Source organism: Rugamonas aquatica, from assembly GCF_009380215.1.
GTDB classification, from domain to species: domain Bacteria; phylum Pseudomonadota; class Gammaproteobacteria; order Burkholderiales; family Burkholderiaceae_D; genus Rugamonas; species Rugamonas aquatica_B.
In genome coordinates, this window is the sequence record NZ_WHUG01000012.1 from 1 (window position 1) to 55737 (window position 55737).

The 55737-nt window shown below is 64.5% G+C and carries 55 protein-coding genes and 1 tRNA gene (1 of these 56 only partly in view); 21 read left to right on the forward strand and 35 right to left on the reverse strand.

Annotated elements, in window-relative coordinates:
- Positions 1-376 precede the first annotated feature (376 nt).
- Positions 377-724 (reverse strand): hypothetical protein, encoded by a 348-nt coding sequence (locus GEV02_RS23960; protein WP_152840476.1) that lies wholly within the window; start codon positions 722-724, stop codon positions 377-379.
- A 197-nt stretch (positions 725-921) separates the two neighbouring features.
- On the opposite strand from GEV02_RS23960, the gene GEV02_RS23965 reads away from it, so the two are divergent.
- The 3 genes from GEV02_RS23965 (at position 922) to recQ (ending at position 5925) form a co-directional block, all read left to right on the forward strand.
- Positions 922-3042 (forward strand): pre-peptidase C-terminal domain-containing protein, encoded by a 2121-nt coding sequence (locus GEV02_RS23965; RefSeq protein ID WP_152840477.1) that lies wholly within the window; start codon positions 922-924, stop codon positions 3040-3042.
- Between the two features lie 183 nt (positions 3043-3225).
- Entirely contained in the window at positions 3226-4062 is an 837-nt protein-coding gene (locus GEV02_RS23970; RefSeq protein ID WP_152840478.1) for an undecaprenyl-diphosphate phosphatase, read from the forward strand.
- A gap of 39 nt (positions 4063-4101) precedes the next feature.
- On the forward strand, positions 4102-5925 hold the full coding sequence (gene recQ / locus GEV02_RS23975; RefSeq protein WP_152840479.1) for a DNA helicase RecQ: 1824 nt from the start codon (positions 4102-4104) through the stop codon (positions 5923-5925).
- On the opposite strand, the gene GEV02_RS23980 is transcribed toward recQ, so the two are convergent.
- Both GEV02_RS23980 and GEV02_RS23985 read right to left on the reverse strand, forming a co-directional pair.
- On the reverse strand, positions 5909-6889 hold the full coding sequence (locus tag GEV02_RS23980) for an alpha/beta fold hydrolase (protein ID WP_152840480.1): 981 nt from the start codon (positions 6887-6889) through the stop codon (positions 5909-5911). The two genes, recQ and GEV02_RS23980, sit on opposite strands and share 17 nt — an antisense overlap.
- A 23-nt stretch (positions 6890-6912) precedes the next feature.
- Positions 6913-7461 carry a TetR/AcrR family transcriptional regulator gene (locus GEV02_RS23985; RefSeq protein ID WP_235922910.1) on the reverse strand — a complete coding sequence of 183 codons (549 nt, stop codon included), beginning with the start codon at positions 7459-7461 and terminating at the stop codon, positions 6913-6915.
- 168 nt (positions 7462-7629) lie between these two features.
- Between GEV02_RS23985 and GEV02_RS23990 the strand changes: the two genes are divergently transcribed.
- A complete protein-coding gene (locus GEV02_RS23990; RefSeq protein WP_152840482.1) occupies positions 7630-8133 on the forward strand; it encodes a DUF1993 domain-containing protein in 504 nt (167 codons plus the stop codon).
- Here GEV02_RS23990 and GEV02_RS23995 read toward each other — a convergent pair.
- Positions 8123-9049 (reverse strand): AraC family transcriptional regulator, encoded by a 927-nt coding sequence (locus tag GEV02_RS23995; RefSeq protein ID WP_328595906.1) that lies wholly within the window; start codon positions 9047-9049, stop codon positions 8123-8125. The genes GEV02_RS23990 and GEV02_RS23995 overlap by 11 nt on opposite strands.
- A gap of 124 nt (positions 9050-9173) precedes the next feature.
- Here GEV02_RS23995 and GEV02_RS24000 point away from each other — a divergent pair, with 124 nt between their 5' ends.
- From GEV02_RS24000 to GEV02_RS24015, 4 genes are read left to right on the forward strand one after another with little or no spacing between them, the layout of a single operon-like run.
- Positions 9174-10070 (forward strand): DMT family transporter, encoded by an 897-nt coding sequence (locus tag GEV02_RS24000; RefSeq protein WP_070270913.1) that lies wholly within the window; start codon positions 9174-9176, stop codon positions 10068-10070.
- A 14-nt stretch (positions 10071-10084) separates the two neighbouring features.
- Positions 10085-11860 (forward strand): amidohydrolase, encoded by a 1776-nt coding sequence (locus tag GEV02_RS24005; RefSeq protein ID WP_152840483.1) that lies wholly within the window; start codon positions 10085-10087, stop codon positions 11858-11860.
- Between the two features lie 40 nt (positions 11861-11900).
- The gene (locus GEV02_RS24010) at positions 11901-12410 is read left to right on the forward strand and encodes a hypothetical protein (RefSeq protein WP_152840484.1); all 510 of its coding nucleotides are present in this window, start codon (positions 11901-11903) and stop codon (positions 12408-12410) included.
- On the forward strand, positions 12410-13165 hold the full coding sequence (locus GEV02_RS24015; protein ID WP_152840485.1) for a substrate-binding periplasmic protein: 756 nt from the start codon (positions 12410-12412) through the stop codon (positions 13163-13165). The genes GEV02_RS24010 and GEV02_RS24015 overlap by 1 nt, the downstream gene beginning before the upstream one ends.
- Here GEV02_RS24015 and trmB read toward each other — a convergent pair whose 3' ends face one another.
- Positions 13166-13846 (reverse strand): tRNA (guanosine(46)-N7)-methyltransferase TrmB, encoded by a 681-nt coding sequence (trmB, locus tag GEV02_RS24020; RefSeq protein WP_152840608.1) that lies wholly within the window; start codon positions 13844-13846, stop codon positions 13166-13168.
- 219 nt (positions 13847-14065) lie between these two features.
- Between trmB and GEV02_RS24025 the strand changes: the two genes are divergently transcribed.
- Both GEV02_RS24025 and GEV02_RS24030 read left to right on the forward strand, forming a co-directional pair.
- Positions 14066-15406: a GH1 family beta-glucosidase gene (locus tag GEV02_RS24025; protein ID WP_152840486.1), complete on the forward strand. Its 1341-nt coding sequence runs from the start codon at positions 14066-14068 to the stop codon at positions 15404-15406.
- Positions 15407-15509: 103 nt separating this feature from the next.
- On the forward strand, positions 15510-16871 hold the full coding sequence (locus tag GEV02_RS24030; protein WP_235922911.1) for an MFS transporter: 1362 nt from the start codon (positions 15510-15512) through the stop codon (positions 16869-16871).
- 244 nt (positions 16872-17115) lie between these two features.
- On the opposite strand, the gene GEV02_RS24035 is transcribed toward GEV02_RS24030, so the two are convergent.
- Positions 17116-19569, reverse strand: a complete 2454-nt coding sequence (locus GEV02_RS24035) for a TonB-dependent receptor (protein ID WP_152840487.1) — start codon at positions 19567-19569, stop codon at positions 17116-17118.
- A 239-nt stretch (positions 19570-19808) separates the two neighbouring features.
- Here GEV02_RS24035 and GEV02_RS24040 point away from each other — a divergent pair, with 239 nt between their 5' ends.
- Complete coding sequence (locus tag GEV02_RS24040; protein ID WP_152840488.1) at positions 19809-21392, forward strand: tryptophan halogenase family protein; 1584 nt, start codon at positions 19809-19811, stop codon at positions 21390-21392.
- Positions 21393-21506: 114 nt separating this feature from the next.
- Entirely contained in the window at positions 21507-22391 is an 885-nt protein-coding gene (locus GEV02_RS24045) for a hypothetical protein (protein ID WP_152840489.1), read from the forward strand.
- Positions 22392-22474: 83 nt separating this feature from the next.
- Here the strand turns inward: GEV02_RS24045 and GEV02_RS24050 are convergent, their stop codons facing one another.
- Complete coding sequence (locus GEV02_RS24050; RefSeq protein ID WP_152840490.1) at positions 22475-23479, reverse strand: alpha/beta fold hydrolase; 1005 nt, start codon at positions 23477-23479, stop codon at positions 22475-22477.
- A complete protein-coding gene (locus GEV02_RS24055) occupies positions 23476-23895 on the reverse strand; it encodes an organic hydroperoxide resistance protein (protein WP_152840491.1) in 420 nt (139 codons plus the stop codon). Before GEV02_RS24055 ends, GEV02_RS24050 begins: the two co-directional genes overlap by 4 nt.
- A 154-nt stretch (positions 23896-24049) precedes the next feature.
- On the opposite strand from GEV02_RS24055, the gene GEV02_RS24060 reads away from it, so the two are divergent.
- Both GEV02_RS24060 and GEV02_RS24065 read left to right on the forward strand, forming a co-directional pair.
- Positions 24050-24511 (forward strand): MarR family winged helix-turn-helix transcriptional regulator, encoded by a 462-nt coding sequence (locus GEV02_RS24060; protein WP_152840492.1) that lies wholly within the window; start codon positions 24050-24052, stop codon positions 24509-24511.
- A 2-nt stretch (positions 24512-24513) separates the two neighbouring features.
- Entirely contained in the window at positions 24514-24906 is a 393-nt protein-coding gene (locus GEV02_RS24065) for a ribosomal maturation YjgA family protein (protein ID WP_152840493.1), read from the forward strand.
- On the opposite strand, the gene GEV02_RS24070 is transcribed toward GEV02_RS24065, so the two are convergent.
- Positions 24872-24945 (reverse strand) — tRNA-Gly (locus GEV02_RS24070). The two genes, GEV02_RS24065 and GEV02_RS24070, sit on opposite strands and share 35 nt — an antisense overlap.
- 196 nt (positions 24946-25141) lie before the next feature.
- On the opposite strand from GEV02_RS24070, the gene GEV02_RS24075 reads away from it, so the two are divergent.
- Positions 25142-26179, forward strand: coding sequence for a serine hydrolase domain-containing protein (locus GEV02_RS24075; protein ID WP_152840494.1), 1038 nt, complete (start codon positions 25142-25144; stop codon positions 26177-26179).
- Between the two features lie 43 nt (positions 26180-26222).
- On the opposite strand, the gene GEV02_RS24080 is transcribed toward GEV02_RS24075, so the two are convergent.
- From GEV02_RS24080 to GEV02_RS24110, 7 genes are all read right to left on the reverse strand, one after another.
- Entirely contained in the window at positions 26223-26639 is a 417-nt protein-coding gene (locus GEV02_RS24080) for a DUF6916 family protein (protein WP_152840495.1), read from the reverse strand.
- A 19-nt stretch (positions 26640-26658) separates the two neighbouring features.
- Complete coding sequence (locus GEV02_RS24085) at positions 26659-27183, reverse strand: phage tail protein (protein ID WP_152840496.1); 525 nt, start codon at positions 27181-27183, stop codon at positions 26659-26661.
- A 9-nt stretch (positions 27184-27192) separates the two neighbouring features.
- Positions 27193-27732 carry a phage tail protein gene (locus GEV02_RS24090; RefSeq protein WP_152840497.1) on the reverse strand — a complete coding sequence of 180 codons (540 nt, stop codon included), beginning with the start codon at positions 27730-27732 and terminating at the stop codon, positions 27193-27195.
- Between the two features lie 27 nt (positions 27733-27759).
- Positions 27760-28272, reverse strand: coding sequence for a phage tail protein (locus tag GEV02_RS24095; protein ID WP_152840498.1), 513 nt, complete (start codon positions 28270-28272; stop codon positions 27760-27762).
- A gap of 97 nt (positions 28273-28369) precedes the next feature.
- Complete coding sequence (locus tag GEV02_RS24100) at positions 28370-28972, reverse strand: PEP-CTERM sorting domain-containing protein (RefSeq protein WP_152840499.1); 603 nt, start codon at positions 28970-28972, stop codon at positions 28370-28372.
- Positions 28973-29120: 148 nt separating this feature from the next.
- Positions 29121-30188 (reverse strand): SMP-30/gluconolactonase/LRE family protein, encoded by a 1068-nt coding sequence (locus tag GEV02_RS24105; protein ID WP_152840500.1) that lies wholly within the window; start codon positions 30186-30188, stop codon positions 29121-29123.
- A gap of 72 nt (positions 30189-30260) precedes the next feature.
- Complete coding sequence (locus GEV02_RS24110) at positions 30261-31175, reverse strand: LysR substrate-binding domain-containing protein (RefSeq protein WP_152840501.1); 915 nt, start codon at positions 31173-31175, stop codon at positions 30261-30263.
- 107 nt (positions 31176-31282) lie between these two features.
- Here GEV02_RS24110 and GEV02_RS24115 point away from each other — a divergent pair, with 107 nt between their 5' ends.
- Together GEV02_RS24115 and GEV02_RS24120 are read left to right on the forward strand one after the other, a co-directional pair.
- On the forward strand, positions 31283-31678 hold the full coding sequence (locus GEV02_RS24115; protein WP_328595907.1) for a tautomerase family protein: 396 nt from the start codon (positions 31283-31285) through the stop codon (positions 31676-31678).
- Entirely contained in the window at positions 31675-32232 is a 558-nt protein-coding gene (locus GEV02_RS24120) for a DUF4865 family protein (RefSeq protein ID WP_152840503.1), read from the forward strand. The genes GEV02_RS24115 and GEV02_RS24120 overlap by 4 nt, the downstream gene beginning before the upstream one ends.
- Here GEV02_RS24120 and GEV02_RS33730 read toward each other — a convergent pair.
- From GEV02_RS33730 to GEV02_RS24185, 13 genes are all read right to left on the reverse strand, one after another.
- Positions 32229-33686, reverse strand: a complete 1458-nt coding sequence (locus GEV02_RS33730) for a flagellin N-terminal helical domain-containing protein (protein WP_152840504.1) — start codon at positions 33684-33686, stop codon at positions 32229-32231. The genes GEV02_RS24120 and GEV02_RS33730 overlap by 4 nt on opposite strands.
- Before the next feature lie 121 nt (positions 33687-33807).
- Positions 33808-35403, reverse strand: a complete 1596-nt coding sequence (locus GEV02_RS24130) for an SEL1-like repeat protein (RefSeq protein WP_152840505.1) — start codon at positions 35401-35403, stop codon at positions 33808-33810.
- Positions 35404-35422: 19 nt separating this feature from the next.
- Complete coding sequence (locus GEV02_RS24135; protein WP_152840610.1) at positions 35423-37693, reverse strand: putative bifunctional diguanylate cyclase/phosphodiesterase; 2271 nt, start codon at positions 37691-37693, stop codon at positions 35423-35425.
- Positions 37694-37700: 7 nt separating this feature from the next.
- Entirely contained in the window at positions 37701-39848 is a 2148-nt protein-coding gene (locus GEV02_RS24140) for an HDOD domain-containing protein (RefSeq protein WP_235922912.1), read from the reverse strand.
- 149 nt (positions 39849-39997) lie between these two features.
- Positions 39998-41278 (reverse strand): multidrug effflux MFS transporter, encoded by a 1281-nt coding sequence (locus GEV02_RS24145; protein WP_174999318.1) that lies wholly within the window; start codon positions 41276-41278, stop codon positions 39998-40000.
- A 62-nt stretch (positions 41279-41340) separates the two neighbouring features.
- On the reverse strand, positions 41341-42543 hold the full coding sequence (locus GEV02_RS24150; RefSeq protein WP_373994841.1) for a THUMP domain-containing class I SAM-dependent RNA methyltransferase: 1203 nt from the start codon (positions 42541-42543) through the stop codon (positions 41341-41343).
- 29 nt (positions 42544-42572) lie between these two features.
- Positions 42573-43175 carry a 2-hydroxychromene-2-carboxylate isomerase gene (locus tag GEV02_RS24155; RefSeq protein ID WP_152840506.1) on the reverse strand — a complete coding sequence of 201 codons (603 nt, stop codon included), beginning with the start codon at positions 43173-43175 and terminating at the stop codon, positions 42573-42575.
- 10 nt (positions 43176-43185) lie between these two features.
- On the reverse strand, positions 43186-43602 hold the full coding sequence (locus GEV02_RS24160) for a CopD family protein (RefSeq protein WP_152840507.1): 417 nt from the start codon (positions 43600-43602) through the stop codon (positions 43186-43188).
- Positions 43603-43610: 8 nt separating this feature from the next.
- The gene (locus tag GEV02_RS24165) at positions 43611-44882 is read right to left on the reverse strand and encodes a glutamate-5-semialdehyde dehydrogenase (protein WP_152840508.1); all 1272 of its coding nucleotides are present in this window, start codon (positions 44880-44882) and stop codon (positions 43611-43613) included.
- A gap of 103 nt (positions 44883-44985) precedes the next feature.
- Positions 44986-46002 (reverse strand): DNA polymerase III subunit delta, encoded by a 1017-nt coding sequence (gene holA / locus GEV02_RS24170; protein ID WP_008452809.1) that lies wholly within the window; start codon positions 46000-46002, stop codon positions 44986-44988.
- Positions 46003-46011: 9 nt separating this feature from the next.
- A complete protein-coding gene (locus GEV02_RS24175; protein WP_152840509.1) occupies positions 46012-46584 on the reverse strand; it encodes an LPS-assembly lipoprotein LptE in 573 nt (190 codons plus the stop codon).
- A gap of 12 nt (positions 46585-46596) precedes the next feature.
- Positions 46597-49227 carry a leucine--tRNA ligase gene (leuS, locus tag GEV02_RS24180; RefSeq protein ID WP_152840510.1) on the reverse strand — a complete coding sequence of 877 codons (2631 nt, stop codon included), beginning with the start codon at positions 49225-49227 and terminating at the stop codon, positions 46597-46599.
- 84 nt (positions 49228-49311) lie between these two features.
- A complete protein-coding gene (locus GEV02_RS24185; protein WP_152840511.1) occupies positions 49312-49800 on the reverse strand; it encodes a hypothetical protein in 489 nt (162 codons plus the stop codon).
- Between the two features lie 79 nt (positions 49801-49879).
- On the opposite strand from GEV02_RS24185, the gene GEV02_RS24190 reads away from it, so the two are divergent.
- The 3 genes from GEV02_RS24190 (at position 49880) to map (ending at position 51975) form a co-directional block, all read left to right on the forward strand.
- Positions 49880-50641, forward strand: coding sequence for a DUF6597 domain-containing transcriptional factor (locus GEV02_RS24190; protein WP_152840512.1), 762 nt, complete (start codon positions 49880-49882; stop codon positions 50639-50641).
- A 72-nt stretch (positions 50642-50713) separates the two neighbouring features.
- Complete coding sequence (locus GEV02_RS24195; RefSeq protein ID WP_152840513.1) at positions 50714-51079, forward strand: VOC family protein; 366 nt, start codon at positions 50714-50716, stop codon at positions 51077-51079.
- 59 nt (positions 51080-51138) lie between these two features.
- Positions 51139-51975, forward strand: a complete 837-nt coding sequence (gene map, locus GEV02_RS24200; RefSeq protein ID WP_152808545.1) for a type I methionyl aminopeptidase — start codon at positions 51139-51141, stop codon at positions 51973-51975.
- Here the strand turns inward: map and GEV02_RS24205 are convergent.
- From GEV02_RS24205 to GEV02_RS24225, 5 genes are all read right to left on the reverse strand, one after another.
- The gene (locus GEV02_RS24205; RefSeq protein WP_152840514.1) at positions 51962-52288 is read right to left on the reverse strand and encodes a barstar family protein; all 327 of its coding nucleotides are present in this window, start codon (positions 52286-52288) and stop codon (positions 51962-51964) included. The two genes, map and GEV02_RS24205, sit on opposite strands and share 14 nt — an antisense overlap.
- Complete coding sequence (locus GEV02_RS24210; protein ID WP_152808543.1) at positions 52288-52713, reverse strand: ExbD/TolR family protein; 426 nt, start codon at positions 52711-52713, stop codon at positions 52288-52290. The genes GEV02_RS24205 and GEV02_RS24210 overlap by 1 nt, the downstream gene beginning before the upstream one ends.
- A gap of 88 nt (positions 52714-52801) precedes the next feature.
- Positions 52802-53488, reverse strand: a complete 687-nt coding sequence (locus tag GEV02_RS24215) for a MotA/TolQ/ExbB proton channel family protein (protein WP_152840515.1) — start codon at positions 53486-53488, stop codon at positions 52802-52804.
- Positions 53488-54294: a 4-hydroxy-tetrahydrodipicolinate reductase gene (gene dapB / locus GEV02_RS24220; RefSeq protein WP_152808539.1), complete on the reverse strand. Its 807-nt coding sequence runs from the start codon at positions 54292-54294 to the stop codon at positions 53488-53490. The genes GEV02_RS24215 and dapB overlap by 1 nt, the downstream gene beginning before the upstream one ends.
- Positions 54295-54310: 16 nt before the next feature.
- Positions 54311-54961, reverse strand: coding sequence for an outer membrane protein assembly factor BamE (locus GEV02_RS24225; protein WP_152840516.1), 651 nt, complete (start codon positions 54959-54961; stop codon positions 54311-54313).
- A gap of 268 nt (positions 54962-55229) precedes the next feature.
- On the opposite strand from GEV02_RS24225, the gene fur reads away from it, so the two are divergent.
- Positions 55230-55658, forward strand: coding sequence for a ferric iron uptake transcriptional regulator (fur, locus tag GEV02_RS24230; RefSeq protein WP_152840517.1), 429 nt, complete (start codon positions 55230-55232; stop codon positions 55656-55658).
- A gap of 24 nt (positions 55659-55682) precedes the next feature.
- On the opposite strand, the gene hrcA is transcribed toward fur, so the two are convergent.
- Positions 55683-55737, reverse strand: the final stretch of a protein-coding gene (gene hrcA / locus GEV02_RS24235) for a heat-inducible transcriptional repressor HrcA (protein ID WP_174999320.1). Its footprint extends 962 nt past the window's final position; only the last 55 of its 1017 coding nucleotides appear in the window; its start codon lies beyond the right edge, outside the window — the gene reads right to left on this strand; the stop codon is at positions 55683-55685.

Below are 55737 nucleotides of genomic sequence, written 5' to 3' on the forward strand. Positions count from 1 at the left end.
TTGACTAAGCGCTGCGAACCACCGCTAAGGGGGACTACAGCGTCCTAAGACTTACTAAAATTTCCGTATCGAACGCTATCCGATACTAAAATTTTTAGGCCTCTATTCGTTAGAGCCGCTCAGTAGCCGTTAGTTCCCGATTAGTGCGAACTCTGATGAAATATCGAGGGATATCATGAGGCAGCAGTGGTTATCGCGTTCTAGTAAAACCCGAAAAAACGGCAACCACCCCACGTGTCCTCTGATCGTGCCGGCGAACCGGGCGCCTTGCGATCATGGACGCGCCCAACACCGCATTTCCCGGCAATCCGCGATGAACCTTTTTTATGGGGGGGGGGACGATAGATGAGATCGTGTCCGAATGTCAGACTTGACCCTACTCTGCTTTTAGCTGCAAGCGCTTGATGGCGCCGTTCTTCCCGTAGGTGGCCGACACCAGCAGCGGCTTGCCGCATTGGGTGCGGTAGAGATAGGTGCGCTCTTCGCCGTCGACGGTGCGCCGCAGCAGTTCCAGCGGTGGCGCCGCCTGTGACGGACAGGCGCGCAGCAACGACGCTCCTTCGCCGGCGGGCGCTGCCGCCGGATCGACCGCCATCTTGGCCACGGCGGCCGCCACTTGCTGCGTCACCTCCGGCTCCACATCCTCGATCGCCTTGGGCGCTTGCGCCATCGCGCAGCCGGACGTCATCACCAGCGGCAGCAGCAGGGAAAACAGTCGTTGCATCGAAGGCCTTTCGTTGGATATTTGGGCTCCATCTTAGCGCCGCCCGCGCGCCGCCGCTATGTCTCATTTTTAACAGAATCGCACAAAGTGTCTAAAAACGCCTGATTTTACAAATGGCAAAAAGGCGTGGCTATACTCGTTTGGCACCCACAAGGCTCGCATCCAAACTACATCCCATTTAAAGGAGTCCATGCAGCATGCGCCAATTTGCCCGCCCATTACTTGCCTCTCTGATCGTCCTGGCCTACGCGGGTACCGCGCACGCCGGCAGCTATTCGGTTGAAAACCTGACGGTGTACTCCGGCACCGCGGCCACCTCGGCCGACGACGTGCTGCGCCAGAATGCCGCCCGCTTCGGCCTGCCCGCCTCGCTGAGCAACCTGGGCCTGGTCAAGGTGCAGGAATCCCTGACCGGCAAGCACTACCACTACCAGCAAATGCTGCGCGGCCTGCCGGTGGACCGGGCCGAGATCATCATCTCGATCGGCAAGAACGGCCAGCTGCAAAAGATCTTCAACGAAACCCGCTACATCTCCGACAAGGTGGACGCCAGCGCCGTCAACCAGCTGTACAACCAGGCCCAGATCAGCGAAGACCAGGCCCTGGACAAAGCCTGGACCAATATGAAGGTGCAGCATCCGCTGGTGGCCACGCCATCGACCGAACTGGTGTGGGTGCCGACCAAGGACGGCGTGCAACTGGCGCGCAAGGTCCGCATCGAGGCGCAGATGCCGACCGGCGGCTTCGTGCAGTTCCTGAACGCGCATGACGGCACCGTCATCAGCTCCTACACCACCTCGCTGCCGCGCCGCGGCGAACGCACGCTGGGCGCACGCGGCGCCGTCGCCGGCCCCGTGCTGGACCGCGCCGCCGCCACCAAGGCCGTGGCCAACAGCCAGGGCTCGCGCTCGCAGCTGAGCGCGCAATCGGCCGCCGCGGCGCTGGCCACGCCGTCCGGCATCAACGGTTCCGGCTACGCCTTCGATCCCGATCCGCGCACCGTGCTCAACACCGATGCGCTGACCGACACCTCGCCCGCCTCCGCCTTCGACGCCGCCTACTCGACCAAGACGCTGCGCGACCTGACCGTGACCGGCGGCGTGTACAAGCTGAGCGGCCCGTTCGTCAACATCAAGAATATCGAAGCGCCGGCCACCGCGCCGAGCACCACCACCAACGGCGTGTGGACGGCCAAGCGCGGCAACAACGCCTTCGACGACACCAACGTCTACTTCCACCTGGACCAGAGCCAGCGCTACATCCAGTCGCTGGGCTTCACCGGCACCAAGTCCATCATCAACCGTCCGCTGGACGTGGACACCGACGGCGTCAACGGCGACGACAACTCGCACTACAGCGGCGGCGCCGCCGGCTCGGACTACCTGGCCTTCGGCCACGGCTGCGTGAACGACAGCGAAGACGCCGACGTGATCCTGCACGAATACGGCCACGGCATCCAGGCCAACATCAACTCGAACTGGAGCGGCGGCGACACCGGCGCCATGGGCGAAGGCTTCGGCGACTACTGGGCCGCGTCCTACTCCTACAGCACGCCGAACGGCAAGATCTACCATCCGGAATGGGCGTTCAGCTGGGACGGCCACGGCGCCTGCTGGGACGGCCGCCTGCTGAACCGCACCAACGCCAAGTACAACGCCGCCAAGACCTACGGCGCGCACCAGTCGGTGACGGAAAACGGCGTCACCTTCCAGTCCGACGAGCTGTGGTCGGCGCCGCTGTACCAGTCGATGGTGGCGCTGATCGCCGCCGGCAAGCCGCGCGCCAATATCGACCAGATCATCCTGGAAGCGCACTTCGGCCTGGGCAGCAACATCAAGATGCCGGCCATGGCCACCGCCATCGTCAACGCCGCCAAGGCGCTGTACCCGTCGGACCTGAGCTACGCCAACACCTTCCAGGCCAAGTTCGAGGCGCAGAACATCCTGTCGTCGGTGGTCAGCGGCCCGACCATCAATGAAGTGGAAAGCAACAACACCACCGCCACCGCGCAAGCCGTCAGCACCGCCGGTACCACGGTCAACGGCACCATCAGCGCCTCGTCGGACGTCGATTACTACAAGATCGTGCTGCCGGCCGGCAAAACGCTGACCGTGACCCTGGCGCCGAACGCCAGCTCGGACTACGACCTGGAGCTGTACAACAGCGCCGGCACCAAGGTGGCGTCCAGCACCAACGGCACCGGTTCGGCCGACAGCGTCAGCTACGGCACGGCCGGTACGCTGTACGCCAAGGTGATCTACTACAGCGGCGGCACCGGCGCCACCAGCGGCAAGTACACGCTGCAAGCCAGCTGGTAATCGCACTGCTCACATTGCCCAGGTCTTCTTCCAACGCCCCGCTCCGGGGCGTTTTTTTTTGCCTGGCCGGGGAAAACCCCATTACGCTTGAGTCAGATTCAGAATCCGGGGCCGCGAACATGGTAAGCTTCGACCCCGGCGCTTCACGTGGCGCCCCATCCCCACCAACTCATTACTTACCTCATGGATATCGTTCTCGCACTCAAAGCCCTGATCATGGGCCTGGTTGAAGGTTTCACGGAATTTCTGCCGATCTCGTCGACCGGCCATCTGATTCTGGCGGAGCACCTGCTGGGCTTCCACGGCCTGGAAGAAAAAATGAAAGTGTTCGAGATCGTCATCCAGGCGGGCGCCATCTTCGCCGTCTGCTGGGAATACCGCGCGCGCATCGCCGCCGTGCTGACCGGCCTGGGCGACCCGAAGCAGCAGCGCTTCGCGCTCAACGTGCTGATCGCCTTCATGCCGGCCGCCGTGCTGGGCGTGCTGTTCAGCAAAGCCATCAAGGCCAAGCTGTTCGCGCCGGTGCCGGTGGCGCTGGCCTTCATCGTCGGCGGCTTCGTCATCCTGTGGGTGGAAAAGCGCGAAAAAGCCAATCCGGCCATGGCCCGCATCAATTCGGTCGACGACATCAAGCCGATCGACGCGCTCAAGATCGGCATCGCCCAGGCGTTCGCGCTGATCCCGGGCACCAGCCGTTCCGGCGCCACCATCATGGGCAGCATGATCTTCGGCTTCTCGCGCAAGGTCGCGACCGAGTTTTCGTTCTTCCTGGCGATCCCGACGCTGCTGGGCGCCACCGTGTATTCGCTGTACAAGGAGCGCGCGCTGCTGTCGGCCTCCGACCTGCCGCTGTTCTCGATCGGCACCGTGGCGGCCTTCGTCTCGGCCTTCCTGTGCGTGCGCTGGCTGCTGCGCTATATCAGCTCGCACACCTTCACCGCGTTCGCGTGGTATCGCATCGCCTTCGGCCTGATGGTGCTGGTCACCGGTTACACCGGCGTCATCGTCTGGGCCGATTAAACCTTTTTGTAGTTTTGTTGTCGGAATCGAGTAGTAGCAATGGATCATCAGGAAAATAACGAACGCGCCCTTCAACTGCTGCAAACCGTGTTCGGCTACCCAGCCTTCCGCGGCCAGCAGGCGGAGATCGTCGGCCATGTCAGCGGTGGCGGCGACGCGCTGGTCCTGATGCCCACCGGCGGTGGCAAGTCGCTGTGCTATCAGATTCCCGCGCTGGTGCGCGACGGCGTCGGCGTGGTGGTCTCGCCGCTGATCGCGCTGATGCAGGACCAGGTGGACGCGCTGGCCGAAGTGGGCGTGCGCGCCGCCTTCCTCAACTCCACCCAGACCTACGAAGAAGCGAGCCGCATCGAGCGCCTGGTGCGCACCGGCGAGATCGACCTGGTCTACGTGGCGCCCGAGCGCCTGATGACGGAGCGCTGCCTGAACCTGTTCCAGGCCTCGAAGATCGCGCTGTTCGCCATCGACGAGGCGCATTGCGTGTCGCAATGGGGGCACGACTTCCGGCCGGAGTACATCAAGCTGTCGGTGCTGCACGAGCAGTTCCCCAACGTGCCGCGCATCGCGCTGACCGCGACCGCCGATCCGCAGACCCGCGCCGAAATCATCCACCGCCTGCAGCTGGGCGATGCGATGCAGTTCGTGTCCTCGTTCGACCGCCCCAACATCCGCTACCAGATCGTCGAGAAGGCCAACGGCCGCAAGCAGCTGCTGGACTTCATCACCACCGAGCATGGCGGCGACTGCGGCATCGTCTACTGCCTGTCGCGCAAGAAGGTCGAGGAGACCGCCGAGTTCCTGAACGAGAACGGCGTGCGCGCCATGGCCTACCACGCCGGCATGGACCACGCCAAGCGCGCGGCCAACCAGGCCAAGTTCCTGCGCGAAGAGAACATCGTCATGTGCGCCACCATCGCCTTCGGCATGGGCATCGACAAACCCAATGTGCGCTTCGTCTGCCACCTGGATCTGCCCAAGAGTATCGAGGGCTACTACCAGGAGACCGGCCGCGCCGGCCGCGACGGCGATCCGTCCAGCGCCTGGATGGCCTACGGCCTGCAGGACGTGGTGCTGCAGCGCCGGATGATCGACGAGTCGGAAGCCGACGAGACCTTCAAGCGGGTGCTGGGCAACAAGCTCGATGCGATGCTGGGCCTGTGCGAAACGCTGAGCTGCCGGCGCGTGCGCCTGCTCGATTATTTCGGCGAAGCCTCCGGCCCTTGCGGCAACTGCGATACCTGTCTGATACCGCCGGTGTCCTTCGACGGCACGGTGCCGGTGCAGAAGCTGCTGTCGGCGGTGTACCGCGTCGACCAGCGCTTCGCCGCCGGCCACGTGATCGAAGTGCTGCGCGGCGTGGAGACGGACCGCATCAAGACCTGGCACCACGATTCGCTGTCGGTGTTCGGCATCGGCGCCGACCGCAGCGAGGCCGAGTGGCGCGCCATCCTGCGCCAGGTGATCGCGCTGGGACTGGTGACGGTCGACCATGAACAATACAGCTCGCTGAAGCTGACCGACGCCGCGCGGCCGGTGCTCAAGGGCGGGCAGAAGGTGCAGCTGCGCCAGTACCAGAAGCCGGTCAAGCAGAAGAGTCCGAGCAAGGCGTCGAAAGGTTATGTGGAGAGCGATCTGTCGCCACGCGAGCAGGCCATCTTCGACAAGCTGCGCTGGTGGCGGGTGGAGACGGCGCGCGCGCACGACGTGGCGGCCTACATCATCTTCAACGACGCCACGCTGCGCGAGATCGCCAAGGCGCGACCGACCACGCTGTCCGACCTGCGCGGCATCTCGGGCGTCGGCGAGAAAAAGCTGGCGTCGTATGGCGACGAGATCGTCGCCATGATCAGCGAGATGGAATAAGCGGAGCGCCCACGAAGTCCAGCAGCGCCTGCGCCACCTCGGCGGGACTTTCTTCGAGCACGAAGTGGCCGGCGCCAGGTATCGTCAAGCCGCGCACGTCCGCCGCCACCAGTTTCATGGTGTTGAACATGCCGGCGCCTACGCTATATTGGCCGCCCACCGCGAGCACCGGCATCCTTAGGCGGGCAGCCGCGCGCACGCGATTCTGTTCCAGGCCTGTATCACTGAAGGCGGCACGATAGTAGCTGAAGGCGGCGCGGGCGCCGCCTGGCTGGGAGAAAACACGGGTGTACTCATCGAGGGCATCCTGTGTGAACACATACCGCTGCACCGATTTTTGCGCAAAAATCCAGGAGAGGTAGGCGCGCTCATGTCCCTGTATCAGAATTTCCGGAAGATCCGGCAGGCGATTGAAGGCGAAATGCCATGAGCGCAGGTTTCCTTCATCACTGGGAATGCCGGCTGGCGCAGGCGGCGTAATGCCTGGCAGGGCTGCCTCCATCACGGTCAAGGTCTTCACATCACCGGGCCAGTCGGCCGCGTGGGCATATGCCATCCATGCCCCCACGTCATGGCCAACCACATGCAGCCTGCCTGCGCGGGCCAGGCCACTTGCCTCGATGAAGGCATGGATGTCGGCGGCCATGGTCTTGCTGTCGTAGCCGTCCATCGGGTGATCCGAGTCGCCCATGCCGCGCAGATCGAGCGCCACGACCCGATGGCCCGCAGCCACCAGCTTCGGCATGACCAACCGCCAGGCATATTCGCTCTGCGGCCATCCCGGAATGAGCAGTATCGGATCGCCCGTCGCCTCCTGTCCGCCTTCGACATAGTGCAACCTGACGCCGTTTGCCAGTATGACGCCGTGATGAAATTGAGCAGGCGCGGCGGAGGCGGTAGCGATGCCTGCGGCGGCGCACCCGGCGAGCACGGAGCGCAGCAAGCGGAATATTGTGTTTGCCATGATGATCCTTTGTAGAGAAGAATTCAGTCGATGATCTTCATTGCTTGCCCGACCACCGCAACGAAGCCTGCCTTGCCGTGTGCAGCGCTCTTGCCCACCAGGCGCATGCCCTGCATCAGGCATAGCAATGAACGTGCTGTCGCCTGGCGGTCTTCCAACATCCCGATGGAGCCGTCTTCTTCCGCCTGGCGCAGTAATTCACCCAGCAGGGTTTCGGTGCTTTTCCAGGACGCGGTCACCCGGCGTGCGATGTCCGGATCGTGAAGCGACAATTCGATCGCTGTGGCGACGACCAGGCAACCGCGCTGGCCATCAGGGCTGGCCGAAAGTTCAGCATATAACTCAAGCACCGCCTTGATACGCTCGCGCCCTGTGCCGCCGGTGCGCGCCGTGGCTCTGAGACGTTCCTTCCCCTCGGCGGCATACAAATCATAGGCGGCAGCGAACAGGGTTTTCTTGTCGTGGAACGCCTTGTAAAAACTGCCGCGCGACAGCTGCATGCCTTCCATCAGATCGACAATGGAAGTGGCCGTATAGCCGCGTTGACGGAATACCTCGATGGCGAGGCGCAAGGCGTGTTCCAGCTCGAATTCGCGCGGCCGGCCACGCGATGGGGCGGTTTGTGGGTGCATGGATTAAATATGGAACAAATCGGTTCCCAATTCTATATCAGATTGCAAATCGCCGTGTTTGAGGACAGCGTAGTCAAAAAAAAGCAGACTGGGTTAGACTTGCAAGCTATGAACACACCGACAATTTTTAACCGCTACCTCGCTCAACTGGCGGGCGTCATCGAAAAGGCGAAGGCACGACCGGAGATACTTGGCGCGCGGCTGCACGCGGAGATGCTGCCGTTTTCCTCGCAGGTGCGGGCCACGGCCAATTTTGCTTTGCGGGGCTGCTGCCCGCTGGCGGGTTTGCCGCCGGTGAGCTTCGATGGCGCCGAAGTGTCCTTTGCCGCGCTGGCGAAGCAGGTCGACGACACCATCGCCTATATCGCCGCGATACCGCCGCAGCAGTTCGAAGGCCCGGCCGACCGCGTTTGCCGCGACCGCGCCGGCTTCGCCGACATCGCGCTGCCGGCCGACGAATACCTGAACCTCTACATCCTGCCCAACTTCTACTTCCACTTCAGCATGGCCTACGCGATCGCGCGCAGCCACGGCGCGGAGATCGGCAAGCAGGACTTCGACGGCTACCACCTGTACGCGCCCGGCTTCTCGTTCGAAAAACCTAGGCTGTAACGATGCTGCGGTAACGGCTCGGCGGCGCTCCCACGCTGTCGCGGAAGCGGTGGCTGAAGTGGCTCAGGTCCGCGTAGCCGCAGGCGTCGGCGATCTGCTGCAAGGGCTGGTCGGTGGTCTTCAACAGCAGCCGCGCATGCTCCACGCGGCGCGCCGCGATCCACGCCGACGGCGGCATGCCGAACGAAATCCTGAACATCCGCGCCAGGTGGTACTCCGACATGCACGCCAGCTGCGCCAGCATGCCCAGCGAGATATTCTGCCCAAGGTTCGCTTCGATGTAGTCGGCCAGCCGCCGCCGCACCACCGGCGCCAGTCCGCCGCGCACGCGCTGCTGGTGCTGCGGCATCGATTGCGACAGCAGCAGATGGCTCAGGGTTTCGTGCGCCGCCTCGTTGGCGCGCAGCTGGCCGTCCGCGCCTTCCCACGACATATCCGCCAGCCCGGCGCACAGCTTGCCGATGCGCTCATGTTCGAAGTAGGTACGGTCGGCCAGCGTGAGCTCGCGCGGTTCGCGGTCCAGCTCCACCACCGCGCGCCGCGTGAAGTGCTCGGGCAGGAAGTAGACGTGCAGGAAACGCAGCGGTCCGCGCACCGTCCAGCTGGACTCGTGCCAGTCCGGCAGCGTGCACAGACGCTCCGGCGCGCCGTACAAGCCAGGAAGTTCGTCGCGCTCGGTGCGGTAGCCGCCGCCCATGTAGTAGGACAGCGTATGGTGGCCCGGCTTGTTGTAGCTGGTCTCGGCGACCTCGGTGTCGCGGCGCCAGATGGCCACCGCCAGCTCGTCGCCCAGCCAGGCGAAGCGCTCCAGCACCGCGTCCGTTTCGGACATGGTGCGGAATACCGCGTGCGAAATCAGCCCGTCCGGCGCGCGGGCGGGGGAGGCATCGGTGGCGTTCAGAGGACGGGCTGGCACGGCGCGGTCATTCAGTAAGAGTTGGCTTAAAGTCTAGCACGGAGCGCCCACTCCCCGCTGGCGGCCGGCCGATTTGCGCAATTTCAGACAAGCGCCGCCCGCGCCCGCACGGCATGCTGGAGGCATGAATATCTTCCTCTACCTGCTCACCGTCCTGATCTGGGGTACCACCTGGATCGCCATCACCTTCCAGCTCGGCGTGGTGCCGGCGCCGGTGTCGATCGCCTACCGCTTCTGGCTGGCCGCCGCCGTGCTGATGGGATTTTTGCTCGTCACCCGCAAGCCGTGGTGGCCGCCGCGCCAGGCCTGGCGCTACCTGTTCGCCCAGGGCATGGCGCTGTTCTGCCTGAACTTCCTGTGCTTCTACTACGCCAGCCAGTGGATCACCAGCGGCCTCGAAGCGGTGGTGTTCTCCACCGCGCCGCTGTGGAACGCCATCAACGGCCGCATCTTCCTCGGCCGGCCGATACGCCGCCAGGTGATGGTGGGCGCCCTGCTCGGCCTGACCGGCATCGTGCTGCTGTTCGCGCCGCAGATGGCGGGCCACTGGCACGACAGCAAAGTGATGATGGGCCTCGCGCTGACCTTGGGCGGCACGCTGTGCTTCTCGTGCGGGAACCTGCTGTCGAGCCGCATGCAGTCCATGGGCCTGACGCCGTGGCTGACCAACAGCTGGGCCATGCTGATCGGCTCCACCACGCTGGGCGTGGCGGCGCTGGCGCTGGGCATGCCGTTCGCGCTGGAGCCGACCACGCGCTACGTCGGCGCCCTGCTGTACCTGGCGATCCCCGGCTCGGTGATCGGCTTCACCGCCTACCTGCTGCTGGTCGGCCGCATAGGACCGGACCGTGCGGCCTATTCCACGGTATTATTCCCCATCGTGGCACTGACCATTTCAACGATCTATGAAGGCTACCACTGGACGCCGACCGCCCTGACCGGGCTGGCGCTGGTACTGGCGGGGAACCTGCTGGCGTTCCTGCCGCTGGCACCGCGCGCCAAGGCGATGGGAGCCGCATAAAAACAGGGGAACGCATGAACCGATACGTCGTCGCATTGGCGCTGGCATTCACAGGATCGACGGCCGCCGCAGCACCGGCCGACACCATCTACCGCAACGGCTACATCTACACCGTCGACGCCAAAGACAGCGTGCAGCAGGCGCTGGCCGTGCGCGCCGGCCGCATCGTCTACGTCGGCGACAATGCCGGCGCCAAACCGCTGACCGGCAAGAAGACCAAAGTGATCGACCTGCACGGCCGCATGCTGATGCCCGGCCTGATCGACGGCCATATGCACCCGCAGTCGGGCGGCAGCCGCCTGCTCAACTGCAGCCTCGATTACGAAGCGCTGACCGTGGCCCAGTTCCAGTCGCGCATCCAGGCCTGCATCGACAAGGACAAGAAATCCGGCGCCGACCGCTGGCTGGTGGTGGTCAACTGGTTCCAGCAGGGGATGCTGCCGGACGGCGTGGAAACCACCGCCGCCACGCTGGACGCGCTCAAGACCGAACGCCCCGTCATCGTGCGCTCCTCCTTCGGCCACTCCGCGCTGCTCAACACCAAAGGCGTGCAGCTGGCCGGCATCAAGCGCGACACGCCCGATCCCGCCGGCGGCAAGATCACCCGCGACGCCAAGGGCGAAGCCACCGGCCTGCTGGAAGACGCCGCGCAGGACATGGCTATGAACCTGCTGCCGCCGCTGACGGTGGCCGAGAACCTGGCCGCCTCCAAGGCCGCGCTGGCGGCGATGCGCAAGCAGGGCATCACCAGCTTCCTCGACGCCTACACCGATCCCGAAACCATGACCGCCTTTGCCGACCTGCACAAGCAGGGCAAGCTGACGGCGCGCGCGCACTTCGCGGTGCTGATCGACCTCGATAAAGGCGCGACGCCGCAAAGCGCGGTGGCCGAGCTGCTCAAGCAGCAGAAGCAGTTCGACCAGGGGCCGACCGTCGTCGCGCCATCGATGCAGGTGCGCCACGCCAAGCTGTTCATGGACGGCGTGATCTCCGCGCCGGCCTTCACCGGCACCATGCTGGAGCCCTACCTGGTCAACAAGGGCACGGCGGACAAGCCGGACTGGCAGCCCGGCGCCAGCACCGGCCCGGCCAGCTACTTCTCGCCCGAGGCGCTGAGGACCACGCTGACCGAACTGGCCAACGCCCGCATCGATCCGCACATCCACGTCGACGGCGACCGCGCCGTGCGCGAATCGCTGGACGCCATCGAAGCCCTGCGCGCCACGCCCGCCGGCAAGGCCATGCGCCCCGCGCTGGCGCACGACGAAATCGTCGCCCCGGCCGACTACCCGCGCTTCGCCAAACTGGATGTGACGCCGGTGCTGTCCTTCCAGTGGGGGAAACCGGCGCCCGACACCGTGGGCGCGCTGAAGGACTACATGGGCCCGCAGCGCTACGCCATCGTCGAACCGCAGGCGCTGCTGCTGAACGCCGGCGCGCGCATCGCCTATGGCAGCGACTGGCCGGTCGATCCGCTCGACGAATGGTTCGCGCTCAAGGTCGGCGTGACCCGCACCGCCGCGCCCAACGCCGGCAAGGAGTACGAAGGCACGCTGGGACCGCAGCCCGGCATGCCGCGCGCCGCCGTGCTGCGCGCCATCACGCTCAACGCCGCGTACACGCTGCGCCAGGAGGCGCTTACCGGTTCGCTGGAGCCGGGCAAGCTGGCCGACATGATCGTATTGGACCGGAATTTCTTCACCATCCCGGCCGAGGACATCGCCAACATCAAGGTGCTGCAGACTATGGTGGGCGGCAAAATTGTGTATCAGGCCAAGAGCATGCGTTAAGATGTCGGCCTTTAGATAAACAGGCATAAACAAGCCCGCCATGGAACTCGCCATCTCCCTGCTGATTATCGCCGTCACCGGCCTGGTGGTCTACGCGATCATCAAGACCAATCCGGCCAAGCCGATGCAGCTGCCGGCACGCCCGGCCACGCCCTACGAGCCGGCGCTGCCCGAAGGCGCTCCCGCGCTGCACTGGTCCGACGACGGCCGCTTCCTGGTCGAAGTGGTCAACGAATCGCGCTACCAGGCCACGCTCAAGGCGCTGGCCGGCGATCATGGCGACCAGGCTGCGGCCGCGCCCTACCTGGCCACGCTGGTGCCGGACGACGTCAATCCCTACGAAAGCGCCGCCGTTGCGGTCTTCCTCGGCGGCCGCATGACGGGCTACCTGTCGCCCAAGGCATCGCTGACTTTCCGCGCGCTACTCAAGCACAAGGAGATCGACGGCAAAATCACCAGCTGCGAAGCCCAGGTGCGCGGCGGCGGCGTGTGGCAGAACGGCCGCCTGTCGTACGTCGTGGTGCTGGACATGGAGCCGCTGGAGAAGTGATGAAGGTGTACGCCCTTTCCCTGCTGATGGCGGCAGGCGCCGCGTCGGCCCAGACGCCGGCGGCACCGCCGGTACCACCGCCAGCTGCGCCGCTGGCGCTGCACTTTTCGCACAGCCCGCCGCTGCAATACGCCGACTCGCGCGGCGTGCTGACCGGCCATGTCGCCAAGCCAGCCATCGCCGCGCTGAAGGCCGCGGGCATTCCCTTCCAGGTGCGGCAGACGCCGGCCAAGATGCAGCTGGTGCTGATGCAGGGCGACCAGGAGCAGGCCTGCATGCTGGGCTGGCTGCAAACGCCGGAGCGCGAGCGCACCGGCAAATTCTCGGAAGTGGTGTACGAAGACAAGCGCCCGTTTGCGCTGACGTGGAACGGCAACGCCGCCATGCACGACGAGGAACCGCTGAAGGACACGCTGTCCGACAAGAACCTGCGCGCAGTGGTGACCCGGGGCGCCTCCTACGGCGTCGCGATCGACCGCGGCCTGCTGCGCTACAAGACAACCACCATCCCCAGCACGGCCGACACCCAGCAGCTGCTGGACATGCTGCGCCGGCACAGCATCGATTACTTCTTCATCACGGAGGAGGAACTGGAGGAAGCCGTCAAGACTTCGGGATATCCGGCTTCGCACTACAAGCGGATCTACTTCTCCGACCTGTACAAAGGCTACGAGCGTCGCCTGTGGTGCAGCAAGTCGGTGCCGGACGAGACGTTCAAACGCTTGAACGCCGCCATCGTCCGGCTGCGCAAATAATTACTTCTTGGTGAAGACCAGGTCCCACACGCCGTGGCCCAGTTTCAGGCCGCGGTTTTCAAACTTGGTCAGCGGACGATAAGCCGGCTGCGGCGCATAGCCGTCGGCGGTGTTCTGCAAACCCTCTTCCGCGCCCAGCACTTCCAGCATCTGCACCGCGTAGTCTTCCCAGTCGGTGGCGCAATGCAGGTAGCCGCCCACGGACAGCTTCTGCACCAGCAGCTTGACGAACGGCGACTGGATCAGGCGGCGCTTGTTGTGGCGGGCCTTGTGCCAAGGGTCCGGGAAGTAGATGTGCACGCCGTGCAGCGAGCCGTCCGGGATCATCTGGTTCAGCACTTCGACCGCATCGTGCTGGATCGCCTTCAGATTGGTCAGGCCCTGCTCTTCGATCAGCTTGAGCAGGCTGCCCACGCCGGGCGTGTGCACTTCCACGCCGATGAAGTCCTTCTCCGGCATCACGCCGGCGATGTGCGCCGTGGTGCCGCCCATGCCGAAGCCGATCTCCAGCACCACCGGCGCCTTGCGGCCGAAAGCCTTCTCATAATCGAGCGGCGCCTTGGCGTATTCGATCATGTACTTCGGGCTCAGTTCTTCCAGCGCGCGCGCCTGCGCCGTCGACAGGCGGCCGGCGCGGGTGACGAAACTGCGGATGCGGTGTTCGGTCGGGTCGTAGAGCATAGGCCGCGCTGGGCCGTCTTTAGGGGTATCGGAAGACATGGGATGAACTGAGTCGATAATCAATGAGGCAGCATTATATCAGCCACCCAGGCCCGCCCCGCCCTCGCCGCCGCCCCACTTCAGCAAATGATTGACACCCAGTTTGAGTTCAGGTCTAATCGTGCTCAGTGTCTTGAAAACGTTTTCAAACACTCCCGTTAATCCTCAAACGACATCAACATGACCGATTTCACGCAATTTCCGCCCTCGTTCACCTGGGGCGTGGCCACCAGCGCGTTCCAGATTGAAGGCGGCGCGGCCGCCGACGGCAAGGGGCCGTCGATCTGGGACACCTTCAGCCACACCCCCGGCAAAGTCATCGACGGCAGCAATGGCGATGTCGCCTGCGACCACTATCACCGCTACCCGGAAGACGTGGCCATCATGGCCGGCCTGGGCGTGGACGCCTACCGCTTCTCGATGGCCTGGTCGCGCGTGCAGCCGCAGGGCAAGGGCGCGTGGAACGAAGCCGGTTTCGCCTTTTACGACCGTCTGCTGTCCGAGCTGGAGGCCAAGGGCATAGACGCCCACGTCACGCTGTACCACTGGGATCTGCCGCAGGGCCTGCAGGACGACGGCGGCTGGCTCAATCGCGACACCGCCTACCGCTTTGCCGACTATGCCGGCGAAGTGGCGCGCCGTTTTGGCTCACGCTTGAAAACGATTGCAACGCACAATGAGCCATGGTGCACGGCCAATCTGGGCTACGGCAATGCGCAGTTCGCGCCGGGCGTGGCGGACCTGAAGCAGGCTATCCAGGTGTCGCACCACCTGCTGCTGTCGCACGGACTGGCGATGCAGGCGATGCGCGCGGCCGGCAGTCCGGCGCAGCTGGGCATCGTGCTCAATCAGTGGACCGCCGACGCGGCCACCGACAGCGCGGCCGACAAGGCGCTGGCGGAGTTCGAATATGCGCGCTCGGTGCAGTGGTTCATGGATCCCATCTTCAAGGGCAAGTACCCGGAACTGGCGCTGCAAGGGCACGGCGACAACGCGCCTGTGATCCACGAGAACGACTTCAAGGACATCCAGCACAAGATCGACTTCCTCGGCGTGAACTACTACTTCCGCGCCTACTGCTCGGCCGAGACGCCGCCGCGCCAGCCGGAAGCGAAGCTGGGCACCACCGACATGGGCTGGGAGATCTTCCCCGACGGTCTGACCGAGCTGCTGCTGAAACTGAAGGCCGAATACGATCTGCCGCCGATCTACATCACCGAGAACGGCATGGCCAATCCGGACGTCATCGTCGACGGCGAGATCCCCGACGAGGCGCGCATCGATTTCGTGCTGCGCCACCTGAAGGCGCTGAACGACGCGCGCCTGCAAGGCGTGGACATCCAGGGCTACTTCCTTTGGAGCCTGCTCGACAACTTCGAATGGAACTCGGGCTATGCGAAGCGCTTCGGCATCGTGCATGTGGACTATGCGACGCAGCAGCGAACGCTGAAGCACAGCGCGCACTGGTACCGCGAATATCTGTTGAAACAAAGGCCGCAGCGCACAGCGCACGCGGCCTAGAGCAAGCGTTTTAACCCCGCCGGCGCAGATGCCGGCGTTTTCCTTTCTACAGGCCGCAGAGCCTGATGCTTTACACTCCAACGAGAATAACGAGGACGACATCATGCAAACCGCACCATCCGCCGTGCCACAAGAGCCGCAGGCCCCCGCCGCCAATCAACCGCCATCGCTGCTGCGCGCCATGTTCGCGCGCGGCACGCCGATGCTGTGGGTGCCCAGCGGTTACTTCGCGATGGCGCTGACCTACATGATGCTCACCAGCGTCACCTCCATCATGTTCAAGAACCTGGGCATGGACAATGGCCAGGCCGCGCAGTACGCCAGCTATCTGATCCTGGCCTACACCATCAAGCCGCTGTTCGCGCCCTTCGTCGAAATGTACCGCACCAAGAAGTTCTTCGTGCTGTGCGCGCAGCTGATTATCGGCGTCGGTTTCGCCGGCGTGGCGCTGGCGATGTCGCTGCCGGACTACATGGTGGTGATGGTGTTCCTGTTCGGCGTGCTGTCGCTGGTAGGCGCCACGCAGGACATCGCCTCCGACGGCGTCTACGTCACCTCGCTGGACGCCAGGACGCAATCGCTGTTCTGCGGCATCCAGAGCCTGAGCTGGAACATCGGCCCCATCGTCGCCTCGGGCGGCATGGTGTATTTGAGCGGCTGGCTGCACACGCACTACTTCCACCACCAGGCCGGCGTATTCGGGCCGGAGTGGATCGAATCGTGGCGCATCATCTTCTTCATCGTCGCGGCGATCACCATCGTCGCCGCCTTGTGGCATATGCGCGTGATGCCCGATGGCGCCAAGGCGGAGAACGCGCCGGCGTCGGTGGCCGAAGCGGCCTTCATCCTCAAGGATTCCTTCGTCACCTTCTTCCAGAAGCGCGACGTGTGGATGATGGTGTCGTTTGCCTTCCTGTTCCGGCTCAGTATCGGGCTGCTGGAAAAGATCGGTCCCTTCTTCATGGTCGATCCGGTGGCGCAAGGCGGGCTGGGATTGTCGAACGAGATGCTGGGGCTGATCTACGGCACGTATGGATTGATCGCCGTATTGCTGGGGTCTCTGCTGGGCGGCATCTTCGTCGCGCGGCGCGGCCTGCCGGCGACCTTGTTCGTGCTGTGCTGCGCCGTCAACATCCCCAACGTCACCTTCCTGTTGATGAGCATCTACCAGCCGGACAACCTGCTGGTAATCAGCGCTGGCGTGGCGATCGAGAAGTTCTTCTTCGGTTTCGGTTCGGTGGGTTTCATGATCTATCTGATGCAGCAGCTGGCGCCGGGTAAATACACGACCACCCACTACGCGTTCGGCACGGGCCTGATGGGCTTATGCATGATGGTGACGGGCATCGTCAGCGGCCATTTGCAGCAGGCGCTGGGTTATGTGCACTACTTCTGGCTGGTGATGACAGCGACGATCCCATCGTTCATCGTCACCTGGTACGCACCGTTCCATCACAAAGACTAAGTCGGTAAGAGAACAAGTAAAAGGGCCGGTGCTTAAAACGCCGGCCCTTTTTCCATCTCAATCCGGGGTCACAATCCGGGGTCAGGTCCTCCATTTCTACACGAGCACTGCCTTAGTTGGTCCTACGGACCAGCCCGTGTAGAAATGGGGGACCTGACCCCGGATAAAAAAAAATCCCCTCGGCCTTGAGGGGCCGAGGGGTTGGAAGACCACTACAACTGGGACTACAGGAAAAACTCTGTGCTTAGAACGACTTGCCGACGTTGATGCCGAAGGTGCGTGGGGGCAGGTACTGCGCTTGCCACGGGCCGTTGGCGTTCATCGCGCTGGTCTTGATCTTCGCGTCTTCCGCGTTGCGGACATACGCATCGAAGTACCACTTCGAATTGGCGTCGAAGCGCAGACCCAGGTCGGTACGGGTGTAGGCCTTCTGCTTGTCCGGCTCACCCAGATTGAACACGCTCAGCCAGCTGGCCGTCTCGTAGTGCGCGCTGATGCGCGGGATCAGCGTGCCGCTGTCCAGCGCGAAGCTGTGCTGGTACATCACCTGCGCGCTGAACTTCGGCGAGTGCGGCATGGTGTTGCCGCTCACGTCCAGGCAAGGATTGGTGATGCCTGGCGCCGTGCAAGCCGGCAGCACATAATCGTTACTGCCGCCGATCAGATGCTTCAGCGTGGCGTTGGTGTACGCGGCGGTGAACTGCACGCGGTCTTCACGCGTGATCTTGGCCGCGATCTCCGTCTCGATACCCCATACCTTGGCGCCTTCCGCATTGCTGGTCGCCAGGCCGCGCGTGCCGTCCGCATACGTCACCGGTGCGCTGAACTGGAAGCCCTTGAACTTCTCGTAGTAGGCCGAGTTGTTCATCCGTACCGTGCCGCCGAAGAAGGTGCTCTTCGAACCTATCTCGTAGTTGGTCAGCGTCTCGGAACCATATGGCACGCCGCCGTCCTGCAAACCGCCCGACTTGTAGCCGGTGGATACGCTGGCGTAGACCATGTTGTTCTTGTCGATCTCGTAGCTAGCGCGCACCAGGCCAGTCAGCTTGTGATCGGTGAACACACCGTCGTTGTGCTGGTAGGTGGTGAAGCCAGTGCCGCCGCCCAGGGGATTCATCGAAGGGCTGACAGGAATCTGCGGCGCATCGGAATTGCTCCAGCCATTGTTGGTGCCGCCGATGTTCTTGCGCTCGTCCGAGGTGTAGCGCAGGCCGCCGGTCAGGTGGAAAGCGTCGCCGGCGTTCAACGTCACCTGGCCGAAGACGGCTTTCGAATCCACGGTTTCCTTAGGCTGGATGAAGGAACCCTGCCAGCCCACGGTGCCCTGCTGGGTGCCGTTCATGATCGGGATGTCGAAGCGGATGCCGTTGTCCTCATTGGCGTAGTACAGGCCAAGCAGCCAGTCCACATCGCGCTTGCCGGTCGACTGGATTTCCACTTCGTGGCTGTAGTTCTTGTACTTGGACCAGACGGTGTTGTTGGCCTGGTAGCTGCCGTTGCTGGTGAAGCTGGTCGGGATATTCGCGCCGCCATCTTGGTCGAAGGTCGACGAGCCGTTGAAGCGCGAGTAGCCGGCGATGTAGGCAAGGCTGATGTCCTTGTTGATCTCGTAGTCGACGCGGCTGCGCAGCGAGTGCGAATCGCGGTTGACGCTGGGCGCCGTATCGATCAGCGCCGACCAGAATTCCTGGCCCGCGCGCGGCGTCTGCATCAGGTTCATGCTCGGCGTGCCGCGATCCATATAGTGCTCGTACGCGACGTTCCATTTCAGGCCGGACGTCGGCTGCCACAGGAAGCTCAGACGCGCCGCGCTCTGGTCCTGCGCGCTGTACTTCTGATTGTTGTTGACGAACAGGTTGGTGTTAATCGGCTGGAAGGCGATCGGGTTGCCCGGATGCGCCTTGTTCCATGCGGCGATGACCGGATCGGCCGCCGCATGCTGGTCCGCCAGCGACAGGTTGGGCGCGGTCTGGTAGTTGACGTAGCCATTGTGCTGCTCGTGCACCACCGCCACGCGCATCGCCATGGTGTCGCTGATCGGAATGTTGACCGCGCCGCGAGCGCCCAGGCGGGCGTAGCTGCCGTAGCCGGCTTCGAAGTTACCGGCGCTGCTGCCGATCTCCGGCTTCACGGTCTGCATATTGACCGCGCCGACCGTCGAATTGCGTCCCCACAGCGTGCCTTGCGGACCACGCAGCACCTCGATCGCTTCCAGGTCGAACAACAGCGCGGTCGCGCCTTCCGGACGCGGCGAGTAGATGCCGTCGACGAAGCTGGCCACTTCAGGATCGGCGTATTCGGTCTTGGCGCTGTCGTTGCCGATGCCGCGCAAGGTCATGGTGATTACGCCGTGGTCACCCTGGCCGGTGGCGGCGAAGCCTGGCACCAGGTTGACCACGTCCTGCAAGGTCTGCACATGGTTATCGTCCAGCACCGCAGCGTTCAGCGCCGTCACGGCCACCGGGGTCTTTTGCAGCGAGGTGGAACGCTTGGTCGCGGTGACATACACCTCGGTGATGGCGGTCGAGTTTTTGTCGGCGGCGGTGGCTGCAGCTGCGGCGGACTGCTCGGCGGCTGGGGCGTCGGCCGGCGACGGCGAGGCGTGCGCGGCGACGCTGGTGCCGGCCATCAGGGCGAGGATGGCCAACTGGATCGGGGACGGCAAGCGCTTCCCGGACTGCGGTACGTGGACGTTCATAAGTCTCCTTTGTCGTAGCGATCGCAGCGGGGTGGCGACGCTACATTTATCATCGTTAAAAACGATTCCATGTTGTTTGAAAACGTTTTCAAATCAACTGAAACCGTTTTCCTTATTTGTGAAATCGATTTCATGGTACATAATTCAAATCACGGATGTCAATTTAAAAATTGTAGCGGCGTTGTTTCCCTGGCATGCCCGGGCGACGGCGCACCCTGCCGATGGAGACCGGAAAAACGATGAAAACGATACCAACACCAGTCAAACACGTCCTGATCGTCGGCGGCGGCACCGCCGGCTGGCTGACGGCAGCCTTCCTGGCCCGCACCCTGGGCGCCGACGCCGCTCCAGGGGCCGGCGCGGACAGCGTGCGCATCACGCTGGTGGAGTCGAAGGAGATCGGCATCATCGGCGTCGGCGAAGGCACCTTCCCGTCGATCCGCGGCACGCTGGCCGCCATCGGCATCGATGAAGCGCGCTTCATCCGCGAATGCAACGCCACCTTCAAGCAGGGCATCAAGTTCACCGACTGGGTGCGCCCGCCCGGCACGCCGGGCAACGACCACTACTTCCATCCATTCAGCCTGCCGAGCCAGCGTCCCGGCGGCGCGGAACTGCTGCCCTACTGGCTGCAAGGCGCCGCGCCGGCCGGCGTGGGCTTCGCCGCCGCCGCCACCATGCAGAAGCGCGTGGCCGACGCGTCGCACGGACCCAAGCGCTTCAACGACGCCGACTTCATGGGACCGCTGAACTACGCCTACCATTTCGACGCCGGCAAGTTCGCCACCCTGCTCAGCACCCACGCGCAATCGCTGGGCGTGCGCCACGTGCTGGCGACGGTGGAGCGGGTCACGCTGGACGGGCAAGGCGCGATCGGCGCCGTGCACACCAAGGAAGCCGGCGAGCTGACGGCCGACCTGTACATCGACTGCACCGGCTTCCGCGCCGCGCTGATCGGCGACGCGCTGGGCACGCCCTTCCGCAACATCAACGACACGCTGTTCGTCGACCGCGCGCTGGCGATGCAGGTGCCGTACGATACGGCCGACGCGCCCATCCCCTCCTACACCATCGCCACCGCGCACGAGGCGGGATGGACCTGGGACATCGGCCTGCACCAGCGGCGCGGCATCGGCTACGTCTACTCCAGCCGCCACACCGACGACACCCGCGCCGAGCAGGTGCTGCGCGCCTACATCGGCAAGGCCAGCGACGGCCTCAATCCGCGCCAGCTCAAGCTCAACGTGGGCTACCGCGAACAGCACTGGGTGAAGAACTGCGTGGCGGTCGGCTTGTCGGGCGGCTTCCTGGAGCCGCTGGAATCGTCCGGCATCGGCCTGATCGAAACGGCGGCCTACCTGGTCAGTTACCTGTTCCCGCACGACGGCGAGATGGCGCCGGTGGCCAGGGTGTTCAACGAGATGATGAAGGCGCGCTACGAGCGCATCGTCGATTTCGTCAAGCTGCATTACTGCCTGACGCAGCGCCGCGACCACGCCTTCTGGACCGACAACACCGCTCCGGCCAGCATCCCCGAATCGCTGCGCGACAAGCTGGCGATGTGGCGCCGCCGCGCGCCGCACCGCATGGACTTCGTGGTGGACCTGGAGATGTATCCGCCGTCCAGCTGGCAGTACGTGCTGTACGGGATGGAGTATCCGACCGCGCAGTACGCCAACGCCAGCACGCTGCCGCGCTTCGAGGAGGCGCGCAAGGAGTTCCAGATGATCGAGCTGATGTCGCACCGCGCGCTGGCCGACCTGCCCACGCACCGGGCGCTGATCGATCATTTCCTCCAGCGCGGCGAACGCAAGATCGCCTGAGCTGATTGTCGTATCGCGGGAAAAAAGCGCCGAGTGTACGAGCGCGAACATACCGCCGTTGCGGCGCAATGCAAGATGGCCTCTGCTTGAACATCAAAAACCAGAGGAGAAACCATGCATACCCAACCCTTACACGCCGGCGCGATCGCCAGCCACGAACTCGGAGACGGCTACGCCTCCGGCGTTTCGTGGGGCGCCGTGTTCGCCGGCGCGGCCGCTGCCGCCGCGCTGTCGTTCATCCTGCTGATACTCGGCACGGGCCTCGGCCTGTCGTCGGTATCGCCCTATCAGTACAACGCCACGCCGCTGGGCGCCGCCACCATCGCCTGGGTCGCCTTCGTGCAGCTGGCGGCGGCGGGCATCGGCGGCTATATGGCCGGCCGCCTGCGCGTCAAGTGGGCCAGCATCCATGGCGATGAGGTGCACTTCCGCGACACCGCGCACGGCCTGCTGGCCTGGGCGGTCGCCACGCTGATCACCGTGGCGGTGCTGGCCGGCGGCGCGCGCGCTGTCCTCAGCGGCGCCATCGATTCCGGCGCCGCCGTCGCCAACGCCGCCGCGCCAGCTCTGGCGCGCGAAGCCGGCCGCAGCAACACCTACTTCGCCGACATGCTGCTGCGTTCGCCCAACGGCGATGCCGCGACCGATGCGCAGCGCAATGAAATCAACCGCATCCTGATCACCGATCTGCCCACCGGCAAAATCAGTGCAGAGGACCGCGGCTATCTGGCGCAGCTGGTCGCCAAGCGCACCGGCCTGACGCAAGACGAAGCGGCGCAGCGCGTGGACCTGGTCTACGCACAGGCAGCGCAAGCCGCGAACGACGCCAAGGCCAAGGCCATGGCCGCCGCCGAGGAAGCACGCAAGGCCGCCGCCCATTCGGCGCTGTGGATGTTTGTCGCCCTGCTGCTCGGCGCTTTCGTCGCCAGCCTGTTTGCCACGCTGGGCGGCCGCCACCGCGATCACGCACGCGTCATCGTACGCACCACCACCATCTAATCGGAGAACATCATGCGCTCGATACTACTGCTGTTGCTTGGCATTCCACTCCCGATCGTCATCCTGATCGCGCTGTTCGTTCGTTAATACGCGTCGACGTCGATCACGGCCTGGGCGAACGCCTGCGGCGCTTCCTGCGGCAGGTTGTGGCCCACGCCCTTGATCACGCGATGCGTACGTTTTCCGGTGAAGCGGGCGGCATAAGCCTTGCCGTCCGTGGCCGGCGCCACACCGTCGCTGTCGCCGTCCAGCGTGATGGTCGGCACGGCGATCGCCGGAGCGGCCGCCAGCCTTTTCTCCAGCGCGTCATACTTCGGATCGCCGTCCGCCACGCTCAAGCGCCAGCGGTAGTTGTGGATCACGATGGCGATGTAGTCCGGATTGTCGAACGACGCCGCGCTGCGGTCGAAGGTGGCCTGGTCGAAGTTCCACTGCGGCGAATTGGCCTTCCAGATCAGGTTGGCGAATTCGCGGCGGTTGGCCTGGTAGCCCGCCTGTCCCCGTTCGGTGGCGAAGTAGAACTGATACCACCAGCCGTGTTCCGCCTTGGGCGACAAGGGCAGCTTGTTGCGCTCGCGGTTGTTGATCAGATAGCCGTTCACCGATACCATGGCCTTGCAGCGCTCCGGCCACAGGGCCGCGATGATGTTGGCCGTGCGCGCGCCCCAGTCGTAGCCGGCCAGGATGGCCGTGGGAATCTTCAGCGCGTCCATCAGCGCGATGATGTCCAGCGCCACCGCCGCCTGCTGGCCGTTGCGGAACGCCGCATCCGACAGGAAGCGCGTGCTGCCATGGCCGCGCAGGTGCGGCACGATCACGCGGTAGCCCTGCGCCGCCAGCAGCGGCGCCACCTCCGCGAAACTATGTATATCGTATGGCCAGCCGTGCAGCAGCAGCACCGGCTTGCCGTCGGCGGGGCCGGCCTCGTAGTAGCCGACATCGAGTTCGCCGGCGCGGATCTGGCGGATCGGCGCCAGCGGCTGCGGCAGATCGGCTGCGCGCGCCAGCGATGCGAAAGGCAGCTCGGCGGCGGCCAGACCGACGGCGGCCAGCGCGCCGGTCAACAGGTTGCGGCGCCGGGTATTCATGCTGCCAGCGCCAGTTCGACGTGGATATTGCCGCGCGTGAGCTTGGAGTACGGGCAGGTCTGATGCGCCGCCTCGATCAGCGCCTGGCCCACTTCGCGCTCCAGGCCGGGCAGGCTGACGTTCAGGCGCGCTTGCAGCAGGTAGGCGCCGCCGGCCGTGCCCAGATCGACTTCGGCATCGACCGCCAGGTCGGCCGGCAACCGCACCTTCATCGCCCGCGCCGCATGCCCCAGGGCGCCGATGAAGCAGGCCGACCAGCCGGCCGCGAACAGCTGCTCCGGATTGGTGCCCTGGCCGTTGCCGCCGGGCGGCGACAGCTGCAGGTCCAGACGGCCGTCGCTGCTGCGGGCGTTGCCGTCGCGGCCGCCGGTGGTGTGGGTTTTGGCGGTGTACAGTACTTGTTCGATGCGGGTCATGGCGTGTTCCTTGTCGTGGGTGGGATGATGTTTTGTATCGCATCCGACTAAATCGGATGAGACGAATAATATCTCAAGCAAAAACAAAGTCAAGCTTTTCCGATCAAATCGCATCCGATGTATAATCCGGCATCTGCAGACCACGGGGACCGCCATGAGCACCAAAGCCGCCGCAAAAAAAGAATCGCGCAAGCTGGCCGATTTTTTATGCTTCTCGATCTACTCCGCCAACCTGGCGTTCGGCCGGGCCTACCGCCCCATCCTGGACGAGCTGGGGCTGACCTACACCCAGTACATCACCATCATCGCGCTGTGGGAGCAGGACGGCCAGACCGTCGGCAGCCTGGGCGAAAAGCTGTTCCTGGAATCGAACACGCTGACGCCCATCCTGAAGAAGCTGGAGGCGATGGGTTATCTGCGCCGCGAGCGCGATCCCGGCGACGAGCGCCAGGTGCTGGTCAACCTGACCGGCGCCGGCCGCGCGCTGCGCGAAAAAGGGCTGGGCATGAACCTGGTGGACGCCTGCGGCCTGACGCCGGACGAATTCTCCACGGTACAAAAAGCCGTCGCCACGCTGCGCAACAGCCTGATCAAGTCGGTACAAGACAAGGGCTAGGCATGGCGAGGAAACGGTTTTGGCTGTTCGCGGCATGTGTCGCGGTAATCGTGTGCGGCCTGCTGTCGCGCAGATACCCATTCCTGCTGCCGGCGTTCCTGGGCAAATATCCCGGCGACGCGTTGTGGGCGGTGATGGTCTACCTGGGTTGCGCCTTTATCCGGCCCGGCGCGGCGAGGGGCCGCCTGGCGGCCAGCGCTTTGGCGATCTGCTATCTGGATGAATTGTCGCAGCTGTATCAAGCGCCGTGGATCAACGCGGTCCGCGCGACGACGGCCGGACATCTGGTGCTGGGCTCCACCTTCTCGTGGCATGACATGCTCGCCTACACGGTCGGCATCGCACTGGTCGCGGGCATCATGGAGCGGGTGAAGGGAATCGAACCCTCGTCGTAAGCTTGGGAAGCTTCTGCTCTACCATTGAGCTACACCCGCGATGGCTGCATTCTACGCGGCTTTGCATCAGATTGACAATGTCGCCGGTTGCGGCGCACGCATCTTGCGCCTCGCCGACCATTCGTCATAGCGTTCCTGCCATTCATCCCGCCGCAGGCCGCGTTCATCGGGTGCAGCTCACGCAGCACACCCGCCGTCCCTAGAATATCCGGACTTTCAACGATCGGAGACCACCATGTTGCGACACCTGCCCCTGCCACTGCTGCTGCTGGCCAGCGGCGTCCATGCACAGCCATTGGATGCGGTAACGAGCGCCATCAATGCGGGAGAGTACCAGCAGATCACCAGCGTCGTCGTGTCGCAGCATGGCAAGCTGATCTACGAACACTACTTCGACAAGGAAGGCCCCGAGGGCTTGCGCAACACACGGTCGGCAACCAAGACCGTGACGGGCATGCTGGTGGGCGTGGCGGTCGACCGCAAGCAGCTGCGCCTGGACACGAAAGTGCTGCCCCGCTTCCCCGAGTTGCAGCCGCTGGCCAACCCCGATCCGCGCAAGGACAACATCACCGTCGAAGACTTCCTGACCATGAGCTCGCTACTGGAATGCGACGACGACAACCAGCATTCCCGGGGCAACGAAGAACGCATGTACCTCATCGAAGACTGGAGCCGCTTCGCGGCCGAGCTGCCGATACGCGGATTCCCTGACTGGCAGCCGCGCCCTGAGCAATCGCCCTACGGCCGCTCCTGGAGCTATTGCACTGCGGGCGTCACGCTGCTGGGGCCTTTGCTGGAGCGCGTCAGCGGCCAGAGCGTGCCGGACTTCGCCGCCGCCCATCTGTTCAAGCCGCTGGGCATCGAGCATTTGAAATGGCAATTCCAGCCCAGGGGATCGGCCATGACCGGCGGCGGCCTGCAGCTGCGCAGTGTCGACCTGGCCAAGCTCGGCCAGCTGTATCTCAACGGCGGCCGCTGGGAAGGCAGGCAAATCATTTCATCCGAGTGGGTGCGCAACTCCATCGCGCCGCATGCGAATGCGCGCGAAGGTTACGACTATGGCTATCTGTGGTGGCTGCAGAATTTCAAGGTTGACGACCGCACCGTGCCCGCGTTCGGCATGTCCGGATCGGGCGGCAACAAAGTGTTCGTGTTGCCGCAGCAGGATGCGGTGGTCGTCATCACGACGACCAATTTCCAGATTCGCGGTGCCCATCCGTTGAGCGAAAAACTGTTGACCAGCCTGATCTTGCCGACGCTGCTGCGTCCTTGAGGATCGGGGATGACAACGGCGGGGCCGCCCCGCCGCTGCCGTCTCAGTTCAGCAGGTTGAAGTCGGCCCGGTAGTAAGTGCCTTCCGGGCCATCGCCGGCGCGTTGCAGATAGATGGACTGCTTGCCGATGCTGGCGTGCTCGACTTCATAAATGCCGCTGGCCAGCGTCTGGCCGGCAGCCACCGCGAAGGTCAGCGAGAACTGGTCCCCGCGCCCATCGACGAAGCTGCGCTTGACGCTCAACAGCGTCATCGCCATCCCCCGGTTGCCCGGATACACATTGAAGCGCTCCTGCACCAGCGCCAGATACGCGGCGCTGCCGGCCGCCGCGGGCGCGACGTTGCCGGCGCCTATGCCGGCAACCGGCGCGCTCCTGGCTTTGCTCAGCTCGGCCGCGCCACTCAGGCCGCTGCTGCCCAACAGGCCGCCGGTAGCCAGCACAAATGTTCGACGTTCCATAATCGCTCCTTGACGAAGATTAGCCGCGCGGTGGGAAGATGCCCTGCAACGCAATAATAAAATTCAGCTCCAGATAGGGCTGCACATTGTTGTGCGCCTGGCCGCCGCCGTTCGCGCCGCTCAATATGGCCGGCCCCATCGGACGCAGCGGCGCCGGCCCGATATACGGCGGCGTCGGCGACACCGAAACCGCCAGCGTGTTGCCGTTCGGGCTGGCGGTGGTCGCTGGCGTACTGGTGGCCTGCATATTGTGCGAGTGCGCCGGCAGCTCGGCGGCCGCCAGCGTCACGCTGGCCTGGCCGCCCGATTCGCCCTGGAAGCGCTCGCTCAAGCCCGGCCCCTGGCCGACGCCCATCGGTGCGCGCTGGCGCAAGTTCGGCAAGGCGAAAGTACTTTTCCCGTCGCCGCCGTACTGGGCTCCCAGCAAGGAAAACAAGGCCGTATTCTGCGAGATCGGCAATAGCTGGCCATCGCAAGTGGCCCAGCCGCGGGGTGCAAAGTTTCCGGTAAAGAGACGGATCTCCGCGAGGAATGGATCTGCCATGACTGCTCCTTAACTTTGGGAAGGGAAGACGCCGTACAGCGCGATGATGAACTGGACCGCGAGATAGGGCGCCATGTTCTCGTGCGACTGGCCGCCGACGTTCGGGCCGATGGTGCCGGCGCCCATCAGCAGATTCGGCGGCACCGCGGCGTAGACCTTGGGCTTGGGCGACGGCGCCGCCGGCACCCAGCTGTTGCCGTCGGTGATATTGATGCCGCTGCCCGACGGCGGCGGCGTGGCGGTGCTGGCGTTGATCACGTGCTTGTGGAATGGCATTTCCGCAGTGCTCAGCGTGACCCGCTCCAGGCCGCCGTTCTTGCCGAGCTGGTAAGTGTCGCCCTGCAGCGTGCCGACGTGGACCGGCACGCGCCCGCGCAGATCGGGCATGGCAAAGGTCTCGACGCCGTCGCCGCCATAGGTGTTGCCGATCAGCGCGAACAAGACTTCATTCTCCGAGATGGGCCACTGGGCGCCATCGCAAAACGCCCAGCCCGCCGGAGCGAAGTTCCCCGCAAACATACGAATTTCACCGACATAAGGTATCGACATGGTTAGTCTCCTGAAAGCAGGGCAAGCTTAATTGCGCGAAGGGAAAATGCCGACCAGGGCGATGCAGAACTGGCTGGGGGCGTAAGGCTGGCGGTTCTCGTGCGGCGCCGAGCTGCCGGCATAGCCGACCGTGTCGGGATGCAAGGTCGCGCTGCCGTCGAAGCCGTGATAGATGTTGGCGCCGCCGGCCGGTATCGAGTCCAGGTAATTGCCGCTCGGACTGATGGAGCGGTAGGCGCTGGGATCGACCTCGTTGGCGGCGTTGACGGCGTGGCCATGCTGCGGCACCTGCGCCGTGGTCAGCGTGTGGCGCGCCGCGCCGCCGCTGGCGCCCGGCTGGACGTTGTGCATCGGCATGCGGCCGCGCAGGTCGGGCAGCGCGAAATTGTTGATGCCATTGCCGCCGTAGCTGGTGCCCAGGATGCTGAACAGCGCCTGGTTCTGGTTGATCGACAGCAGTTGTCCGTCGCAACGCACCCAGCCTTTGGGGGCGTAGCCGAAACTGAACATGCGGATTTCACCTAAGAATGGTTCGGACATGGTGGCTCCTGGTAGCGAGAGAGGCCGCGTTGGCGATGCCGGGCGGCGTAAGAAAAAGCGCCGTCGGCGGACGGCGTTCAGGCGGACGTGGTCCGGCTCAGGATGGCCGGCGCCGTTTGGCGCGGCCCACCAGCAGCAGCACGCCCAGGCCCAGCGGCAACATCATGACGGAAGCAGGTTCAGGCACAGCGAGGCCGGTCGCATACACCGAGACATTGTCGAGCGCCGTGTAGTCGAAATAGTTTTTATTGAAAAACTGCAGCCAGACCTGCCCCTTGTTGCTCCACAGATTGGAGATCGTGATGTGGGTCCAGTCGCCGCCCGTATTGGTCTGCTGCCAGATGACTTTGCCGTTAAGCAGCACCTTGGAGTCATTGACGACAGAGTCACTGCTCGCATGGTAGCGTTGCAGGTCGAAGTCCAGCCGGTAGACCAGATGGGAGTCCAGCGTGATCTGCTGGCCCAGGATGCCGAAGTCCTCATAGGCGCCATCGCTGAACACCATGTTGAACTGATGCGACAGCGGCGTTTCGGAATAATCGTGGCCCAGCGTTTGCGCCGAGGTGTCGCCGCTTTGCGTCCAGTAAGGCGACAGCGTGGCGGCGGAGAAATTGCCATCGACGATCAGATTGGCTGCGGCAGCGATGGACGAGGCGCCGAACGCGACGGTGCACAGCAAGGCGGAGAATAACTTACGCATGGCTAACCTTCAAAAGGATAGGAGGATATGGCGAGCAACAGTGCGGTCATTCTACTGCGAAAATGTCAACAAATTATCAATATGATAGCTATTTTTAAAAATATTATAAAAACGTTGTTTTTATAATAGTTGCAAGATGCAAGTGGCCTCAGCGGGCCAGCCAGCCGATGCTGTGGGCGGCGACATTGTGGATGTAGAGGCGGCCGCCGGCCTCGGTGGCGCCGGTGGTGACGGGCGAGTCGCCGCCGGGATCCTGCAGGTCGGCGACGATGCTGCCATCCTCGGTGAACGCCAGCACGTGGCCGTAGGGCCTGGGCTCGGGCCACAGCGCGCGCGGCACGCGCAGCATCAGCTTGCGCAGCCAGGGCTGGCCGGCCATCTTGTCGAGGTCGTTGCGCTGGCCGGACAGGCCCAGCCAGATGCGGCCGCCCTCGCCGCGCACCAGGTTGTCCGGATAGCCGGGCAGGTTATCGAGCAGCACCTGCGCCTGCGCCGACGCCTGCCGCACATCCAGCCTGGCCGCGTTGACATCGATTTTCCAGACCCGGTAGCGGCCGCTCTCGCACACATACAGGTGGCGCTGGTCGGCGCTCATCAGCACGCCGTTGGAAAAGCTCAGGCCGTCGGCGACCACGCGCGTGGCCTTGGCGGCCGGATCGTATTCCAGCACGCGGCCGGTGGCCGATTGCTCCAGCACGTCCAGCATGGCCGCCTCCATCGTGTCGCGTTCGCCGGGGCCGAAGCGCCGCGACGCATCGCTGAAGTAGATCTTGCCGTTGGCCGCGACCGCCACGCCGTCGGCAAAGCGGATAGGCTCGCCGTCGACGCGGTCGGCCAGCACGCTGACGCGGCCGTCGGGCGCGACCGACAGCAAGCCCTTGATGGCGTCGGCGACGATCAGCTGGCCGCCGGCGTCGAAGGCCAGGCCGAGCGGCCGGCCGCCGGTGGAGGCCAGCACTTGCTGCGCGCCGCCGTCGGCCTGCATGCGCAGGATCTTGCCGCTGAGGACACCGGTGTAGAGTTTGCCGTCGGGGCCGGCCAGCACATGCTCGGGCCCGGATTCGGCGCCCAGCGATATCTGCTGCAGGCCGGCCAGCCGGGTGTTGACCGCGTGGGGGCCCGTGTAGCCGGGCGGTGTGGGGGAGTTCCAGCTGACCGGCTGGATCGGGACCGGCCATAAACTCAGGTAGGCAGCGACAATCAATGCAGCAAACATGGACACCCTGGCGATTTTTTTCATAGTGCGTACTAGTCTACGCAATCCTGGTAAAAAATGGCAAAGCTTGCATCATCGCCCGGCAGCGGCTGCGTGAGCCGCCGTCGCCGGATGCGCGGCGATGGCTTGCAGCACGATGTCGTGCAGCCGCCGGGCCGGGGCGCTCAGCTCGTCGCTGCCGCAGTGCAGGCGCAGGCCGATCACCGGCAGCGGCGGCAGGTCGGGCTGCTCCAGCGCGCGCAGGGCCGGCGGCAGGCCGATCGCAGTACGCACCGTCACGCCCAGTCCGGCCGCCACCGCGGCCCACACGCCGCCCAGGCTGGGGCTGCTGAAGGCGATGCGCCACGGGATGCCGGCCCGGTCCAGCGCCTGGATCGCGGCCGAGCGCATGATGCAGGGCGCATCCATCATCACCAGCGGCAGCGGCTCGGCGTGGCCGCTCCAGGCCGGCCAGGCGGCGCTGTCGGCGGCGGCGATCCAGCGCATCGGCAGGCGGGCCAGCTCGGGCGCGGGCGCCGGCGGCGCGGCATCGCTGTGCCAGGCCAGCGCCAGCTCCAGCCGCCCGGCCGCCAGCTGCGCCATCAGGTCGGCATTGCGCGCCACGCTGGCCTCGATGCGCAGCCTGGGATGCACGCGGGCGAAGCGGCCCAGCACTTCGGTGAGGATGTGCTCGCCGAAATCTTCCTGCATGCCCAGCCGCACGCTGCCGGCCAGCTCGGCGCCGCGCACCGCCGTGGCCGCCTCATCGTTCAGCTCCAGCAGCCGGCGCGCATAGCCCAGCAGCGACTCTCCGGCCGAGGTCGTCACCATGCCGCGCCCTTCCTTGCGCAGCACCGGCAGGCCCAGCTGGTCCTCCAGTTTTTTCAGCTGCGCGCTGACGGCCGAGGTCGAACGTCCGAGCCGCTCCGCCGCCTTGGCGAAGCTGCCCAGGTCGACGCCGGTGACGAAGGTGCGCAGCACATCCAGGTCGAAGGTGATCCGTCGCATAACCATCCCGATTTATCGAAGTATTCATCAAAATATTCCTGATTTTCAGGATCAAAATATCGCTGTATCGTGAAGCTGTCAATCACAAAACGGAGGCCGTCATGCCCATGAGCCGCATCTCTCTGCTGAAAGGAAAATCGCCCGAGTACCTGAGCGCGCTGTCGAACAGCCTGCACCGCGCCATGGTCGAGGCCTTCAACGTGCCGGAAAAAGACCGCTTCCAGGCCATCCACCAGCACGAGCCGTATGAGCTGGTCTTCGACCGCGACTATGAAAGCCCGGCCGGTCCGCGCTCCGGCGACTACGTGCTGATTAACATCACCACCGGCAAACCGCGCAGCACCGAAATGAAGCAAGCCTTCTACCGCCGCCTGGTCGAGCTGCTGGCCGAGGCGCCGGGCCTGCGGCCGCAGGATGTGATGGTGGTGCTGTCCGTCTCGCAGGGCGACGACTGGTCGTTCAGCGGCGGCGCGCCGGCGGCCAGCCTGTGGAGGCCGGCATGATCGCCATGCAATACAGCTTCAGCCTGCCGGCCGACTACGACATGGCCACCGTGCGCGAGCGCATCGCCAGCAAGGGGCCGCTGCTGGACCGGCTGCCGCATCTGGCGTTCAAGGCCTATCTGTACGCCGAGCGCGGCGCGGCGCCGGAAAACCTGTACGCGCCCTTCTACCTGTGGCACAGCGAGGATGGCATGCACGACTTCCTGAACGGCCCCGGTTTCGCCGGCGTGGCGCAAGCCTTCGGCTGGCCGGCGGTGCGCACCTGGACGCCGTGGCACGCCAGCGTCGGCGCCGAGGTGCGGCAGGCGCGCCACGCCACCCGCAGCGTCGAGGCGATCCCGCCCCACAGCGATCTGGCGCAATGGCGGCAGCGGGAGGAACAGCACGCGCGCCATGCCCTGGAATGCGGCGCGCTGGCGGTGGTGATCGGCTTCGAGCCGGGCGGCTGGAGCATCGTGCGCCTGTGCCTGTGGCGCGCGGAACCGGCCCTGCCGCCGCTGCCCAACGAGCAGCGCTACCGGGTCGGCCACGTGTCGGCGCCGGGCCGGGACTAGCGCAGCAGCATCAGCGCGCTGCGCGGCTGGGCATTGGCCTGCGCCAGCATCGAGGCGCCGGCCTGGCGCAGGATGCTGGCGCGCGTCAGTTGCGCCGTCTCGCTGGCGTAGTCGGTGTCGCGGATGCGCGAACGCGCCGCCTCCAGGTTGTTGGCGCCGCTTTCATCGTTGCCGGCCGCCGCCGACAGCCGGTTGCTGGCCGCGCCCAGCGTGGCGCGGATCTCGCTCACCAGATCGATCTTGCCGTCGTAATAGTCCAGCGCGGCCGACGCGCCGCTGAAGTTGGACAGATCCTGCACCGGCTCGCCGCCGCTGTACACATCCTGCAGCTGCAAGTCCGGCGGCCCGACCACCACCGACGCCTGCCGCCCCGCCAGCAAGCCCGCGGCCGCCGGATTGGCGCCGCCGATGCCGATCGGATGCGATCCCGGCCGCGGCACATTGCTGACGGTGACATTGCCCTTGTGCGTACCCAATGTCAGCCCCAGCGATGCAGTGCTGCCGGGGTTGGATTCGGTGATGAGAATGTCGCGGCCGTCGGCGGCGCTCAGTGTCAGCGTGCCGCCACTGGCGCTGGCCGTCACGCCGCTGGTGGCCGATGCCGCGCTGATGGCGCCGGCGGCATTGGCGGCGCGTATCGCGGCAGTGTTGCCGGCGATGGCGCCGATGTTGACGCCGTTGATGGAAAAGCTGCCGGCCGCCAGCACGCCGCTGGCGCCCACATCGCCGGACAGCGTGGTGGTGGCGCTGGCCGTCACGTCGCGCACATTGGCGGCGTTGATGGCGGCCGCCACCGCGTAGGCGCTGGCGGCGCCCTGCCCGGCCTGCGCACCGGCGGACGAGGCGCCGACCGCGGCGCCGTTGATGACCAGATCGCCATAAGCGATCGCCGCCAGCACCGTCGTGCCGACGGCGGTGGCCTGCTGCGGCGCGACGTTGACCAGGGCCTTGTTGTAGCCGATCGGCGCCAGCGCGGCCGGGATGTTCAGCGCCAGCGTCTGCCCCGCCCTGGAGCCGACCTGCAGTTGCTGCGAGAACGAACCGTCCAGCAGGGTGAGGTTGTTGTAGCGGGCGCCGGCCACGATGTCCACATTGGAAGCGACCAGCGCATTCACCTCGACCTGGATGGCGGCGCGGTCGGTCTGGCTGTTGGTGTCGTTGGCGGCCTGCACCGCCAGCTCGCGCATGCGCTGGAAATTGTCCAGCAATTGCCCGGCCGCGCCGTCCGCCACCTGCAGTAGCGAAATGCCATCGTTGATATTCTGGCGCGCGCGGCGCAGGCCGTTGATGTCCGAGCTCATGCGGTCGCTGATGGCCAGGCCGGCGGCATCGTCGCGGGCCGAATTGATGCGCAGGCCACTGGAGAGTTTTTGCAGACGCGCAGCCATGTCCTCGCCCGACAGCGCATAACTGCGCTGGGCGTTCAGGGAGGAGAGGTTGGTGTTGATCTGCATGCCGTGGTTATCCGATGCCACTACGGAAAAGTGGTTGTCGTCTAACTAACGGCAATAAACGGCGGGACTTGAACGTTCCGCGAGAAACAATGCGGCCCGCGCCGGCCGGCGGGCAGGCGTCTTAGCTGGGTAGCAATTCCAGGCGTTCGCGGGCTAGCGCCAGCTGGTTGCTGTCCATGCGGGCGGCGGCGTTTTTCAGGTAGCGGCCGGCGGCGGCATAGCCGCTGCGTTCGGCCATCGCCAGCCACATCCAGGCCTGCGCGATATCGGCGCGCACGCCCTGGCCGACCATGAACATCAGGCCCAGGTTGAACTGCGCGCGCGCATGGCCCTGGCCGGCGGCCTTCAGATACCAGTGATGCGCCTGCACATAATCCTGCGCCAGGCCCTGGCCGTTGTCGAAGCGCAGCCCCAGCGTGAACTGCGCCAGCGCATGACCCTGCTCGGCCGCCTTGGCGTACCAGCCGTTGGCCTGGGCGCAATCGGGCTGCGGACCGTCGTCCTTGTCGAACAGCAGGCCGAGGTTGTACTGGGCCGCCGCGTAATCCTGCTCGGCGGCGCGGCGGTACCAGGCCATGGCCTTGCGGTCGTCGCGCGGCACGCCGCGTCCCGTTTCGTAGCGCAGGCCGAGGTCGAACTGCGCGCGCAGATGGCCCTGGTCGGCCGCCTTGCGGTACCAGAAGATCGCCTCCTGGTGATCCTGCACCACGCCATGGCCGGCGTCGTACAGCATGCCCAGATGGTATTGCGCGCCGGGGAAGCCCTGCTCGGCCGCCTTGCGGTACCAGAACTGCGCCTGCTCGTAATCCTGCGCCACGCCCTGGCCGTGGTCGTAGCGCAGGCCGAGATTGTTCTGCGCCGCCGCGTGGCCCTGCTCGGCCGCCTTGCGGTACCAGTCCAGCGCCTTCTGCTCGTCGCGCGGCACGCCCTGGCCATTGTCGTAGATCAGGCCCAGGTTGAACTGCGAGCTGGCGTGATCCTGCTCGGCCGCGCGGCGATACCACAGGATGGCCTTCTGGCTGTCCTGCGCGATGCCGTCGCCCTTGTCGAAGCGCAGCGCCAGGTTGAACTGCGCCGGCGCATAACCCTGGTCGGCCGCCTTGCGGTACCAGGACATCGCCTGGCCCACGTCCTGCGGCACGCCCTGGCCATTGTCATAGCGCAGGCCGAGGTTGAACTGCGCGCGCGGATAGCCCTGCTCGGCCGCCTTGCGGTACCAGGCGATGGCTTGCTTGAAATCCTGCGGCACGCCCTTGCCGGTGTCGTACATCATGCCGAGATTGTTTTGCGCGCCGGCGTCGCCCTGGTCGGCGGCCTTGCTGAACCAGTACATGGCCTTCTGCGTGTCGGCGTCCAGGCCCTGGCCCTTGGCGTACAGCCAGCCCAGGTTGTACTGCGCGGCGGCGTAGCCCTGCTCGGCGGCCAGCTGGTACCACGCGGCCGCCTCCTGGTAATTCTGCTCGACGCCCTGGCCCTTCTGGTACATCACGCCCAGGTTGTACTGCGCATGTTCGAGGCCGGACTGCGCAGCCTGGCGATACCAGACCACCGCCAGCTCATAGCTTTGCGCCACGCCCTGGCCGTTGAAATACATAAAGCCCAGGCTATGCTGGGCATTGGCGACGCCGCGCTCGGCCAGTCCCTTGACGCGCAAGAACTCGGCCGTATAAGTGCTGCCGTTATTTGCGTCGGCTTCGTTGGGACTGTATTTCGTCATACCGTTTTTCTACGCTGCGTCAGGCTTGGATCGCGATCATCGCCGGTTGGGTGTCTAAAATGGGAAGCGCATGCAGCACATGGGCCGACGGCGGCGCCGTCAAACGGCCCTGCTCCTGCAGCACGTCCATGAAGCTGGCCAGCGAAATCGGCCGGTGGTACAGATAACCCTGCATCGTGGTGCAGCCGTTCGCTTGCAGATAGCGCGCCTGCACCTCGGTCTCCACGCCTTCCGCCACCAGGTGCAGGCCGAGGCCGCGCGCGATGGAGATGATCGCCAAAATCACCGGATAGTGGCCGTTCTCGTCGTGGATCTCCTTGACGAAGGACTGGTCGATCTTGATCGTGTGGATGGGGAAGCGGTGCAGATACGACAGCGACGAATAGCCGGTGCCGAAATCGTCGATGGCCACCGATACGCCCAGCTGGCACAACTTGTTCAACTGCTCGATCGCGTACTGCGGATTGCGGATGCAGATGTTCTCGGTGATCTCGACTTCGATCTGCGCCGGCGAAATGCCGTAGCGCGTCAGCGCGCCGCGCATCTTCTCGAAGAAATCGCCGCGGTCCAGGTATTGCGGCGACAGGTTCAGCGACAGGCGGATCGCCTCGCCGCCGGCCGCGTTCCATTGCAGCAGATCGCGGCACAGCGCGCCCAGCATCCAGTCCGAGATTGGCAGCATCAGGCCATTCTCTTCGGCGAACGGCAGGAACTCGCCGGCCGACAGCAGGCCGCGCTGCGGATGGTTCCAGCGCATCAGGCCCTCGGCGCCGATGATGCGGCCGGTGGCCACGTCGACCTGCGGCTGGTAGTACATTTCCAGCTCGTTCAGTTCCAGCGCCTTGCGCAGGCTCTGCTCCAGCGCGATCTTCTGGTGCGACACGTCCAGCATCGAGTTGTGATAGAAGCTGTGGCCATTCTTGCCCAGCGCCTTCACCTGGTACATGGCGATGTCCGCGTGGCGCAGCAGCTCGTCGATGGTCTCGCCGTCGCCCGGATAAATCGCGATGCCGATCGAGGCCGAGATGTGCACCTCGTGGCCATCGAGATCGAAGGGCTTGTGCAGGCTTTCGAGGAATTTGTCGGCGATGGACTTGGCGTCCTGGCGGTCGCGCAGCTCCGGCAGCACGATGGTGAATTCGTCGCCGCCCTGGCGCGCCAGCGTGTCGCCGCGGCGCAGGCAATCCTTGAGGCGCGTGGCCACCTGCTGCAGCAGCTCGTCGCCCTTGACGTGGCCCAGCGTATCGTTGACCAGCTTGAAGCGGTCGAGGTCGACGAACATCACGGCCAGCTCGGTCAACTTGCGCTTGGCCTGGATCACGGCCAGGCCCAGGCGGTCCTTGAACAGCATGCGGTTCGGCAGGTCGGTCAGGATGTCGTGGTAGGCCTGGTAGGAGATCACTTCCTCGGCGCGCTTGCGGTCGGTGATGTCGCGGGCCACGCCGTAGGTGCCGAAGAACTCGTGCTTCTTCACCTCGTGGTCGGGGATGTGCATGCCGATCGCGTTGAGCGAAATCGTCATCAGCGTGTTGTTGAAGGTGCGCTCGATGCCGCTGCCGGTATTGCACTTCAGGCGCAGCTCGACGTTGCGCGACGCGCGTTCGTCGACGCGGCGCTCGTTGAAGGCGTAGCGCGCGCGCTCCTGGTCTTCGTCGTGCACCAGCACCGAGTAGTGGCGGCCGATCAGCTCTTCGCGGGTAAAGCCCAGCAGCTGCTGCACGCGGTCGTTCACGAACGTGAACTTGCCTTCGTGGTTCAGGGTGTAGATGATGTCCGGCGAGCTGTCCACCAGATAGCGGTACATCTTCTCCGAGTTTTCCAGCTTGGAGGCGATGCGCTCGTTGTCGATGGCCAGGCGGCGCTTTTGCAGCGCGTTCTCCACCGTCTTGAGCAGCTCCTCGCGGCTGTAAGGCTTGCGCAGGTAATCGTAGGCGCCGCGCTTCAAGGCGCCGATGGCCGCCTCGATGCCGACATCGCCGCTCATGACGATGACGTCGCCGTCGATCTCCTTGGCGTTGATGAAGTCCATGATCTCGTGGCCGCTCATGTCCGGCAGGCGCAGGTCGAGCAGGATCAGGTCGAATTTGAGCCTGGTCAGCTGGGCCAGCGCCTCGCTGCCGCAAGTGGCCGTGACCAGATGGTAGTCGCGGTCGCGCAGCAGTTCGTACAGGGATGACAGCAAACGCGGCTCGTCGTCTACGAGCAGGATGCGCGGGCAGTTATCGGGAAGGGCGACGGGGGCGTGGTCGTCCGGGGAGACAGCGGCTAGGCTGACTGGGTTCAGGTTCATCATGGCCTTAAACTGAATCCATCGCCCGCGTTTGCACGCCGGCGACTTGACTGGTGCTGCCGCGGGCGGGCAGCAGGATCTCAAAGGTGGTGCCCGTTTTACCGGAGCGGCAGGTGATCAGTCCCTGCATTTTCTTCACCAGGCTGTGGACGATGGACAGGCCCAGGCCGTGGTGCGCGCCTTCCTTGGTGCTGCGTACTGCGGAGAACAGATTGGCCAGCACCTCGGCCGACAAACCGGGGCCGGTGTCGCTGACCACCAGCTCCAGGTAAAGCTTGCGTTCGCGGTTGACGTGACCGCGATTCGATATTTCGATCTTGCCGCCGTCGGCCAATGCCTCGACGGCGTTCTTAATCAGGTTGACCAGGATCTGCTTGAGCATGTCGGCGTCGCCGTCGATTTCGGCCGGCTCCTCCTGCATGCGCACCACGATCTGCACCGAGGCCGGCACGAAGTCGGTGGCGCGGAACAGACGCAGCACGTCGTCGACCACGCGGCCCACATCGGTCACGCGCGAAGTCTCGGTCGGCTGCAGATCGGCCAGGCCGTTGATCAGTTGTCCGACGCGGTCGATTTCCTCGTTCAGGATGGACATCTCGCCCACCACCGGCTCGCGCTTGGCCAGCTTGCCGTCCAGGACCGACAGATAGTTCTTGATGATCGACAGCGGGTTGTTCACCTCGTGCACCACGCGGCGCGAGGCTTCACGGTATTCTTCGGCCACGTGGGCGATCTGGCGCTTGGTGTGACCGCGCTCGCTGATCGCCGTCTCCAGCGCGGACGCGGCCTGGGTGCCGAACGATTGCAGGAAGCGTTCGCGCTTCTGCAGGCCGGCCATCTGCCACGCCGGCGCGCCGCCGATCAACACGCCCAGGCAGCGCTGGTTGGCCACCAGCGGCAGGCACACCATGCCCTCGCTGCCGAGGATGCGGAACAGCTGTTCTTCGGCCACGCTGAGGGCCTGCGAATCGCGGCTGACGAAACTCAGCTTGCGCGCGCTCGCCGACTCGGCCACCACGCCGCCCTTGTTGAGCGGGATGACGAATTCGGCCAGCCGCTGTTGCTGGTCGCCGGTGGCGGTGCCGTGCAGCGCGTGGCCGGTCGGATTCTCCAGCAGCACGATGGCGTTTTCAAAATCGAACAGAATGCGCGCCGAGCGCGTCATCGCATCCAGCAGGCCGGCTTCGCCCTGCTGGCGCGCGAAGGTCTGGCCCATCTCGGACACCAGCACCATATTGCGCACTTCCTCGGACAGCCGCTGCTGCACCGGATCGACCACCGGCGGCGCATAGGCCGAAGGCGTCGGGATATCGTCGGCGCCGGCCAGGTCGATGCCCAGGTAGGCGGCCGACTTCTCCACCTGGCGGGCGGCGCTCTTGACGATCAGCTCCAGCGCCTCGCCATCCAGGCCGCACAGGTGGCCGGCTTCGGCGATGGCCTGTTCCTGGTCTTCGTGGAAGCACAGCAGGTGCGCCAGGCGCACCACGCGGATCAGCGGATGCGCCGACTCCACGCGCGAAATCGGCTCATGGTGATACAGCACGCTGTCGGCCAGGAAGGAGTCCAGGTGCCAGCGCTCGATCAGCCAGGCGCCCGCTTCCGAGTGGGTGATTTGCAGCGTGCGCTGTTCGACGGCGCACAGGTCTTCGTCGTCGCGCGCCATGAAGTTGAACGCGTATTCCTTGGGTGCGGTCGCCAGCAGGGCCAGGCGGCCGACGTTGTGCAGCAAGCCCGCCAGATAAGCCTCTTCGACGTGCGGGTACTCCATCTTCTTGGCGATGTCGCGGGCGATGACGGCGGTGGTCAGCGAGCCTTTCCAGAAGCCGCGCAGGTCGGTGCTGCTCGAATGCGGGAAGCTGTTAAAGGTCTGGAAGACGGATTCGCTGATGACCAGCGTCTTGATCATGTCGGTGCCCAGCGACACCAGCGACTGCTCCAGGCCGACCACGCGCGCGTTGCGGTGGTACGCCGAGCTGTTGGCGACGGTGAGGATCTTGCTGGTCATCGCCGCATCCTTGGCGATCAGGGCGGCCAGCTCCGGCATGCCGGCGTCGTCGGCCTGCAAGTGCTCAATCAACTTAATGAGTATCTGCGGCATCGCCGGCAGACGGGCAATCAGCAGGCGATTGCGAATATCATGGTCAGGTTGATGCATCGTATCAAGCGTTGTCTGGGCCAGGTGCGTTGTGCAAAAAACATCGGAAAAAATCACTACCAAAAAGTTATACTAACATAAAGTCTTGTAGTAACTTAACAGCAAGTAAGATTTCTTTCTAAACTAACTCAATTTCCTGCCGTAAATAATTATTGGCCCGGATGGCGTAGTAGCATGCTCCGGTAATAGCGCGACGTCAACCACAAAACGAGAGCAGAGGCACTAAATGCCATCTGTCCTGCGGCTAGCCAGAGCACCGAGTGTGATAGGAAGGGTGCAATCACCCCCGCCACGATGGCGCCCAGCAGCGTGGTGGCGAAAGATTGGCAGGATGCCACCGTTCCCCGGATATGCGGGAACAAGTCCAATGCCAGCAAGGTCGCCGCCGGCGCCACCACCGACATGCCGAAGGTGTAGAAGAACATCGGCGCCACCGACCAGGGCAGCGCGGGCGGCAGCAGCAGGTGGTAGCAAACGTTAAATATCGACGCCGCCAGCAGGAAACAAAAGCCAATACCAATCTGTCGCGAAAATGTCATCTTTCCGGCAATCCGGTTCGCCGCCAGCGCGCCGAGGAAAATCCCGCTCACCGACGGTATGAACAGCCAGCCGAACTGCGAGGCGCCCAGCCCCAGATGCTGCGGCAGGAACACCGGCGCCGACGAGATGTACAGGAACAGGCCGGCGAAATTGCAGGCCACCACGCCGGACTTCATGTGGAACAGCGGCGAGCGCAAAATCTCGGTGTAGTTACGCAGCAGGAAGTGCGGATTGAAGGGCTGGCGTTTTTCCTTCGGCAGCGTCTCCGGCAGGCGGCGGTAGCAGTAGATGAACAGCAGCACGCTGTAGGCCAGCAGTGCCAGGAAGATCGCCCGCCAGTCGAACAGCGTGACCACCCAGCCGCCCAGTATCGGCGCGATGGCCGGCGCGATCGAGAAGATCATCGTCACCATCGACAGCAGCCTTGCGGCGGCGGCGTCCTCGTACAGGTCGCGGATGATGGCCCGTCCCACCACCACGCCGGCGCCGGACGACACGCCCTGCAGGATGCGGAAAGCCCACAGGTAATGCACGCTGTGCGCGGCGGCGCAGCCCAGCGTGCCGATGGCGAACATCACCAGCGACACCAGCACCACGTTGCGGCGGCCGAAGGCGTCCGACAGCGCGCCGTGCCACAGCACCATGCAGGCGAAGGACAGCATGTAGAACGTCAGGCTTTGCTGCACCTCGATGGGCGTGGCGCCCAGCGTGGCCTGGATGTTGGGGAAGGCGGGAAGATAGGCGTCGATGGAGAAAGGCCCCAGCATCGACAAGGCCGCCAGCACGGCGGCCAGCGCGCCGGCGCTGAGGACTTTCATGTGCGACGGCGGCGGTTCCGGCACCTCCGCGACAGGATCGGGAGGCAGATTGGCGGGAGGTGTAGGGAACATGCGGTGCTTTCCGGCTGAGGGGTCGCACCGCGCCGCGCCGAAACGCGCGCGGCGCTTACTGCTTAAACTTCTTTAGGCTTGGCGGCTTCGCGGCGGTTGAAGCCCGCCACCATATCGAAGCGGAACAAGCGGCATTCCAGCGCGCCGTTGAAGAACGGCGTCTTGCGCGATTCCTTCAGGCGCAGCAGCTTGGGCAGGCCCAGGTCGGCCGTGAACAGGAACACCGTCCAGCCGGCGAAGCGCTGCTTCAAGGTGGTCGACAGCGCCGAGTAGAAGCTGGTCGCCAGTTCGTCTTCCGGCAGCGTGCTGTCGCCGCGCACGCCGATACGCTCGCCGTACGGAGGATTGGTCAGCAGGATGCCCGGCTGCTCGGTCGGCGCCTTCACTTCCTGCGCCTCGATCTGCTTGAGCGGCACGTCGAACATGATGCCGGCGCACTTCAGGTTATGGCGCGTCATCGCCACCATGTCGCCCGAAATATCGGAGCCGAAGATGGTCGGCGATTCCGGCAGCGGATTGGCCTTGATCGAATTCTTCATCTCGTTCCACGGCGCCGGATCGAAGTCGTTGAAGGCTTCGAAGGCAAAGCGGCGGCGCGCGCCCGGCGGAATGCCCTGCACCATCTGCGCCGCTTCGCACAGGATGGTGCCGGAACCGCACATCGGGTCGAACAGCGGCATGCCCGGCTTCCAGCCCGACACGCGCAGCAGGCCTGCGGCCAGGTTCTCGCGCAGCGGCGCGTCGCCGGTCTCTTCACGCCAGCCGCGCTTGAACAGCGCTTCGCCGGAGGTGTCGAGGTAGATGATGAACTGGCGCGCATCGAGGAAGCCGACGATGCGCATGTCCGGTTCCTTGGTGTTGACCGAAGGACGCTTGTCGAACTGGTCGCGGAAGCGGTCGCAGATCGCGTCCTTGATTTTCAGCGTGGTGAACTCCAGGCTTTTCAGCGGGGACTTCACGGCGGTGACGTCGACGCGGATCGTGTGGTCGTAGGTGAACCAGTCTTCCCACTGCTGCGCCAGCACCAGGTCGTAGATGTCGTTCTCGTTCTGGTAGCCGGTGACGGCCATGCGCATCAACACCCGCGACGCGATGCGCGAGTGCAGGTTGATGCGGTAGGAATCGAGCAGGTCGCCGGAGCAGTGCACGCCGCCCGGTACCTGGTTGTGCACCTTCATGGTGGTGCTCAGCAGGGCGATTTCGCCCAGTTCTTCGGCCAGCGCCGCTTCCATGCCGCGAGGGCATGGGCAAAAATAGGATGCCATAGGTGTACCTTTTGTCCGTTAAAAAAAACTTACTTCTGCATTGCTCTTTCCAGGAAGTCCAGGCGGTCCTGGCCCCAGAAACTTTCACCATCCAACACATACCACGGCGAGCCGAACACGCTGGCCGCCGTTGCGTCTTCCGTATTGCGGTCGTACTCGGCCTGCACGCTGGCCGTCTCCGCCGACTTGATCAGCGCCTTGCCATCGAGGCCGCAGCTGCCGGCGATCTGCACCAGCGTCTCTTCGTCGCCGATATTTTTATCTTCAGCCCACAGGCCGCGCATCACCGCGAACGCCAGCGCCAGCGACACATCCACGCCGTGCGTCAGGCGCGCGGCGATCACCATGCGGTTGGACAGCTCCGGCGAGACCGGGAAAAACTTCGGCTGCACATTGAGCGGAATACCGAGGAACTCCGACCAGCGCGTCAGCTCGACCAGGCGATAGGCCTGGCGCTGCGGCGCGCGCTTGGCCAGCGGCACGCCGCCGGACACGCCGAACACCTTGCCCAGGTCCACCGGGCGCACTTCCACCTGCACGCCGTGCTGACGCGCCATGGCGACAAAGCGCTCATGGCCCAGATACGTCCACGGCGAATGGGTGGCGAAAAAATACTGGCAGACTTTACTCATGACGCTCCGATCAGAAGGGTTTGACGACAACCAGCAGCACTATCGCCAGCACCATAAACACCGGCATTTCATTGAAGACGCGATACCACTTGTGGCTGCGGTTATTGACGCCCTTCTCGAATTTTTTCAGAATGCCGCCGCACGCGTGGTGATAGCCGATCACCAGCACCGCGAAGAACAGCTTTGCATGCAGCCAGTGCGGCAGCTCCGCGCCGTACTGCATCCAGGCCAGGGTCGCTCCGAACACCACCGCAAACACCGACAACCACATCGAGAACCGATACAGCTTGCGCGCCATGACCAGCAGGCGCGCGGTCGTGGCCTTGTCGGTTTCCATCGCCAGGTTGACGAAGATGCGCGGCAGGTAGAACACGCCCGACATCCAGGCAATCACGAAGAAAATGTGCAGTGCTTTAATCCAGAGCATACGTCCCCTTATTGACGAATTTCGCCGTGACCGAACACGACATACTTCAGCGAAGTCAAACCTTCCAGCCCCACCGGGCCGCGTGCATGCAGCTTGTCGTTGGAGATGCCGATCTCCGCGCCCAGGCCGTATTCGAAACCGTCGGCGAAGCGCGTCGACGCGTTAATCATCACCGACGCCGAATCGACTTCGCGCAGGAAGCGCATCGCATCCGTGTGGTCTTCGGTGATGATGGATTCCGTGTGCTTGGACGAGTAATGGTTGATGTGCTCCATCGCCTCATCGATGCCGGCGACGATCTTCACCGACAGGATCGCAGCCAGGTATTCGGTCGACCAGTCTTCCTCGGTGGCGGCCACCAGGTGCGGGTAGCCTGCCGCCGACAGAATCGCCAGCGCTTCGGGATCGGCGCGCAGCTCGACCTGCTTGGTCGCATACAGCTTGGCCAGTTCCGGCAGCACCACCGGCGCAATGGCGCGCGCGACGAGCAGCGTCTCCATGGTGTTGCAGGTGCCGTAGCGATGGCACTTGGCGTTGAAGCCGATGTCCAGCGCCTTCTTCAGATCGGCCTTGGCGTCGATGTAGACGTGGCAGATGCCGTCCAGGTGCTTAATCATCGGCACCGTCGCCTCTTCCATCAGGCGCGCGATCAGGCCCTTGCCACCACGCGGCACGATCACGTCCACGTACTGCGGCATGGTGATCAGCGCACCCACTGCGGCGCGGTCGGTGGTGTCGACCACTTGCACGCCGTCTTCAGGCAAGCCAGCGCCCAGCAGGCCTTCCTTGACCAATTTCGCCAGCGCGCGGTTGCAGTGGATCGCTTCCGAGCCGCCGCGCAGGATGGTGGCGTTGCCGCTCTTGATGCACAGCCCTGCCGCGTCCACCGTCACGTTGGGACGCGATTCGTAGATGATGCCGATCACGCCCAGCGGCACGCGCATCTGGCCGACCTGGATGCCGGTCGGGCGGAATTTCAGGCCGGTGATTTCACCGATCGGATCGGGCAGCGCGACGATCTGGCGCAGGCCTTCCACCATCGTCGCGATGGCCTGGTCGGACAGCGCCAGGCGGTCCAGCATGGCCGGGGCCAGGCCGTTCGCGGCCGCCGCGTCCATGTCGAGCTGATTGGCGGCGCGCAGCTGGGCGGCGTCGCGTTCGATCGCGTCGGCGATCAGCGTCAGCGCGCGGTTGCGGGTCGCGCTGTCGGCACGGGCCATGGCGCGCGATGCCTTGCGCGCCTGCTGGCCCAGTTGTTCCATGTAGTGCTTGATATCCATGTTCATCCCATTAGAACCCCGTCATTCCCGCGCAGGCGGGAATCCATAGAATGCTGGCGGGTACGCTCAGCATGGATTCCCGCTTTCGCGGGAATGACATTCGTCAGCCGCGTGCGACTTTCAAGGCTAACTGCAGCATCGAATCCCACGCGTCGCCCGCGTGCGCTTTGGCGCGCAAGCCCTTGATCATCTTGTCGACCTGCGCCGCGTCCTTCATCGCCGCTTCCAGTACCGGCAGCGAGATGCGGCGCAGCGCCGGCTCCATCATGCGTTCCTTCGGTCCCCAGATGCGATACTCCTTGAGCAGCGCACCCAGCGGACGGCCCTGCGCCATGCCCGCCTTCAGCTTGAGCAGCGTGCGGATCTCTTCCGACACGGCCCACAGCACCAGCGGCAGCGCTTCGCCCTCGCCTTTCAAGCCTTCCAGCATGCGCACCAGACGCGCCGGATCACCCGACAGCATCGCTTCACTGAGCTTGAACACGTCGTAACGCGCCACGTTCAGCACCGCATCGTGCACCTGCTCGTAGGTCAGCTTGCCCGGCTCGTGCAGCAAGGCCAACTTCTGTATCTCCTGATGGGCCGCAAGCAGATTGCCTTCAACGCGATCGGCGATGAAATCGATGCTCTGTCTATCCGCGCTTTGCCCTTGTGCGGCAAGGCGCTGGCCTATCCAATTGGGTAACTGCGCCCGTTCAATCTGGGCGATGTCGATATACACCGCCGCCTGCTGCAGACTGGCGACCCAGGCCGCCTTCTGCGTCTGCCAATCCAGCTTGGGCAGCGTAATCAGGGTCAGGTTGTCCGGACTCAGATCTTTCACATAATTCTGCAGCGCCGCGCCGCCATCCTTGCCGGGCTTACCGGTCGGGATGCGCAGCTCGATCAGCTTCTTGTCACCGAACAGCGACAGCGCCTGGTTAGACGCCAGCAGCTCGCCCCACTTGAAGCTGCGCTCCACGGTCAGCACGTCACGCTCGGAGTAGCCTTGCGCGCGCGCCGCCTTGCGGATCTTGTCGGCGGCTTCCAGCGCCAGCAGATGCTCGTCGCTGGTGATCACGTAAAGCTGGGACAGCGACTTCGTCAAATGGCCGTCCAGCGCTTCCAACCTTAATTGCATCGAGCGTCCTTACTGGCCGAGGGCCGGCGGCGGCGGCGGCAGCGATATCTGCTGCGGCTTGATCGCCGCGATACGGCGCATCATCTGCTGCACCAGATCGGTCTGCATATCCTTGTACAGCAGCGCTTCTTCCTGTTCCTTCGCCAGCAACTGGGTTTCGTTGAAGTCGATGGGACGGGTCAGCAGGATCTGCGTAGGCGCCAGCAGTTCCTTGCCCTGCTTGTCCAGCACGCGGAACACGATGTTGTACGACAGCAGATACTGTCGCACGCGGCCATTGCTGTTCAGCGACAGGATGGTCTTGGTGCGGGTTTTCTCAGGATTGGACAGCACCTCGATCACGCCGTCCGCATCCTTGGCCGCGCCGACGACGGTGGTGCCGCCGTTGGCGCGGATGTTGCGCTTCAAATCGATGGCCAATGGCGACGCTTCCGGCAGTCCGATGTACATCGACGGGAACGGCAGCGTGTAGTGGCCGCCGTCGCCGCGCAGATGGAAGCCGCAGGCCGACACGGTCAGCGCCACGGCCAGCACCGCGGCGCCCAACCGGCCGCGCCGGAACAACTCGGAAGTAGTCAGCATGTTTGAATCCAGTTAAACCACGATGTTGATCAATTTGCCCGGCACGACGATGATCTTCTTCGGCGTACCTTCGATGAACTTCTGCACCGCTTCGTTGGCCAGGGCCGCCGCTTCGATGCTCGCCTTGTCGGCGGTCTTGGCCACCACCACGCTGCCGCGCAGCTTGCCGTTCACCTGGATCATCATTTCGATCTCGGACTGCTCCAGCGCCGCAGGGTCGACTTGCGGCCACTGCACGTTGAGGATGTCGCCGTGCGCCTTGGCGTAGCCCAGTTCTTCCCACAGCACGTGGGTGACGTGCGGGGCGACTGGGTTCAGCAGGCGCAGGAAGATCGCGTAGCCTTCGGCGACCGACGCGGCATCCGCATCCTTGGCCGATTCCAGCGTGTTGAGCATCTTCATGCAGGCCGATACCACGGTGTTGTACTGGATGCGCTTGATGTCGTAGTCGGCCTGCTGCAGCACCTTGTGCAGTTCGCGGCGCAGGGCCTTGCCTGCATCGGTGGTGGCAACGGCGGTCAGCGGCGCGCCGGCGGCGGCGATGGCTTCACGCTGCGCGTAGCCGAAGGCCCACACGCGGCGCAGGAAGCGGTTGGCGCCTTCGACGCCGCTGCCCGACCATTCCAGCGTCTGTTCCGGCGGCGAGGCGAACATGGTGAACAGGCGCGCGGTGTCGGCGCCGTATTGTTCGATCTGCGCCGCAGGGTCGATGCCGTTGTTCTTCGACTTCGACATCTTCTCGGTGCCGCCGATGTTCACCGGCTGGCCGTCGGCCTTGGAGGTCGCGCCTTGCGGACGGCCTTTGTCGTCCAGCGTCAGGTCGACGTCGGCCGGGTTGAACCAGGTCTTCTTGCCGGCTGCGTCTTCGCGGTAGTAGGTCTCGTTGAGCACCATGCCTTGCGTGAGCAGGTTGGTGAACGGCTCGTCGAACTTGACCAGACCGAAGTCGCGCATGATCTTGGTCCAAAAGCGCGCGTACAGCAAGTGCATGACGGCGTGTTCGATGCCGCCGATGTACTGGTCCATCGGCATCCAGTAGTCATTGCGCTCGTCGACCATGGCCTTGTCGGCGCCCGGCGAGGTATAGCGCATGTAGTACCACGACGAATCGACGAAGGTGTCCATCGTATCGGTTTCGCGGCGCGCAGGCTTGCCGCACTGCGGGCAGTCGCACTTGAGGAAGGCTTCGTATTTGTTCAGCGGGTTGCCGGTACCATCGGGTACGCAGTCTTCCGGCAGCACGACCGGCAGATCTTTTTCCGGCACCGGCACCACGCCGCAATCGCCGCAGTGGATCATCGGGATAGGCGTGCCCCAGTAGCGCTGGCGCGAGATGCCCCAGTCGCGCAGGCGGAAGGTGATCTTCTTCTCGCCCAGGCCCTTGGCTTCCATGTCGGCGGCCACCGCGTCAACGGCGGCGGCGTAGGCCAGGCCGTCGTACTTGCCGGAGTTGGTGACGATGGAGACTTCCTTGTCGCCGTACCATTCCTGCCAGGCTTCGGTCGAGAACTCTTTACCCTCGGCCTTGATGACCTGCTTGATCGGCAGATTGTATTTTTTGGCGAAGGCGAAATCGCGCTCGTCGTGCGCAGGGACGCCCATGACGGCGCCGTCGCCGTAGGTAATCAGCACGTAGTTGCCGACCCAGACTTCGACCTGCTCGCCGGTCAGAGGATGGGTGACGAACAGGCCGGTCGGCATGCCCTTCTTCTCCATCGTCGCCATGTCGGCTTCGATCACGGAGCCCAGCTTGCACTCGGCGTTGAAGGCGGCCAGTGCTGGATTGGTCTGCGCGGCGTGGATGGCCAGCGGGTGCTCGGCGGCCACGGCGCAGAAGGTCACGCCCATGATGGTGTCCGGGCGGGTGGTGAAGACGTACATTTTGCCGTCCTGGATCAGGGAGCCGTCGGCGCCCTTGATCTGGTGCGGGAAGGCGAAGCGCACGCCGGTCGATTTGCCGATCCAGTTGGTCTGCATGGTGCGCACGCGCTCAGGCCAGCCTGGCAGCTTGTCGTCGACATAGGCCAGCAGCTCGTCGGCGTAGTCGGTGATGCGGGCGTAGTACATCGGGATTTCGCGCTTTTCGATCAGCGCGCCGGAACGCCAGCCGCGGCCGTCGACCACCTGCTCGTTGGCCAGCACGGTCTGGTCGATCGGATCCCAGTTCACGGTGCCGGTCTTTTTGTAGATGATGCCTTTTTCCAGCATCTTCAGGAACATCCACTGGTTCCACTTGTAGTATTCCGGCTTGCACGCGGTCATTTCGCGCGACCAGTCGATGGCCAGGCCCATGGACTCCATCTGCTCGCGCATGTGGGCGATGTTGGAGTAGGTCCATTGCGCAGGCGGCACGTTGTTGGCCATCGCCGCGTTTTCCGCCGGCATGCCGAACGCATCCCAGCCCATCGGCATCAGGACGTTGTAGCCGTTCATGCGCAGGTAGCGGTACATCACATCATTGATCGTATAGTTGCGGACGTGGCCCATGTGCAGCTTGCCCGATGGGTAAGGCAGCATCGAGCAGGCGTAATACTTCCCTTTCGGGAAACGCGGGTCGTGCTCGACGGCTTTGTAGGCGTCGATGGCTTTCCAGTGGGATTGAGCGGCTTTCTCTACGTCAGCGGGACTATATTTATCTTGCATGATGGTGTGCGGCCAATAAGTGAATATGAACCGGACATTATACCGTCTCATGCCCCTGCTGAGCGCGCCGGCTCCGGCGAGGGCCTAATCCGGCTTGTAACGATCGCTGGAGTTGGACCATTCCGGGCGTTTTTCGACCGGAATGTCGGCCTGGTCGAAGCTCTCCAGCTGTTTCAGCGACTTGGCGTCGTACAGGATTTCGCGGCCGGCGAAGTGGCTGCCGCCGCAGTCGATGGCGATGCGGCTGCCTTTTTTCCAGTACCAGAACTCGCGGATGAAGGGGGCGCACTTGATGGCGCGGGTCTTGCCGTCGCGGTAGATGCGCAGCTCGCTGGAGCCCCACACGCTTTCGCCCTGCCCCGGCGGCTCGCCCATGTACAGCCAGGCGGCGCTTTCGCCATCCGGCGACAGCTGCGGCTCGGCGGCCTTGCCGTCGTTGGCGATACTGAGCGCCTTGCCGCCCGCCGTCACCAGGCGGATGTTGCCGGCTGCGTCCAGCGCGACGTCCTTCAGCGCCGCAGCCTGCGCGTGCAGGCTCAGGGCCAGTGCCGAAACGGCGATCAGCTTGTTCATGGCGACTCCCGTTGCAGAATTGTTATGGTTACCAGCATAGCGGAAGCGGCGCGAACGGGGCGCATGGCATACTGTGCGGATGTATTACCGCGAATATCCTCCCCACCCGGCGCTGGCCGCGCATGTCGAGTGCATGTGGGCGGCGTGCGCGCCTGGTGGTGCTCATACGCATCGGGTGTTGCCCGATAATTGCGTCGATATTCTCTGGCAGGACGGCGGCCAGCCTGGTTTCGCGGTCGGCATGATGAGCAGTGCGATCCTGGTGGCCGGCCATGGGCCGCTGCGGACGGTGGCGGTGCGCTTCAAGCCAGGTGCGGCAGGCGCCTTCCTGGCCGTGCCGCTGCACGCGTTGACCGACCAGCGGGCCGACATCGACCAGCTGTGGGGCCGCAGCGACGCCGAGCGGCTGGCCGATGCGCTGTGGACCTGCGAACTGTCCGACCGCGAGCGGATCGCCGTCATCGAACATCAACTGCTGCAGCGGCTGCGCGCCGCGGGCGGCGGCACAAAGCCGGGCGATGCGGGCGATCTGCTGATCCGCCGCGCGCTGGCCGCGCTGGAGGCCAGCGGTGGCGCCTTGCGCATCGAGGACCTGGCGGCGCAGCTGGGCGTATCGCGCCAGCACATGGCGGCGCTGTTCCGTACGCGGGTCGGGCTGTCGCCCAAGCTGTATGCGCGCATCTGCCGTTTCCGCCTGGCCGCCGCCGCGCTCAAGGCCACGCCGGCGCCGGACTGGGCGCAACTGGCGCTGGACTGCGGCTATTTCGACCAGTCGCACCTGATCCACGATTTCCAGGAATTCGCCGGCAGCGCGCCGGAGCGTTTCCTGCTGGCGGCCTAGCTTCCATTTTTACAATCGCAAACGCCGCCCTTGTGCCAAGATGATGTTTTCAACCTTTCAGTGGAGACAAGCATGATCAAGGGATTACGCACCGTGGCCTATCCGGTCACCGACCTGGCCGGCGCCAAGGCCTGGTACAGCAAGGTATTCGACACCGCCCCCTACTTCGACCAGCCGTTCTACGTTGGCTTCAACATCGGCGGCTTTGAGCTGGGCCTGATCCCGGACGGCAAGCCGGGCCAGACCGGCAGCATGGTCTACTGGGGCGTGGACGATATCGCCGCCGAAGTGGAGCGCATCGTCGCCCTCGGCGCCACCGTGCACGGCGCCATCCAGGACGTCGGCGAGAACATCAAGACGGTTGAACTGGCCGACCCGTTCGGCAATCTGCTTTGCCTGATCGACAACCCGCACTTCGACCTGAAGGCGGTGCGTTAAAGATCGCGGCACGCATTTGTGGCAGAATACGCGGCTTAAAAAATGAAAGAGGTCGTCCCATGTCCCGCCGTAACGCCAATCTGATCAAGTCGCCCGAGCAAATCGTCCTGGCGCGCGTCGCCGCCCAGCTGGCGGCCGATGTACTGACGATGATCGCGCCGCACGTCAAGGCGGGCGTCAGCACGGCCCACCTCGACCAGCTGTGCAACGACTACATCGTCAACGTGCAGCAGGCGATACCGGCCAACGTGGGCTACGGCGGCTTCCCGGCCACCGTGTGCAGCTCGGTCAACCATGTGGTCTGCCACGGCATTCCGGCGGCCGACCACATCCTCAAGGATGGCGACATCATCAACATCGACGTCGCCGTCATCAAGGATGGCTGGCATGGCGACACCAGCCGCATGTACTACGTCGGCGAGCCGTCGAAAGCCACGCGCAAGCTGGTCGAGACCACCTATTCGGCGATGTGGGCCGGCATCCGCGCGGTCAAGCCGCGCGCGACGCTGGGCGATGTCGGCTTCGCGATCCAGACCATCGCCGAGAAGGCCGGCTACAGCGTGGTGCTCGACTACTGCGGCCACGGCATCGGCATGGTCTATCACGAAGAGCCGCAGGTGACGCACTACGGCCGTCCGGGCCAGGGCGTGGTGCTCAAGCCGGGCATGCTGTTCACGATCGAGCCAATGATTAACGCCGGCAAGGCGGCGACCAAGGAATTGAGCGACGGCTGGACCGTCGAGACGCGCGACAAATCGCTGTCGGCGCAATGGGAGCACATGGTGCTGGTGACGGAAACCGGCTTCGAGGTGCTGACGCTGGCCCCGGGCGAAACCGGCGCCAAGGCGCTGATCCCGAACGCCGTGCCGGCCGGCGCCGCGCCTAGCGCAGCGTAAGTTTCAGGGCCGGCTTCTCGCCGTAGTCTTCGTAGCGTTCGTTGATGCCGGCCACGCAGTACGTCACTTCCTCCAGAATATCGGGGACCGCGGCCTTCATGGCCGCCGCGTCCTTGATGACGATTTCCAATACCTCGTTCGGCTTCAGGCGGAACTTGCTCATGCCGTCTTCATCGCGCAGATAGCTCAGGCAATCGACCCAGGCGTCCATGGTGTTGCCGTAGCTGTCGGGGAAACCCAGCGCGGCCTTGCAGGCGGCGTGGAAGCTGTCGAAGCCGGTGATTTCCGCGCCGTTCAATTCTGCGGTTGCCATTATTTTTTCTCTTTCTTGGGATCGGTGACGAAGCCCAATTTCGTTAATCCATTCGACTGCGCGGCCGCCATCACCTGCGCCACCACTTCGTAGCGGGTGTCCTTGTCGGCGCGCAGTTGCAGTTCCGGCTGCGGCTCCAGCTTGGCCGCTTCGACCAGGCGCGCTTCCAGCACGCTCTGCTCGACCGGGTCGTTGTTCCAGAATATTTTGCCGGCGCCGTCGATAGACAGCGTCACCGTGGCCGGCTGCTGCGGGTTCGCCTGCGCCTGCGCCTTCGGCAAATCCAGCTTGACCGAATTGGTGAACATCGGCGCGCTGAGGATGAAGATCACCAGCAGCACCAGCATCACGTCCACCATCGGCGTGACGTTGATGTCGGCCATCGGCCCCGGATTGCGGTGGTGGTTGAATGCGCCAAAGCTCATGCTTGCTCCTAAAACGGTGGGGTCAAGTCTGACATTTGGACACGAGCTCTGCCGTAGCGGCCGCTACGGCAGAGCTCGTGTCCAAATGTCAGACTTGCCCCCCACCCGCACGCTCGCCCGTGGTCAGGTAGGCGTGCAGGTCGTGCGCGAAGGCGTCCAGTTCGGCCAGGGTCAGCCGGTTGACGCGGTTGAATCCGTTATACGCCAGTACGGCGGGAATCGCCACCGTCAGGCCGATGGCGGTCATGATCAGCGCTTCGCCCACCGGGCCGGCCACTTTGTCGATCTGCACCGTGCCGTTGGCCGACACATTGGCCAGCGCATGGTAGATGCCCCACACGGTGCCCAGCAGGCCGACAAACGGCGCGGTGGCGCCGATCGACGCCAGCAGCGTCAAGCCGCCTTCGAGGCGGTTGGTGGAAGCCTGGATCGCCACGCGCAGCACGCGCGTCACCTGGGCCGCGTGGCCCATGGCGCCGCCCAGCGACGGGCGGCCGGCGGCTTGCAATTGCGCGGCGCCCTGCTGCGCCAGCGGCAGGAAGACTTGCTCGGGGTCGGCCAGCGTCAGCGCGGCGACGCCGTCCTGCATCGACGGCGCTTCCCAGAACGCCTGCACGGCCGGCGCGCTGCGGCGAATGCGCCACGCGGCATACGCCTTGGACAGGATGAAGAACCAGCTCACCAGCGACATCGCCAGCAGCACCAGCGCCACGATGTGGCTGATGGTGTCGCCCTGCTCCCAGTAGCTCGCGAGGGTGAAGTGGTTGGGCGTCATCAGTTCAGCGCCAGCACGTCGTTCATGTCGTACAGGCCGGTCGCCTTGTCGGCCAGGAAGCGGCAGGCGCGCAGCGAGCCGTGGGCGTAGGTCACGCGGCTGCTGGACTTGTGGCTGATCTCGATGCGCTCGCCGGTGCCGGCGAACAGCACGGTGTGGTCGCCGACGATGTCGCCGCCACGGATGGTGGCGAAGCCGATCGACGACGGGTCGCGCTCGCCGGTCACGCCTTCGCGGGCGTAGACGGCGCAATCCTTCAAATCGCGGCCCAGCGCGTCGGCCAGCACTTCGCCCATCTTCAGCGCGGTGCCGGACGGGGCGTCGACCTTGTGGCGGTGGTGGGCTTCGATCACTTCGATGTCGTAGCCGGTCGACAGCGCCTTGGCCGCCTGTTGCAGCAGCTTGAGCGTGACGTTGACGCCGACGCTGAAGTTGGGCGAGAACACGATGGCGGTTTTCTTGGCCGCTTCGGCGATGGCCGCCTTGCCCGCTTCATCGAAGCCGGTGGTGCCGATAATCATCTTGATGCCGTGCTCGGCGCAATAGGCCAGGTGCTCCAGCGTGCCTTCGGGACGGGTGAAGTCGATCAGGAACTGGGCGCCGGCCAGGCCCTTGGCCAGTTCCGCTTCGACCGGCACGCCGGCCGGCTTGCCGAGGAAGGCGGCGGCGTCGCTGCCGATGTTGGCCGAGCCCGCGCGGTCCAGCGCGCCGGACAGGCGCGCGTCCGGCGCGTCCTGCACCGCTTCGATCAGGATGCGGCCCATGCGGCCGCCGGCGCCGGCGATGGCGATGTTCAGGTCTGTCATGCTTCTGTCCTCGTGCTTATTTCTTGTCGTTGTTCACCGTGATGCCCACCGGTGCGGCGGCGGCGTTGTCGCTGCCGGCCGGAATCGGCGAGGTATTGCCGACCGGGCGCGCATCCGGCGTGTTCAAGTCTTTCTTGACCTTGGGGGCTGGACCGGCGATGCGGGCGATGTAGTCTTTTTCGGTCGGCAGGTTGCCGCCTTCCCAGCGTGCGACCTTGCCGTCCTTGTCGAAGAACACGATCACGCGGCTGGTGGTGATTTCGCCGTTGCCCTTGGCCATGCGGAACGCGTAGTCCCAGCGGTCTGCGTGGAACGGGTCGGCCAGCAGCGCGGTGCCGAAGATGAAGCGCACCTGTTCGCGCGTCATGCCCAGCTTGAGCTGCGACAGCATTTCCTCGGAGACGAAGTTACCCTGCTGGATGTCCGGACGATACGGCGAGAAGAACCACATGAACTTCTGGAACTTGGTGATGGTGGTGGTTTGCGCGCCTTTGCTGGCGTCCAGCGTGGTGCCGGTTTCTTTCACTTCGGTCGATTTCTCGCCCAGCGTGGTGTTGGATGCACAGCCGCCCGCGGCCAGCGCGACGCAAACAGCGCCGGCGAGCAAGGGCGCGCGGCGGGTGAAACGGTGCAACAAAGACTGCGATAAAGCCTGGGTGACGCGCATGGTTGTCCTCAATCTGATCGAGCGGAAGTGCCGAAAAACGCTATATCATAAAGCACAAGGTGCGACATGGGGCTGCGCGGGCACTCGGAGAGATCGCATTATCCAGCAAATCGGCAACTATGTCCTTGTTTTATAAAGATTAATTGTAAAACATTGCAAATGTAAATTTCACGCGGGGCGACGCCGGACGGCGCGAAAGGTGCGGTGGCAGCCGGAGTGCGTTAAACTGTGGGCTAGCTATCGCCAACCACTACTAAGAGTCTCCACCATGGGTAACAATCCGACCGATCTGAAGGCCAGCGGCCTCAAAGCCACGCTGCCCCGTCTCAAAATCCTGGACATCTTCCAGAACAGCGACGTACGCCACCTGACCGCAGAGGATGTCTACAAGATCCTGCTGGCGGACAATATGGATGTGGGCCTGGCCACCGTGTACCGGGTGCTGACGCAGTTCGAGCAGGCCGGCCTGCTGAACCGCAACCACTTCGAAACGGGCAAGGCCATTTTCGAACTGAACGAGGGTTCGCACCACGACCACCTGGTATGCCTCGATTGCGGCCGCGTGGAGGAATTCTTCGACGAGGAAATCGAAAGCCGCCAGCAACTGGTGGCCAAGGAGCGCGGCTTCAAGATCGCCGAGCATGCGCTGGCGATCTACGGCAACTGCACCAAGACCGCCTGCCCGCACCGGCCATAAAAAAAAGCCCCGTCGGGGCTTTTTTTAATTGTGGCTCAGCGCATTCGACAGCAGCTTGGCCGTGATGTCGACGATCGGT

Coding starts and splice junctions, on each gene's coding strand:
- GEV02_RS23970 (WP_152840478.1), top strand. CDS start 3,226: ATGGATATCGTTCTCGCACTCAAAGCCCTGATCATGGGCCTGGTTGAA.
- GEV02_RS24040 (WP_152840488.1), top strand. CDS start 19,809: ATGAAAACGATACCAACACCAGTCAAACACGTCCTGATCGTCGGCGGC.
- GEV02_RS24120 (WP_152840503.1), top strand. CDS start 31,675: ATGATCGCCATGCAATACAGCTTCAGCCTGCCGGCCGACTACGACATG.
- recQ (WP_152840479.1), top strand. CDS start 4,102: ATGGATCATCAGGAAAATAACGAACGCGCCCTTCAACTGCTGCAAACC.
- GEV02_RS24005 (WP_152840483.1), top strand. CDS start 10,085: ATGAACCGATACGTCGTCGCATTGGCGCTGGCATTCACAGGATCGACG.
- GEV02_RS24015 (WP_152840485.1), top strand. CDS start 12,410: ATGAAGGTGTACGCCCTTTCCCTGCTGATGGCGGCAGGCGCCGCGTCG.
- GEV02_RS33730 (WP_152840504.1), bottom strand. CDS start 33,686: ATGCAGATCAACACCAACCTCTCCTCCCTGAACGCCCAGCGCAGTTAT.
- leuS (WP_152840510.1), bottom strand. CDS start 49,227: ATGCAAGATAAATATAGTCCCGCTGACGTAGAGAAAGCCGCTCAATCC.
- GEV02_RS24080 (WP_152840495.1), bottom strand. CDS start 26,639: ATGGAACGTCGAACATTTGTGCTGGCTACCGGCGGCCTGTTGGGCAGC.
- GEV02_RS24140 (WP_235922912.1), bottom strand. CDS start 39,848: ATGCATCAACCTGACCATGATATTCGCAATCGCCTGCTGATTGCCCGT.
- GEV02_RS24100 (WP_152840499.1), bottom strand. CDS start 28,972: ATGCGTAAGTTATTCTCCGCCTTGCTGTGCACCGTCGCGTTCGGCGCC.
- GEV02_RS24025 (WP_152840486.1), top strand. CDS start 14,066: ATGACCGATTTCACGCAATTTCCGCCCTCGTTCACCTGGGGCGTGGCC.
- GEV02_RS24130 (WP_152840505.1), bottom strand. CDS start 35,403: ATGACGAAATACAGTCCCAACGAAGCCGACGCAAATAACGGCAGCACT.
- GEV02_RS24190 (WP_152840512.1), top strand. CDS start 49,880: ATGTATTACCGCGAATATCCTCCCCACCCGGCGCTGGCCGCGCATGTC.
- GEV02_RS23990 (WP_152840482.1), top strand. CDS start 7,630: ATGAACACACCGACAATTTTTAACCGCTACCTCGCTCAACTGGCGGGC.
- map (WP_152808545.1), top strand. CDS start 51,139: ATGTCCCGCCGTAACGCCAATCTGATCAAGTCGCCCGAGCAAATCGTC.
- GEV02_RS23960 (WP_152840476.1), bottom strand. CDS start 724: ATGCAACGACTGTTTTCCCTGCTGCTGCCGCTGGTGATGACGTCCGGC.
- GEV02_RS24225 (WP_152840516.1), bottom strand. CDS start 54,961: ATGCGCGTCACCCAGGCTTTATCGCAGTCTTTGTTGCACCGTTTCACC.
- GEV02_RS24090 (WP_152840497.1), bottom strand. CDS start 27,732: ATGTCGATACCTTATGTCGGTGAAATTCGTATGTTTGCGGGGAACTTC.
- dapB (WP_152808539.1), bottom strand. CDS start 54,294: ATGACAGACCTGAACATCGCCATCGCCGGCGCCGGCGGCCGCATGGGC.
- GEV02_RS24135 (WP_152840610.1), bottom strand. CDS start 37,693: ATGAACCTGAACCCAGTCAGCCTAGCCGCTGTCTCCCCGGACGACCAC.
- GEV02_RS24215 (WP_152840515.1), bottom strand. CDS start 53,488: ATGACGCCCAACCACTTCACCCTCGCGAGCTACTGGGAGCAGGGCGAC.
- GEV02_RS24035 (WP_152840487.1), bottom strand. CDS start 19,569: ATGAACGTCCACGTACCGCAGTCCGGGAAGCGCTTGCCGTCCCCGATC.
- GEV02_RS24175 (WP_152840509.1), bottom strand. CDS start 46,584: ATGCTGACTACTTCCGAGTTGTTCCGGCGCGGCCGGTTGGGCGCCGCG.
- GEV02_RS24185 (WP_152840511.1), bottom strand. CDS start 49,800: ATGAACAAGCTGATCGCCGTTTCGGCACTGGCCCTGAGCCTGCACGCG.
- GEV02_RS24160 (WP_152840507.1), bottom strand. CDS start 43,602: ATGCTCTGGATTAAAGCACTGCACATTTTCTTCGTGATTGCCTGGATG.
- GEV02_RS24210 (WP_152808543.1), bottom strand. CDS start 52,713: ATGAGCTTTGGCGCATTCAACCACCACCGCAATCCGGGGCCGATGGCC.
- GEV02_RS24000 (WP_070270913.1), top strand. CDS start 9,174: ATGAATATCTTCCTCTACCTGCTCACCGTCCTGATCTGGGGTACCACC.
- fur (WP_152840517.1), top strand. CDS start 55,230: ATGGGTAACAATCCGACCGATCTGAAGGCCAGCGGCCTCAAAGCCACG.
- GEV02_RS24095 (WP_152840498.1), bottom strand. CDS start 28,272: ATGTCCGAACCATTCTTAGGTGAAATCCGCATGTTCAGTTTCGGCTAC.
- GEV02_RS24155 (WP_152840506.1), bottom strand. CDS start 43,175: ATGAGTAAAGTCTGCCAGTATTTTTTCGCCACCCATTCGCCGTGGACG.
- GEV02_RS24150 (WP_373994841.1), bottom strand. CDS start 42,543: ATGGCATCCTATTTTTGCCCATGCCCTCGCGGCATGGAAGCGGCGCTG.
- GEV02_RS24145 (WP_174999318.1), bottom strand. CDS start 41,278: ATGTTCCCTACACCTCCCGCCAATCTGCCTCCCGATCCTGTCGCGGAG.
- GEV02_RS24110 (WP_152840501.1), bottom strand. CDS start 31,175: ATGCGACGGATCACCTTCGACCTGGATGTGCTGCGCACCTTCGTCACC.
- GEV02_RS24195 (WP_152840513.1), top strand. CDS start 50,714: ATGATCAAGGGATTACGCACCGTGGCCTATCCGGTCACCGACCTGGCC.
- GEV02_RS24165 (WP_152840508.1), bottom strand. CDS start 44,882: ATGGATATCAAGCACTACATGGAACAACTGGGCCAGCAGGCGCGCAAG.
- holA (WP_008452809.1), bottom strand. CDS start 46,002: ATGCAATTAAGGTTGGAAGCGCTGGACGGCCATTTGACGAAGTCGCTG.
- GEV02_RS23965 (WP_152840477.1), top strand. CDS start 922: ATGCGCCAATTTGCCCGCCCATTACTTGCCTCTCTGATCGTCCTGGCC.
- GEV02_RS24075 (WP_152840494.1), top strand. CDS start 25,142: ATGTTGCGACACCTGCCCCTGCCACTGCTGCTGCTGGCCAGCGGCGTC.
- GEV02_RS24055 (WP_152840491.1), bottom strand. CDS start 23,895: ATGACCCGCATCGAACAAGTACTGTACACCGCCAAAACCCACACCACC.
- GEV02_RS24115 (WP_328595907.1), top strand. CDS start 31,283: ATGAGCCGCATCTCTCTGCTGAAAGGAAAATCGCCCGAGTACCTGAGC.
- GEV02_RS24045 (WP_152840489.1), top strand. CDS start 21,507: ATGCATACCCAACCCTTACACGCCGGCGCGATCGCCAGCCACGAACTC.
- GEV02_RS23980 (WP_152840480.1), bottom strand. CDS start 6,889: ATGGCAAACACAATATTCCGCTTGCTGCGCTCCGTGCTCGCCGGGTGC.
- GEV02_RS24205 (WP_152840514.1), bottom strand. CDS start 52,288: ATGGCAACCGCAGAATTGAACGGCGCGGAAATCACCGGCTTCGACAGC.
- GEV02_RS24050 (WP_152840490.1), bottom strand. CDS start 23,479: ATGAATACCCGGCGCCGCAACCTGTTGACCGGCGCGCTGGCCGCCGTC.
- trmB (WP_152840608.1), bottom strand. CDS start 13,846: ATGCTCTACGACCCGACCGAACACCGCATCCGCAGTTTCGTCACCCGC.
- GEV02_RS24105 (WP_152840500.1), bottom strand. CDS start 30,188: ATGTTTGCTGCATTGATTGTCGCTGCCTACCTGAGTTTATGGCCGGTC.
- GEV02_RS24085 (WP_152840496.1), bottom strand. CDS start 27,183: ATGGCAGATCCATTCCTCGCGGAGATCCGTCTCTTTACCGGAAACTTT.
- GEV02_RS24010 (WP_152840484.1), top strand. CDS start 11,901: ATGGAACTCGCCATCTCCCTGCTGATTATCGCCGTCACCGGCCTGGTG.
- GEV02_RS24065 (WP_152840493.1), top strand. CDS start 24,514: ATGGCGAGGAAACGGTTTTGGCTGTTCGCGGCATGTGTCGCGGTAATC.
- GEV02_RS24060 (WP_152840492.1), top strand. CDS start 24,050: ATGAGCACCAAAGCCGCCGCAAAAAAAGAATCGCGCAAGCTGGCCGAT.
- GEV02_RS24030 (WP_235922911.1), top strand. CDS start 15,510: ATGCAAACCGCACCATCCGCCGTGCCACAAGAGCCGCAGGCCCCCGCC.